This window comes from Rahnella sp. BIGb0603, from assembly GCF_024808755.1.
Taxonomy (GTDB): Bacteria; Pseudomonadota; Gammaproteobacteria; order Enterobacterales; family Enterobacteriaceae; genus Rahnella; species Rahnella contaminans.
On record NZ_JANUEX010000007.1, the window covers coordinates 172,450 to 230,120 of the forward strand.

At 52.8% G+C, this 57,671-nt stretch carries 50 protein-coding genes and 1 other RNA gene (1 of these 51 running past the window's edge); 13 read left to right on the forward strand and 38 right to left on the reverse strand.

Annotation, left to right across the window (positions count from 1 at the left end):
* A protein-coding gene (gltB, locus tag M2403_RS18930) for a glutamate synthase large subunit (RefSeq protein ID WP_152327321.1) crosses the window boundary here: on the reverse strand, nucleotides 1–2,990 show its 5' portion. The gene continues 1,468 nt to the left of window position 1, outside the view; only the first 2,990 of its 4,458 coding nucleotides appear in the window; it begins with the start codon at nucleotides 2,988–2,990; its stop codon lies off the left edge, out of view.
* An 871-nt stretch (nucleotides 2,991–3,861) separates the two neighbouring features.
* On the opposite strand from gltB, the gene arcB reads away from it, so the two are divergent.
* Both arcB and mtgA read left to right on the forward strand, forming a co-directional pair.
* Complete coding sequence (arcB, locus tag M2403_RS18935) at nucleotides 3,862–6,201, forward strand: aerobic respiration two-component sensor histidine kinase ArcB (protein ID WP_152327320.1); 2,340 nt, start codon at nucleotides 3,862–3,864, stop codon at nucleotides 6,199–6,201.
* 894 nt (nucleotides 6,202–7,095) lie between these two features.
* Nucleotides 7,096–7,818: a monofunctional biosynthetic peptidoglycan transglycosylase gene (mtgA, locus tag M2403_RS18940; RefSeq protein WP_152327319.1), complete on the forward strand. Its 723-nt coding sequence runs from the start codon at nucleotides 7,096–7,098 to the stop codon at nucleotides 7,816–7,818.
* A gap of 65 nt (nucleotides 7,819–7,883) precedes the next feature.
* On the opposite strand, the gene dolP is transcribed toward mtgA, so the two are convergent.
* The 4 genes from dolP to M2403_RS18960 all read right to left on the reverse strand — a co-directional run bounded on the left by dolP (nucleotide 7,884) and on the right by M2403_RS18960 (nucleotide 11,552).
* A complete protein-coding gene (gene dolP / locus M2403_RS18945) occupies nucleotides 7,884–8,459 on the reverse strand; it encodes a division/outer membrane stress-associated lipid-binding lipoprotein (protein WP_152327318.1) in 576 nt (191 codons plus the stop codon).
* Nucleotides 8,460–8,468: 9 nt separating this feature from the next.
* The gene (diaA, locus tag M2403_RS18950) at nucleotides 8,469–9,059 is read right to left on the reverse strand and encodes a DnaA initiator-associating protein DiaA (RefSeq protein WP_013577230.1); all 591 of its coding nucleotides are present in this window, start codon (nucleotides 9,057–9,059) and stop codon (nucleotides 8,469–8,471) included.
* Nucleotides 9,060–9,089: 30 nt separating this feature from the next.
* Nucleotides 9,090–9,458, reverse strand: a complete 369-nt coding sequence (locus M2403_RS18955; protein ID WP_152327317.1) for a YraN family protein — start codon at nucleotides 9,456–9,458, stop codon at nucleotides 9,090–9,092.
* Between the two features lie 66 nt (nucleotides 9,459–9,524).
* Entirely contained in the window at nucleotides 9,525–11,552 is a 2,028-nt protein-coding gene (locus M2403_RS18960; protein ID WP_259230499.1) for a penicillin-binding protein activator, read from the reverse strand.
* 61 nt (nucleotides 11,553–11,613) lie between these two features.
* On the opposite strand from M2403_RS18960, the gene rsmI reads away from it, so the two are divergent.
* Both rsmI and rnpB read left to right on the forward strand, forming a co-directional pair.
* The gene (gene rsmI / locus M2403_RS18965) at nucleotides 11,614–12,483 is read left to right on the forward strand and encodes a 16S rRNA (cytidine(1402)-2'-O)-methyltransferase (RefSeq protein ID WP_152327315.1); all 870 of its coding nucleotides are present in this window, start codon (nucleotides 11,614–11,616) and stop codon (nucleotides 12,481–12,483) included.
* 25 nt (nucleotides 12,484–12,508) lie between these two features.
* An RNA gene (gene rnpB, locus M2403_RS18970) (RNase P RNA component class A) lies at nucleotides 12,509–12,887 on the forward strand.
* A gap of 76 nt (nucleotides 12,888–12,963) precedes the next feature.
* Here rnpB and M2403_RS18975 read toward each other — a convergent pair.
* Nucleotides 12,964–13,668 carry a pirin family protein gene (locus M2403_RS18975; RefSeq protein ID WP_259230500.1) on the reverse strand — a complete coding sequence of 235 codons (705 nt, stop codon included), beginning with the start codon at nucleotides 13,666–13,668 and terminating at the stop codon, nucleotides 12,964–12,966.
* Nucleotides 13,669–13,778: 110 nt separating this feature from the next.
* Here M2403_RS18975 and M2403_RS18980 point away from each other — a divergent pair, with 110 nt between their 5' ends.
* On the forward strand, nucleotides 13,779–14,684 hold the full coding sequence (locus M2403_RS18980; protein ID WP_152327312.1) for a LysR family transcriptional regulator: 906 nt from the start codon (nucleotides 13,779–13,781) through the stop codon (nucleotides 14,682–14,684).
* A 42-nt stretch (nucleotides 14,685–14,726) separates the two neighbouring features.
* Here the strand turns inward: M2403_RS18980 and M2403_RS18985 are convergent, their stop codons facing one another.
* The 10 genes from M2403_RS18985 to M2403_RS19030 form a co-directional block, all read right to left on the reverse strand.
* The gene (locus M2403_RS18985) at nucleotides 14,727–15,710 is read right to left on the reverse strand and encodes a glutathione S-transferase family protein (RefSeq protein WP_259230504.1); all 984 of its coding nucleotides are present in this window, start codon (nucleotides 15,708–15,710) and stop codon (nucleotides 14,727–14,729) included.
* Between the two features lie 135 nt (nucleotides 15,711–15,845).
* Entirely contained in the window at nucleotides 15,846–16,238 is a 393-nt protein-coding gene (locus M2403_RS18990) for a DoxX family protein (RefSeq protein ID WP_101074992.1), read from the reverse strand.
* Between the two features lie 242 nt (nucleotides 16,239–16,480).
* Entirely contained in the window at nucleotides 16,481–16,765 is a 285-nt protein-coding gene (locus M2403_RS18995; RefSeq protein WP_152327310.1) for a YqjK-like family protein, read from the reverse strand.
* Nucleotides 16,762–17,169: a phage holin family protein gene (locus tag M2403_RS19000; protein WP_152327309.1), complete on the reverse strand. Its 408-nt coding sequence runs from the start codon at nucleotides 17,167–17,169 to the stop codon at nucleotides 16,762–16,764. Before M2403_RS19000 ends, M2403_RS18995 begins: the two co-directional genes overlap by 4 nt.
* 2 nt (nucleotides 17,170–17,171) lie before the next feature.
* Complete coding sequence (locus tag M2403_RS19005; protein ID WP_259230506.1) at nucleotides 17,172–17,474, reverse strand: YqjD family protein; 303 nt, start codon at nucleotides 17,472–17,474, stop codon at nucleotides 17,172–17,174.
* Nucleotides 17,475–17,610: 136 nt separating this feature from the next.
* Nucleotides 17,611–17,988, reverse strand: coding sequence for a DUF1090 domain-containing protein (locus tag M2403_RS19010; RefSeq protein ID WP_152327307.1), 378 nt, complete (start codon nucleotides 17,986–17,988; stop codon nucleotides 17,611–17,613).
* Between the two features lie 129 nt (nucleotides 17,989–18,117).
* Complete coding sequence (mzrA, locus tag M2403_RS19015; protein ID WP_371819843.1) at nucleotides 18,118–18,489, reverse strand: EnvZ/OmpR regulon moderator MzrA; 372 nt, start codon at nucleotides 18,487–18,489, stop codon at nucleotides 18,118–18,120.
* An 11-nt stretch (nucleotides 18,490–18,500) separates the two neighbouring features.
* Nucleotides 18,501–19,181 carry a DedA family protein gene (locus M2403_RS19020; protein WP_152327305.1) on the reverse strand — a complete coding sequence of 227 codons (681 nt, stop codon included), beginning with the start codon at nucleotides 19,179–19,181 and terminating at the stop codon, nucleotides 18,501–18,503.
* Between the two features lie 381 nt (nucleotides 19,182–19,562).
* Complete coding sequence (gene exuR / locus M2403_RS19025) at nucleotides 19,563–20,339, reverse strand: transcriptional regulator ExuR (protein ID WP_152327304.1); 777 nt, start codon at nucleotides 20,337–20,339, stop codon at nucleotides 19,563–19,565.
* A gap of 190 nt (nucleotides 20,340–20,529) precedes the next feature.
* Nucleotides 20,530–21,822, reverse strand: a complete 1,293-nt coding sequence (locus M2403_RS19030) for an MFS transporter (protein WP_152327303.1) — start codon at nucleotides 21,820–21,822, stop codon at nucleotides 20,530–20,532.
* Nucleotides 21,823–22,779: 957 nt separating this feature from the next.
* On the opposite strand from M2403_RS19030, the gene uxaC reads away from it, so the two are divergent.
* The 4 genes from uxaC (at nucleotide 22,780) to M2403_RS19050 (ending at nucleotide 27,940) form a co-directional block, all read left to right on the forward strand.
* Nucleotides 22,780–24,192, forward strand: coding sequence for a glucuronate isomerase (gene uxaC / locus M2403_RS19035; protein WP_152327302.1), 1,413 nt, complete (start codon nucleotides 22,780–22,782; stop codon nucleotides 24,190–24,192).
* A gap of 139 nt (nucleotides 24,193–24,331) precedes the next feature.
* Nucleotides 24,332–25,783: a tagaturonate reductase gene (locus tag M2403_RS19040; RefSeq protein ID WP_208951018.1), complete on the forward strand. Its 1,452-nt coding sequence runs from the start codon at nucleotides 24,332–24,334 to the stop codon at nucleotides 25,781–25,783.
* Nucleotides 25,784–25,793: 10 nt separating this feature from the next.
* Nucleotides 25,794–27,284, forward strand: a complete 1,491-nt coding sequence (locus tag M2403_RS19045; protein ID WP_259230509.1) for a UxaA family hydrolase — start codon at nucleotides 25,794–25,796, stop codon at nucleotides 27,282–27,284.
* A 92-nt stretch (nucleotides 27,285–27,376) separates the two neighbouring features.
* Nucleotides 27,377–27,940 carry a YgjV family protein gene (locus tag M2403_RS19050; protein WP_152327299.1) on the forward strand — a complete coding sequence of 188 codons (564 nt, stop codon included), beginning with the start codon at nucleotides 27,377–27,379 and terminating at the stop codon, nucleotides 27,938–27,940.
* Nucleotides 27,941–27,963: 23 nt separating this feature from the next.
* Here the strand turns inward: M2403_RS19050 and M2403_RS19055 are convergent, their stop codons facing one another.
* The 12 genes from M2403_RS19055 to arcA form a co-directional block, all read right to left on the reverse strand.
* Nucleotides 27,964–28,695, reverse strand: coding sequence for a proteasome-type protease (locus M2403_RS19055; protein WP_259230510.1), 732 nt, complete (start codon nucleotides 28,693–28,695; stop codon nucleotides 27,964–27,966).
* A gap of 24 nt (nucleotides 28,696–28,719) precedes the next feature.
* Entirely contained in the window at nucleotides 28,720–29,514 is a 795-nt protein-coding gene (locus M2403_RS19060; protein WP_165061380.1) for a transglutaminase family protein, read from the reverse strand.
* Nucleotides 29,514–30,455 (reverse strand): alpha-E domain-containing protein, encoded by a 942-nt coding sequence (locus M2403_RS19065; protein WP_152327296.1) that lies wholly within the window; start codon nucleotides 30,453–30,455, stop codon nucleotides 29,514–29,516. Before M2403_RS19065 ends, M2403_RS19060 begins: the two co-directional genes overlap by 1 nt.
* Nucleotides 30,449–31,909 (reverse strand): circularly permuted type 2 ATP-grasp protein, encoded by a 1,461-nt coding sequence (locus M2403_RS19070; protein WP_152327295.1) that lies wholly within the window; start codon nucleotides 31,907–31,909, stop codon nucleotides 30,449–30,451. The genes M2403_RS19065 and M2403_RS19070 overlap by 7 nt, the downstream gene beginning before the upstream one ends.
* Nucleotides 31,910–32,117: 208 nt before the next feature.
* Entirely contained in the window at nucleotides 32,118–32,504 is a 387-nt protein-coding gene (gene ridA / locus M2403_RS19075) for a 2-iminobutanoate/2-iminopropanoate deaminase (RefSeq protein WP_101075009.1), read from the reverse strand.
* Nucleotides 32,505–32,557: 53 nt separating this feature from the next.
* The gene (gene pyrI, locus M2403_RS19080) at nucleotides 32,558–33,022 is read right to left on the reverse strand and encodes an aspartate carbamoyltransferase regulatory subunit (RefSeq protein WP_101075010.1); all 465 of its coding nucleotides are present in this window, start codon (nucleotides 33,020–33,022) and stop codon (nucleotides 32,558–32,560) included.
* A gap of 13 nt (nucleotides 33,023–33,035) precedes the next feature.
* Nucleotides 33,036–33,977: an aspartate carbamoyltransferase gene (gene pyrB, locus M2403_RS19085; protein WP_217154256.1), complete on the reverse strand. Its 942-nt coding sequence runs from the start codon at nucleotides 33,975–33,977 to the stop codon at nucleotides 33,036–33,038.
* A 261-nt stretch (nucleotides 33,978–34,238) separates the two neighbouring features.
* The gene (locus M2403_RS19090; protein ID WP_152327293.1) at nucleotides 34,239–34,745 is read right to left on the reverse strand and encodes an arginine repressor; all 507 of its coding nucleotides are present in this window, start codon (nucleotides 34,743–34,745) and stop codon (nucleotides 34,239–34,241) included.
* A 62-nt stretch (nucleotides 34,746–34,807) separates the two neighbouring features.
* On the reverse strand, nucleotides 34,808–36,211 hold the full coding sequence (locus M2403_RS19095; RefSeq protein WP_259230513.1) for a YfcC family protein: 1,404 nt from the start codon (nucleotides 36,209–36,211) through the stop codon (nucleotides 34,808–34,810).
* A gap of 55 nt (nucleotides 36,212–36,266) precedes the next feature.
* Nucleotides 36,267–37,274 (reverse strand): ornithine carbamoyltransferase, encoded by a 1,008-nt coding sequence (gene argF, locus M2403_RS19100; protein WP_259230514.1) that lies wholly within the window; start codon nucleotides 37,272–37,274, stop codon nucleotides 36,267–36,269.
* A gap of 24 nt (nucleotides 37,275–37,298) precedes the next feature.
* Nucleotides 37,299–38,210, reverse strand: a complete 912-nt coding sequence (gene arcC / locus M2403_RS19105) for a carbamate kinase (RefSeq protein ID WP_259230515.1) — start codon at nucleotides 38,208–38,210, stop codon at nucleotides 37,299–37,301.
* A 23-nt stretch (nucleotides 38,211–38,233) separates the two neighbouring features.
* On the reverse strand, nucleotides 38,234–39,454 hold the full coding sequence (gene arcA / locus M2403_RS19110) for an arginine deiminase (RefSeq protein ID WP_259230516.1): 1,221 nt from the start codon (nucleotides 39,452–39,454) through the stop codon (nucleotides 38,234–38,236).
* Nucleotides 39,455–40,144: 690 nt separating this feature from the next.
* Between arcA and M2403_RS19115 the strand changes: the two genes are divergently transcribed.
* Nucleotides 40,145–40,615 (forward strand): YhcH/YjgK/YiaL family protein, encoded by a 471-nt coding sequence (locus M2403_RS19115; protein WP_165061614.1) that lies wholly within the window; start codon nucleotides 40,145–40,147, stop codon nucleotides 40,613–40,615.
* A gap of 12 nt (nucleotides 40,616–40,627) precedes the next feature.
* Here M2403_RS19115 and M2403_RS19120 read toward each other — a convergent pair whose 3' ends face one another.
* Both M2403_RS19120 and argF (M2403_RS19125) read right to left on the reverse strand, forming a co-directional pair.
* A complete protein-coding gene (locus M2403_RS19120; RefSeq protein ID WP_152327288.1) occupies nucleotides 40,628–42,400 on the reverse strand; it encodes an alpha-amylase family glycosyl hydrolase in 1,773 nt (590 codons plus the stop codon).
* Nucleotides 42,401–42,564: 164 nt separating this feature from the next.
* Nucleotides 42,565–43,572, reverse strand: a complete 1,008-nt coding sequence (gene argF, locus M2403_RS19125; protein WP_152327287.1) for an ornithine carbamoyltransferase — start codon at nucleotides 43,570–43,572, stop codon at nucleotides 42,565–42,567.
* A gap of 168 nt (nucleotides 43,573–43,740) precedes the next feature.
* Here argF (M2403_RS19125) and rraB point away from each other — a divergent pair, with 168 nt between their 5' ends.
* A complete protein-coding gene (rraB, locus tag M2403_RS19130) occupies nucleotides 43,741–44,166 on the forward strand; it encodes a ribonuclease E inhibitor RraB (RefSeq protein WP_104924309.1) in 426 nt (141 codons plus the stop codon).
* A 69-nt stretch (nucleotides 44,167–44,235) separates the two neighbouring features.
* Here rraB and M2403_RS19135 read toward each other — a convergent pair whose 3' ends face one another.
* From M2403_RS19135 to pepA, 7 genes are all read right to left on the reverse strand, one after another.
* Nucleotides 44,236–45,669 (reverse strand): 6-phospho-beta-glucosidase, encoded by a 1,434-nt coding sequence (locus M2403_RS19135; RefSeq protein ID WP_152327286.1) that lies wholly within the window; start codon nucleotides 45,667–45,669, stop codon nucleotides 44,236–44,238.
* 57 nt (nucleotides 45,670–45,726) lie between these two features.
* Entirely contained in the window at nucleotides 45,727–47,259 is a 1,533-nt protein-coding gene (locus M2403_RS19140; RefSeq protein WP_165061395.1) for a PTS transporter subunit EIIC, read from the reverse strand.
* A gap of 147 nt (nucleotides 47,260–47,406) precedes the next feature.
* Nucleotides 47,407–48,147 (reverse strand): MurR/RpiR family transcriptional regulator, encoded by a 741-nt coding sequence (locus M2403_RS19145; protein ID WP_152327284.1) that lies wholly within the window; start codon nucleotides 48,145–48,147, stop codon nucleotides 47,407–47,409.
* Between the two features lie 36 nt (nucleotides 48,148–48,183).
* Nucleotides 48,184–48,687 carry a GNAT family N-acetyltransferase gene (locus M2403_RS19150; protein ID WP_259230519.1) on the reverse strand — a complete coding sequence of 168 codons (504 nt, stop codon included), beginning with the start codon at nucleotides 48,685–48,687 and terminating at the stop codon, nucleotides 48,184–48,186.
* Nucleotides 48,688–48,849: 162 nt separating this feature from the next.
* A complete protein-coding gene (locus tag M2403_RS19155; protein ID WP_259230521.1) occupies nucleotides 48,850–51,705 on the reverse strand; it encodes a valine--tRNA ligase in 2,856 nt (951 codons plus the stop codon).
* A complete protein-coding gene (locus tag M2403_RS19160) occupies nucleotides 51,698–52,183 on the reverse strand; it encodes a DNA polymerase III subunit chi (RefSeq protein WP_101075028.1) in 486 nt (161 codons plus the stop codon). Before M2403_RS19160 ends, M2403_RS19155 begins: the two co-directional genes overlap by 8 nt.
* Nucleotides 52,184–52,302: 119 nt before the next feature.
* Nucleotides 52,303–53,814: a leucyl aminopeptidase gene (gene pepA / locus M2403_RS19165; protein ID WP_101075029.1), complete on the reverse strand. Its 1,512-nt coding sequence runs from the start codon at nucleotides 53,812–53,814 to the stop codon at nucleotides 52,303–52,305.
* Nucleotides 53,815–54,092: 278 nt separating this feature from the next.
* Here pepA and lptF point away from each other — a divergent pair, with 278 nt between their 5' ends.
* Together lptF and lptG are read left to right on the forward strand one after the other, a co-directional pair.
* On the forward strand, nucleotides 54,093–55,187 hold the full coding sequence (gene lptF, locus M2403_RS19170) for an LPS export ABC transporter permease LptF (RefSeq protein ID WP_152327280.1): 1,095 nt from the start codon (nucleotides 54,093–54,095) through the stop codon (nucleotides 55,185–55,187).
* Nucleotides 55,187–56,257, forward strand: a complete 1,071-nt coding sequence (lptG, locus tag M2403_RS19175) for an LPS export ABC transporter permease LptG (RefSeq protein ID WP_152327279.1) — start codon at nucleotides 55,187–55,189, stop codon at nucleotides 56,255–56,257. Before lptF ends, lptG begins: the two co-directional genes overlap by 1 nt.
* A gap of 78 nt (nucleotides 56,258–56,335) precedes the next feature.
* Here the strand turns inward: lptG and ampH are convergent, their stop codons facing one another.
* Nucleotides 56,336–57,475 carry a D-alanyl-D-alanine-carboxypeptidase/endopeptidase AmpH gene (ampH, locus tag M2403_RS19180; RefSeq protein ID WP_152327278.1) on the reverse strand — a complete coding sequence of 380 codons (1,140 nt, stop codon included), beginning with the start codon at nucleotides 57,473–57,475 and terminating at the stop codon, nucleotides 56,336–56,338.
* Between the last annotated feature and the right edge of the window lie 196 nt (nucleotides 57,476–57,671).

Sequence of the window (57,671 nt, forward strand, 5' to 3'; positions counted from 1 at the left end):
ACCGAAATCATTGCTTTCGGGTTGACCTGTTTCAGGTCGAAGATCAGCTGTGCCAGATCTTCGATGGAATAAATATCGTGGTGCGGCGGTGGAGAAATCAGGGTCACGCCCGGCACGGAATAACGCAGCTTCGCGATGTACGGCGTCACTTTATCACCCGGCAACTGGCCGCCTTCGCCTGGTTTTGCACCCTGCGCCACTTTGATCTGAATAACGTCTGCATTGACCAGATACGCTGGCGTAACACCGAAACGACCTGACGCGACCTGCTTGATGCGTGACACTTTATTGGTGCCGTAACGCGCAGGATCTTCGCCGCCTTCGCCGGAGTTAGAACGTCCGCCGATGCTGTTCATCGCTTCGGCCAGAGACTCATGCGCTTCAGGGCTTAACGCACCGATAGACATTGCCGCGGTATCGAAGCGGGTAAACAGACCTTCGGCCGGTTCTACCTGATCAACCGGAATCGGCTGGCCTTTCGGCGTGACTTTCAGTAAGTCGCGCAAGGTTGCTACCGGACGTTCGTTCACCAGTTTTGCATAGACTTTATAGTCGTCGTAATCGCCGCTGTTCACTGCGGTTTGCAGCGTGGTGACGACGTCAGGGTTGTATGCGTGATATTCGCCGCCGTGGACAAATTTCAGCAGACCGCCCTGATCCAATGTTTTGCGTTTCAGCCAGGCGCGTTTGGACAGGTTCAGCAGATCCTGTTCAAAGTCGCTGTAACCGGCACCGCCGATACGGCTGACCACGCCGTTGAAGCAGGTGTTGCACAAATCTTTCGCCAGGCCGACGGCTTCAAACAGTTTCGAACAACGGTAAGAGGCGACGGTGGAAATGCCCATTTTGGACATGATTTTGTACAGACCTTTGTTGATGCCGTTACGGTAGTTCAGCATCACTTCACGGTATTTTTTCTCGATGACCTGCGAATCCACCAGCTTGGCCAGCGTTTCGTAGGCCAGATATGGATAAACCGCCGTCGCACCGAAGCCGATCAGCACAGCAAAGTGGTGCGGGTCGCGTGCGCTGGCGGTTTCAACAATGATGTTGGCGTCGCAGCGCAGGCTTTTTTCCACCAGACGCAACTGCAACGCGCCGACGGCCATTGGCGCAGGCAGCGGTAAGCGGTTTGGTGCGATGTTGCGGTCAGACAGCACCAGCAGAACCGCGCCGTTACGCACTTTCTGTTCGCCTTCGTCACAGAGTTTCTGAACGAATTGCTCCATATTCTGCTCGGTCGGATCGTAAGTCAGATCCAACGTTTCCGCGCGATAGTGTTTGCTGTCGAGCGTGGTGAGCTGTTTGAAATCAGACCACAGCAGGATTGGCGATTTGAAGCTCAGACGGTGCGCCTGACCTTCTGCTTCGCAAAATACGTTCATCTCGCGGCCAATGCTGGTCGCCAGAGACATCACGTGCGCTTCACGCAGCGGGTCGATTGGCGGGTTGGTCACCTGCGCAAACTGCTGGCGGAAGTAGTCATACACGATGCGCGGACGGCTGGAGAGCACGGCAAATGGCGTGTCGTCGCCCATTGAACCGACGGCTTCCTGACCGTTCTCACCCAACACGCGGATGATCTGATCGAGTTCTTCGCTGCTGTAGCCAAACTGTTTCTGGAAGGTTTCCAGCGTACTGTCATCGAGCTCGCGGCTGCCGACCTGATCTTCCGGCAGGTCTTCGAACGGCACCAGGCGCTGAACGTTTTTCTCCATCCATTGCTTATAAGGGTGGCGGCCTTTCAGGTCGTTATCGGTTTCAGCTGAGTGGTGAATCTTGCCGCTGCGGGTGTCGATCACCATCAGCTCGCCTGGTCCGACGCGGCCTTTTTCGACCACTTCATCCGGCTGGTAATCCCAGATCCCCACCTCAGAGGCACAGGTGATCAGCTTATCTTTGGTGATGACATAACGCGCCGGACGCAGACCGTTACGGTCGAGGTTACAGGCGGCATAACGGCCATCGGACATCACGATACCGGCCGGACCGTCCCACGGCTCCATGTGCATGGAGTTGAAGTCGAAGAACGCACGCAGGTCGTCGTCCATATCCGGGTTTTGCTGCCAGGCTGGCGGAACCAGTAAACGCATGGCGCGCAGCAAATCCATACCGCCTGCCAGGAACAGTTCCAGCATGTTATCGAGCGAGCTGGAGTCCGAGCCGGTTTCATTCACGAACGGTGAGGCATCTTGCAGATCGGGGATCAGCGGCGTTTTGAATTTATACGCACGGGCGCGGGCCCACTGGCGGTTACCGGTGATGGTGTTGATTTCGCCGTTGTGCGCAAGATAGCGGAAAGGCTGAGCTAGTTGCCAGCGCGGTACGGTGTTGGTCGAGAAACGCTGGTGGAACAGGCAAATTGCTGATTCCAGGCGCAGGTCGGCCAGATCTAAGTAGAAGCGTGGCAGATCCGCAGGCATACACAGGCCTTTGTAGATCGTGACCACGTTGGAGAAACTGCACACATAGAAGTCTTTATCCTGAATGCGTTTCTCAATACGGCGGCGCGCCATATACAGACGGCGTTCCATGTCACGCGGACGCCAGCCGGCGGGCGCGTTAACAAAAATTTGTTCGATGCGGGGCAGGGAGGAAAGCGCGATTTCACCGAGTACGTCCGGGTTAGTCGGAACGTCACGCCAGCCCACCACGGACAGCGTCTCGTTTTGCAACTCTTCTTCAACAATGCGACGGCTCGCCTCAGCTTCTTTTTCATCTTTGCTGAGGAACAGCATGCCGACGGCATAGTTTTTCGCCAGGCGCCAGCCGCGCTCTTCGGCAATCATGCGGAAGAAGCGGTCAGGTTTTTGTAAATGCAGGCCGCAACCGTCGCCGGTCTTGCCGTCAGCAAGGATCGCGCCACGGTGTTGCATACGGGCCAGTGCGTGGATCGCGGTACGCACGACCTTATGGCTAGGTTCGCCTTCTATATGGGCGATCAGGCCGAAACCACAGTTGTCCCTCTCTTGGGATTTATCGTACAACATAACGTGAACCTCCCCAGGCTCTGCGAGACTCTCACACCAACCGCGAGCGGACTTATTCACAGAGCGGACCCGCAATTTCGCGCACTCTTGCGGTGCGTTAATTGCCCGGGCATCTCCGTCAAAGGCCTCTCGTGATGGTTCTCACAAGTGGTGGTTGACTTGTTTTAATGAGGGAGTCTTCAATTACTGCATAAATATGACGAGTTGCTCACCCGTCGAGATTGCTTCCAGCGGACTCCCAACTTAGCGAGAAAGCACAAGGAGGTCAAATGGCGAATTAACTTATATTAAAAGTGATATAAAGACATTTAATTATTTGAAATATATATGATTTATGGTGTTTTTAATGGCGTAATGTCGGTGGGGTAATGCGTGCAAAGTGTGAGCTGACTCACTATGGGAAAAGCTTCATATCTCCGAACCGTGCTGGCAGGTCCGTAATTCCCAGTATTTTATACTGGAAAACACTGCGGGCATGCGGTTTGTCACTGTTTTTAACCTGACAGTAATAATGTACTAATCGGCTCTTCGTAATAAGAATTATTTATACTGGCGTGAATGATTTTATTTGCAGTAATAATGAATAGTTATGCCTGCGCGGAGTGCGCCGACTGAGAATGAATTCGGAGAGAATAAGGAAAAGATGTTTGCTGCGCGGCAGTTGGCAAAGCCTGTGACGAAATTAAGCCGGCCGATATTAATAATATCACGGCGTAAATTAGTCAATAACTCTGCCCTTATTTCCTGCATTGCACCATGGCAGGCCCCCGCAAGGTGCATCTCACAAACTTCACGCTCAATCTTGCCTGCAGACTCACCACGGCGAGGTTTTGCGGTATGATTCAGGCGACTTCGTTTTAAGGGAACCGTTATGAAGCAAATCCGGGTTTTAGCGCAGTATTATGTCGATCTGATGGTCAAGCTGGGGCTGGTGAGATTCTCTCTGCTGCTGGCGTCTGCGCTGGTGGTGCTGGCGATGATTGTCCAGATGGCGGTGACCATGCTCCTGCGCGGGCAGGTTGAAAGTATCGACGTCGTTCGCTCCATCTTCTTTGGTTTGCTGATTACGCCCTGGGCGGTGTATTTCCTGTCGGTGGTCGTTGAGCAGCTTGAGGAATCACGCCAGCGTTTAGCGCGTCTGGTGGATAAGCTCGAAGAAATGCGCCACCGCGATCTCGAACTGAACCAGCAGCTTAAGGACAACATTACGCAGCTGAATCAGGAAATCGCCGACCGCGTGAAAGCCGAAGAGGCGCGTCTGGCAGTGGTGGACAAGCTGAAGCTTGAAATGCATCACCGCGAACAGGCGCAAATCGAACTGAGCCAGCAATCGGCGCTGTTACGCTCATTCCTCGATGCTTCCCCGGACCTGGTTTACTACCGCAATGAAGATAAGGAATTTTCGGGCTGTAACCGTGCGATGGAATTGCTGACCGGCAAAAGCGAAAAACAGCTGATTGGCCTCACGCCGAATGATGTGTATACCCCGGACATTGCCGAAAAAGTGGTGGAAACCGATGAGAAAGTCTTCCGCCACAACGTTTCCCTGACTTACGAACAATGGCTGGTCTATCCGGACGGGCGTAAAGCCTGCTTCGAGCTGCGTAAAGTGCCGTTCTACGATCGCATTGGCAAGCGGCATGGGCTGATGGGCTTTGGCCGCGATATAACCGAGCGTAAGCGTTATCAGGACGCGTTAGAGAACGCCAGCAGGGAAAAGACCACTTTCATCTCTACGATCAGCCACGAGCTGCGTACGCCGCTTAACGGCATCGTCGGGTTGAGCCGCATTCTGCTGGACACCGAACTCGACAAAGAACAGCACAGTTATCTGAAAACTATTCACGTCAGCGCAATCACGCTCGGGAATATCTTCAACGACATTATCGAAATGGACAAAATCGAGCGCCGCAAAGTGCAGCTCGACAATCAGCCGGTGGATTTCACCGAGTTCCTGTCCGATCTCGAAAACCTCTCCGGCCTTCTGGCACAACCGAAAGGTCTGAAATTCGTCATGGATCCGGATTTACCGCTGCCGCGCAGTATTACGACGGACGGCACGCGTTTACGCCAGATCCTGTGGAACCTGATTGGTAACGCCGTCAAATTCACCCGCGAAGGGGAGATTGTGCTGAGCGTCCATTACGAAGCCAACGATATGCTGCGTTTCGTTGTCCGCGATTCCGGCATGGGCATCCCGCAGGACGAGCAGGACAAAATTTTCGCCATGTACTATCAGGTGAAAGATCAGAACGGCGGCAAACCGGCGACAGGAACCGGTATCGGGCTGGCCGTTTCAAAACGTCTGGCGCAAACCATGGGCGGCGATATCACCGTCAGCAGCGAACCGGGCAAGGGTTCCTGCTTCACGCTGACAGTACGCGCGCCAACGCTCGATGCGCCGGTCGCCGAAGTGGATGAAGAAGAGGATATGCCGCTGCCCGCGCTGCACGTGCTGCTGGTGGAAGATATCGAGCTGAACGTGATTGTGGCGCGTTCGGTGCTGGAGAAACTCGGGAACAGCGTGGAAGTGGCGATGAACGGTCACGACGCGCTGGAGATGTTCGATCCGGACGAATTTGACCTCGTCCTGCTCGATATCCAGCTGCCGGACATGACCGGGCTGGATATCGCCCGCAAACTGCGTACCGATTATGCAGGCAAGCATCTGCCGCCGCTGATTGCGCTGACCGCCAACGTTCTCAAAGATAAGAAAGAGTATCTCGATGCCGGAATGGACGATGTGCTGAGTAAGCCGCTGTCTGTCTCTGCGCTAACCGGCATGATCCAGCAGTTCTGGGATCACCAGCCTGAAGTTTCAGTAATGGAAAAGGAACCTGTCGAAATGAAAAACAGCGAAACGTTGCTTGATACCGCCATGCTTGAACAGTACATCGATTTGGTCGGGCCGAAACTGATTTATCAGAGCGCAGATATGTTCGAAAAGATGATGCCGGGCTATCTCGCGGTGCTGGATTCCAACATGACCGCGCGCGACCAAAAAGGGATTGCGGAAGAAGGCCACAAAATCAAAGGAGCGGCGGGTTCCGTAGGGCTTAAGCACCTGCAACAACTGGCGCAACAAATTCAGACGCCGACGTTGCCTGCGTGGTGGGATAACGTTCAGGAATGGATTGATGAGCTGAAAGCAGAATGGCGTCATGACATACAGGTGTTACGTGACTGGACGGCAAACGCTGAAAAAAAATAACCCCAGCCGAAGCCGGGGTGCGCGAATACTGCGCCAACACCAGGGAAAGAGGTAACCCACGATAGTTATAAGGGTTCGGTTTTCGCAGGTCTTGGAATTCAGTCTTAAAGTCTAATACATCCTGTAGCAATCAACATAACAAATATAAGCAGGACTGTTACAACATTCATTAAAAACTGTGATGTAGATTAGTCTTTGTCTATACAAAACATCAAGTCTTTATCGCAGGATTTTTGACAGAATACAAATGAAGCCTGTTGATGTTGTACCGGTGTCATGCAATTTTGCTTATGGAAGTGAACAATGTCATGCCATTTTGCTGCTTGTTTCGCCGTTAATTTAACCTGAAAATCGGCGTTGCAATGGCTGGATTCACTGACAAGTACTTGTTATTCATCATTTATGCGATTATTGCGTTGTCTTCAGTATTTTGATTTCGACCCATTTTTAAAAATTGTGATGAGTGAAAAAATTTCACTTAGGATGATCAGGTTTTTATCGGGTTAAGTCGCCAGTCTGCAGGCAGTTTTCTGCCATTTTTACTGTGCGATTTGACTTAGTCAGCGCCACGGTAAACCGGAAAATGGTGAAAATTCGTTCACTTTTGGTATTTTCATTTATTAGCATTGTTAATGTTTATTTATTGAGTTTATTCACAAGTAATTTACATGCTGTCTTTAAATACCCGATGAATGAAAAACTGGAAATGCCGACGACTATGATGGAACCCCTTGATGCCAGTGATCAAAACGCAATTTTGAAATGGAGTTTTTAAGGATGAGTTATGCTTTTTCGCACAATTGTTAGCAGGATTGTGGAGCATTTCGCTAGCCCGCATTATCGGGTCTCCGTTGGGATTGATTAGATGGTCAGATGTGTTGTGGAAACCGCAGAATGAAGAAATTTGCTGGAAAGGGCATTTGGGGAAAACCGGTATTATGGCTGAAACGTGCCGTAATACTGTTGTTTGGCTTATGGGTTGCGGGCATCGTACTTTTTGCTTTTTTACCCGTTCCTTTTTCTGCCGTGATGGTCGAACGTCAGGTTTCCGCCTGGCTCACCGGTGATTTCGGGTATGTGGCGCATTCCGACTGGGTGCCTATGAGCGAAATTTCTGCGCCAATGGCGCTGGCGGTAATGGCTGCGGAAGATCAAAAATTCCCCGAGCATTGGGGCTTTGATGTGGATGCCATCCAGTCAGTTCTGGATAAAGACGGCGGAAAAATGCGCGGAGCATCTACGCTTTCCCAGCAGACGGCTAAAAATCTCTTTCTGTGGGATGGCCGCAGTTGGGTGAGAAAAGGGCTGGAAGCGGGTCTGACCGTGGGGATTGAAACGGTCTGGACGAAACGCCGGATCCTGACGGTTTACCTGAACATTGTTGAGTTTGGCGACGGTGTGTTTGGCGTCGAGCAGGCCTCACAGCATTTCTTCCATAAACCCGCCAGCCGCCTGACGGCTTCGCAGGCCGCATTGCTGGCCGCCGTATTGCCGAATCCTCACCTGTTTAAAGTCAACGCACCGTCGGCCTACGTGCTGCGTCGTCAGCAGTGGATCCTGAGGCAAATGAGCCAGCTCGGTGGGGAATCTTTCCTGCAAGAGCATAAACTGCATTAATTCATGCGGTTTCAGGGCGTAAAAAAGGACAGCCTGAGCTGTCCTTTTTGCGTTAACCGACTGAATTATTTAACGTAAGTAAACGCTGTCGTCACGTGTTTCACGCCACTGACACCGGCAGCAATCCCCGCCGCGGATTTACCTTCTTCCTGCGTGACCAGGCCGAGCAGGAACACTTCTCCATTCTCGGTCGTCACTTTGACGTTGGAAGATTTAACGGAATCGCTGGTCAGCAACTGAGAGCGAACTTTCGTGGTGATCCACGTATCCACAGAGGCGGTGCCCATGCTGACTGGTTTGCCGGTGCGGATCTCGTTATACACTTCCGTTGCGCCTTCTACGCCCATCGCAATTTGTTTCGCACGGGAGGCCATATCAGCGGACGGCGCCTGACCGGTTAACAGGACTTTACCCTGATACGCGGTGGCGACAATGCGGGCTTCATCTTTCAGTTGTTTATCTTTGCTTATCGCGTTGGAAACACGGGCTTCCAGCGTGCTGTCATCAACCTGAGTGCCCACAGTGCGCGGGTCAGTGGTGGTTTTAGTTGCGACACCGGCTGCACCAACAACCGCAGCCGCAACACAGCCTTGTAACAGAAGGGCGCTTAACAATACAGCTAAGAGAGGGCTCGCCTTCATTGGATCTCCTTAATCGTCCTGGTGTGGGAACAGCGTATTATCTATCAGGTCACAGAGGCAGTTTACTGTGAGCATATGCATTTCCTGAATGCGGGCGCTGCGATGGGAGGGGATCCGGATCTCAACATCATGAGGCCCCAGTAAACCCGCCAGTTCGCCGCCGTCATAACCCGTCAATGCGACAATCGTCATATCGCGGGTGACCGCTGCTTCAACGGCTTTGACAATATCACGGCTGTTGCCGCGGGTAGAAATCGCCAGCAAAACATCGCCAGCCTGACCTAAAGCACGCACCTGTTTGGCATAGATTTCTTCATGCAGCCGGTCATTAGCAATCGCTGTCAGAACAATATTGTCTGCACAAAGTGAGATTGCAGGAAGGCTCGGACGTTCAGTTTCAAAACGATTAATCAGACTAGCGGAAAAATGCTGCGCATTTGCCGCAGAGGTGCCGTTACCGCAACACAGGATTTTGTTGCCGTTGAGCAGCGATTGCACCAGCGTCATCGCAGCACGGGAAATCGCGTCAGGCAAGGCTTCAGCCGCTGCAATCTGGGTTTGGATACTTTCGGTAAAGCAGACTTTGATTCTATCCAGCACGGGTTTTCGTCCAGTCAGTCGTCGTAATATTTATTCCGCATTGAATGCATCGGGCAGCCATTCTAACTGGCTGCCGGTGATGGCTAAAACATCAAAACGGCAAGGTGATGTGTCAAAGCTTGCGTTGTGGCTTGCAAGCCAGAAAGATGCCGCGCGTAACAAGCGCTGTTGTTTTTGACGCGTTACGCTGGCCGCAGCGCCGCCAAAATTTGCATTGCGCCGGTAGCGAACTTCAACAAACACCCAGGTTTGTTGGTCACGCATGATCAGGTCAATTTCACCTGCACGACAGGCCACATTGGCCGCCACAAAGGTTAATCCGGCTCTTTCAAGATAGCGTCGCGCGTAAGCTTCATATTCGGCTCCGCACGACCGCGTTTTTGACAAAAAATTTATCATCAGTACGTCCTTGTACTTATTTCGTGCGGAGAATTCCGGTTTCTCTGCGCAAGTTAACTGCGTTTCTTATGAAGAAACCGGAACCAGCGAGCCCTGACGGTATTGCAGCCATGGCAGTTTGCGATGAATCACGCAGTTTTCATTGGCACTTAAATCACCGGTACTGCCGGAGACCTGGAAGCCAGGCAGCGTCCGCATTTGTGAGAAGTGATTTGCCAGACTCCAGGCATCAATCCCCATGGCGTACAGACGAACCAGCGAGTAATCGTTGCCGAATTTCGCCGCGGCCTGCTGCATCAGCGCAGGGTTAGAACCCGCCAGTAATGGAATGTCGCTAAATTCTACGCCTTCCATTTCCAGACGATAGTCCGGGCCCGCTCCCGCCTGATAGCTGCGTGAACTTGCGTAGACGGATGGATGAGAGCGGCCACTAACCGCCAGATCCAGCATCGGTTTAATCAGCGTGAGTTCGCTCTGAGTCGCTACGACGTAAACGGAATCCACCGCACCGCCGGTGCTGCCTTGCGTAATCTGCGCATCGGTTGGCGGAGCCGGAATGGTAATACCGCCAATCGTGACACCCTGCGCTTGCGCCGGAACTGCACTGTCGCTTGCGGTAACCGGCGTACCGGTCAGGCGGATGCCGCTGCCAATAGATGAACGTAATTCACCGGCAGAGCCCAGCCCTTGTTTCAGGACAGTTTGCCCGCCCAGTTTCTGCCATTCATTGGCAAATGCCTGCGCAATACGGTCACCGAAGGCACCGCGTGGAACCAGTAACAACGGCGAACGTTTCTGTTCTGCCCACATATGGCGGGCGGCATCCTGTGCTTCGTCTTCCGGCGAGAGCGCAAAGTAACAGATATTCGGACTGTTTTTCTCAGTTTCTGGCTGATTGAGCGCTAAAACATTCAGAGGCGTCTGGGCGTTACCCAGCTCATTCACCTGATCTTTCAGCAACGGCCCGACCACCAGTGTGGCGCCGTCCTGTTGTGCCTGCGTCAGTAACGCTGCCAGAGGCTGACCGTTGGTGTCATAAACTTTTACCTGCGCATTGCTGCTGGCAACCGGCGCAACGTCAGGCGTTGGCGCAGGCTGGGCTGTTGCGGTTTGTGGCTGCGCAGTGGTATCCGGGGCGGATGTGCTGACCGCAGCATTCGGATCAACCGGCGTTGTCTGCGCTTGTGCGTTAGGATCGGCTGGCGTTGCCGGTTGTGGCGCGGCCTGACTGACCTGGCCGTTCATCGCCGCATTGAAGCCCTGCTGAATAGCATTGCCGTAAACCTGTGCAGGCCCGCTCATTGGCAGGAACAGCGCAATTTTACCGGTAGACGCAGGCTGGAAAGTCAGCACATTATTCAGCTGTGTCGGCAGGGTTTTGGCCGCCGGATTGACCGGATAACGGCGCTGCCAGTCTTTGATACCGGCTTTCAGTAAATCAGGATCTTGCTTGTTGCTCTGCCAGACACTCAGCAAATCCAGCCAGCCTTGCAGGGTATTTTCATCCGCGTTAATCACGATGCTGTTAACGTCCTGCGCAGACATTTGTGTCAGCGCGGTCCAGGTTTCATCAATGTTCGTCTGATGAAGCTGGCCCTGCAACAGCGGTTCCTGCGCGATGTAAGCACGGATCAGGCCAAGGCTGGTACGGCCCTGGCTGGCATCGATTTGCGCCTGGTAATAACGTGCTTTCTGGTCATTGTTCAGTTTGGCCGGGTCGACCTGGCTCAGAGTGGTTGCCGCTGCCGGGTAATTCTTCTGGGCCACCTGAACTTCTGCACTGGTCAGCTGCTGTTCAAGTGTTTGTGCTGCGGTCAGATTTTGCGGCACTTTGGCGAGTTGTTCGGCGGCCTGAGGCACTTTGCCTTCACGTATCAGGGCACGGACTGCAAGCAATTGCCAGTCAGCCTTGTTATCATCACCGCTTTGTTGTGCCTGCTGCAGATAATAATCAGAGCTGCCGGACGCTGCACCCTGGACACTTTCAGTCGGTGCCTGCGGCGCCTGGCCGGAACAGCTGGCGAGAAGCATAGCCACGATGATGGCAGGGAGTAAACGTCCCGAACGGGTACGAAAAGTCATTGAGGAAGGCATTCAGTTTCCAGTGATGTTTTTTCAAGATGCTCAATATTAAATCGGCAATCCGGATGAAACAATGAATCAAGACGATCAAGCAGATATTTCTGCCTCAACGCTGTATATCGTACCGACGCCAATTGGCAATTTAGGGGATATTACCCAACGCGCGCTGGCCGTACTCAACAGTGTAGATTTGATTGCCGCAGAAGACACCCGCCATACCGGATTGCTGCTGCAACACTTCGCGATCAGCGCCAAAATGTTCCCGCTGCATGACCACAACGAACAGCAAAAAGCCGAGCATTTGCTGGCGAAATTGCAGGAAGGCCAGACTATCGCGCTGGTTTCTGATGCCGGTACGCCGCTGATTAACGATCCGGGTTATCACCTCGTGCGCCGCTGTCGTGAAGCGGGCATCCGTGTCGTGCCTTTGCCGGGGGCATGTGCTGCCATTACCGCGTTGTGCGCCGCCGGTTTGCCCTCCGACCGTTTCTGTTACGAGGGGTTTCTGCCTGCCAAAACCAAATCCCGTAAAGACACTTTGCTGGCGCTGATCGAAGAACCGCGCACGCTGATCTTCTATGAATCCACGCATCGTCTGATCGACAGTTTGCAGGATATGGTCGAAGTCTGGGGGCCGCAGCGTTATGTGGTGCTGGCGCGTGAACTGACCAAAACCTGGGAAAACATTCACGGCGCGCCGGTTGGCGAACTGCTGGCATGGGTGCAGGAAGTGGAAACCCGCCGTCGCGGCGAAATGGTGCTGATTGTGGAAGGCCATAAAGTCGATGTGGAGGCGTTGCCCGCTGAGGCCCTGCGTACGCTGGCGCTGCTGCAAAAAGAGTTACCGTTGAAAAAGGCCGCCGCGCTGGCCGCAGAAATCCACGGTGTGAAGAAGAACGCGTTGTATAAATACGCGCTTGATGAGCAAGAGGGTGACAAATAGGGCGTAATACCCTATTATCCGCCGCGGAGTTGACCAGACAGTCGCCGCTTCACTGCCGTCCCTTTCGGGGGAGACAGGTGGAGGGGAGGAAAGTCCGGGCTCCATAGGGCAGGGTGCCAGGTAACGCCTGGGAAGCGCGAGCTTACGACAAGTGCAACAGAGAGCAAACCGCCGATGGCCCATGTAAGTGGGATCAGGTAAGGGTGAAAGGGTGCGGTAAGAGCGCACCGCGCGGCTGGCAACAGTTCGTGGCAAGGTAAACTCCACCCGGAGCAAGGCCAAATAGGGGTTCACATGGTACGGCCCGTACTGAACCCGGGTAGGCTGCTTGAGCCAGTGAGCGATTGCTGGCCTAGACGAATGACTGTCCACGACAGAACCCGGCTTAACGGTCAACTCCCTCGTCAAAAGAAAGCCCGCGCAGGTTACTGCGCGGGCTTTCGCCTTTCTGCTATCCGCAAAATCCGTTATCCGCGAATGTTAAACCGGCATGTCGATCAGCAAAGCGCGTAACTGCGTGCTGGCAGAAACAGTCAGGCTGTTTTCCTGATGAATAAACGCCCCGTCTCCGCAGGCCAGTTTTTGCGATTCGTGGCTGACCGCACCCAGCGCATCAACTTGTCCGTGAATCGATTGCAGATACGCCCGCGGGCCACGAATTGGCAGGGAAATCTGTTCACCCGGTTTTAAATCCAGATGATGTATCCAGACATTTTGCCGCAATTGCAGGCTGCCGTTTTTGCCGTCCGGTGATGCCAGCAGGAAATGTTTCGCATCCGGCAGCGTCATTTTCTGGGTTAACGGATTTTCATGTTCGGGGCAGGCGTCCAGCCATAACTGCATGCGCGTCAGCGGCTGGTTCGCGCGGGTATTCAGTTCGCTGTAACTGACGTTTGCCTGCGTGGAAAGCAGCGCCGCTTCACCGGCTTCGACCCGCACGCTGTTACCTTCGCTGTCGCGGTATTCCGCCGAGCCCTGTAAAACCAGATTCAGCACATCAACCCGCGGATAAGTCCGTGGCTGGAAGCTGGCACCCGGCGCCAGCACTTCCTGATTCAGGACGCGCAGCGACGCATAGCCCATCAGCTTCGGATCAAAGTAATGTCCAAAGGAGAAAGTGTAACGTGCCTGCAGCCAACCAAAGTCAGCGGTGCCGCACTCTTTTGCCGTTCTGCTGGTGATCATGGCGGTCGCCTCTCTTAAAAATTTCGATGTATAAATGGTAAGCGTCTGGACGTGTGATTGTTAGCCAGTTAATCTGGTCGCTATATTCAAATTTCCTGACAGAGAAAAGAATGGCTAAGGATCGCGCACTCACACTGGAAGCATTACGGGTCATGGATGCCATTGACCGCAGAGGAAGTTTTGCCGCCGCCGCTGATGAGCTGGGCCGCGTCCCGTCTGCGTTGAGCTATACCATGCAAAAGCTGGAAGAAGAGCTGGACGTGGTGCTGTTTGACCGTTCAGGTCATCGGACAAAATTCACCAATGTGGGCCGGATGTTGCTTGAGCGTGGCCGTGTCCTGCTCGAAGCCGCCGACAAACTGACCGTCGATGCCGAAGCGCTGGCGCGCGGCTGGGAAACGCACATCACCATCGTTTGCGAAGCGTTATCGCCTGCCGCGCAGTTGTTCCCGCTGATTGAAAAGCTGGCGCTGAAAGCCAATACGCAGGTTTCTCTGATAACGGAAGTGCTGGCCGGTGCGTGGGAGCGTCTGGAGCAGGGGCGTGCGGATATCGTCATCGCACCCGATATGCATTTCCGCTCTTCCACCGAAATTAACAGCCGCAAGCTGTACAAACTGGTCAGTGTCTATGTGGCGGCGCCGGATCACCCTATCCATCAGGAAGCCGAACCGTTATCGGACGTCAGCCGGGTGAAATACCGCGGGATTGCTGTCGCCGATACTGCCCGTGAACGCCCCGTGCTCACCGTTCAGTTGCTGGATAAACAACAGCGGCTGACGGTCAGTACGATTGAAGAAAAACGTAAGGCGTTGCTGGCCGGATTAGGCGTAGCGACGATGCCTTATCCGATGGTCGAGAAAGACATCGAGGAAGGGCGTCTGCGGGTGGTCAGTGCGGAATATAACCGTGAAACCGACATCATTATGGCGTGGCGTCGCGACAGCATGGGCGAGGCAAAAGCCTGGTTCCTGCGTGAAATTCCAAAGTTACTGGCAACGCGGGAAGCGAAGTAAAATGCCCTTCCCCTTTATGAAGGGGGAAGGGAAAAGACAAGATTAAAAGCGTTTGTCGCGGCCGTGCTCAGACTCTAAATCCTGTGCCGGTCCGGTCGAAATAATGCCGTACGGATTGATGGTCGCGTGGCTGCGGTAATAGTGATTACGGATATGAGCAAAATCCACCGTGTCACGGATGCCGGGCATCTGATAGATATCGCGCAGGAATCCATACAGATTCGGATAATCGCTGATGCGGTGACGGTCGCATTTGAAATGCGTGACGTAGACCGGATCAAAGCGAACCAGCGTGGTCCACAGACGGAGATCGGCTTCGGTGAGCTTGTTGCCTGTCAGATAGCGGTGTTTACCCAGTAATTCCTCAGCGCGTTCCAGCGCATCAAACACGCCATTCACCGCTTCGTCGTACGCGTCCTGAGAGGTCGCAAAACCGGCTTTATACACGCCGTTGTTGATTTGCGGATAGACCCACTCATTAATCTCATCAATCGACGGGCGTAACGACGGCGGATAATAATCCCCGGCTTTTGCGCCCACGGCATCAAATGCGCTGTTAAACATGCGGATGATATCTGCCGATTCGTTGCTGACAATCGTCTGCTGCTTTTTGTCCCACAGGATCGGTACAGTCACGCGGCCTGTGTAATCATTCTGCGCACGCAGATAGATTTCATACGCATAATTCAGATGATATAAATCATCGCCGGTAGCGGCCGGGAAATCGGTTCCGAACGTCCAGCCGTGTTCCAGCATCAGCGGGTGTACGACGGAAACAGGGATAATGTCTTCGAGCCCTTTCAGGGCGCGCATCAGCAGTGTCCGGTGTGCCCACGGACAGGCCAGTGAAACATAAAGATGATAGCGGTCGCGCTCAGCGGTAAAACCGCCGACGCCGTGCTCGCCCGGTGCACCATCGGGTGTGATCCAGTTACGGAACTGCGCCGCAGAACGTTTGAAATGACCGCCGGTAGATTTTGTGTCATACCAGGTGTCCTGCCATTTGCCTTCGACCAGTTGTCCCATGATATTTTCCTTACTGTCAGTGACCTTTCAGAATTAAAAAGGGCGAGGTGATTAATCACATCGCCCTGCAGGTGCTTTTTTATTGTCTTATTGAATTATAGCCTGGGTTACAGCGCCCTGGTGCCGGAGCAGTGATTACCAGTTTTTCTTGATCAGACGGTCGATGCTGAATGCGCCCGGGCCTGAAGCAAACAGAACGAAGAAACCGCCAGCGATGGACAGGTTTTTCATGAACATCATCTGGTTCACGCCCTGTGCAAAATCAGTATGGAAGATCAGCGCCGTCAGGATGGTGAAGATGGCTGTGATCAGCGCAGTAGTGCGGGTGAAGAAGCCGAACAGGATTGCCAGACCGCCGCCAAATTCTAACAAAATAGTCAGTGGCAGGAAGAAGCTTGGAACGCCCATGGAAGTCATGTAACCCGCGGTTGCGGTGTAACCGTTAATTTTTCCCCAACCGGCAACGATGAACAGAATTGGCATCAGGATACGGGCTACCAGTAAAGCTGTGTCTTGTAACTTAGTCATTTTCTTCTCCAAAACGTAGTGTGCTCAAATTGAGCTTAAAGTGTTACCGGTCCGGTCAGAAAATGTTTCTCGCCGTTACCGCATCAGTTGATGACGAGATAATAAGTCTAACGATTACGCTTTGTTAGCAAGTAAAACTGTTGGAATGATTCAAATAAATTGAACGGCGGAAGGATTGTTATTCAAAAAGAAAAGGGTCGGATGAATAGTCATCCGACCCTTTGATGTGAATGTCGCTAAGCTTATTTGCTGGCGAAAGTCTTGCGGAAAAGCCGGACGGTGCCCCAGATACCAAATGCCCGCCTTGACCAGCGCACAATGCTGCTGGGATGGCGGATGCCGTAGACGGCAATCAGGCTGGAACCCACGACCAGATACTTACGCATATCCACGATTTTCACCCAGCCGCGATCAATTTTCGCTGTGGCATCCAGCCAGTCAGAACCCGCCTCAGATAGCTCGGCGCGCTGGCGCTCAATCTGGCGCAGAAGTCTGACTTTTTCGATAGCGCGGTTTGGGATACTCATAGATTGTCATCCTTTTCCAGCAAAGCCCGATCGATATCCAGCTGTTTGCGGGTGAGGCTCAAAAGCGTTGAACGTTTGGCTTTTGCCAGCGTCATCGCGCCTAAAACCACAGCAAGGAACAGCAGAACACCGGTCGCCGTGCCGATCGCAATCAGGCGATACGCCGGGTCAATTGCCCAGAAAAGGAGGACCAGCAAACTCATAAGACCAAAGGCGGTAAAAATCAGGGTAATGCCAGCCATGAGCAGCAATTGGAAAATATTGGCCTTTTCCTCTTCCAGCTCAACAACAACCAGCCTGACACGCGTTTCAACCATGCCCACCACCACGGTGGCGATGCGTGAAACGATGTCAAAAAGCCCTTTACCCGGTCCCTGTGGTGCCGGTTTTATCGGTTCAGACATAATTAGCGACGGGCTAACAGAACGCCAATCACAACACCGACAGCGGCACCAATACCGACGCCTGTCCACGGTTTTTCATGTACGTAATCATCGGCTTTGCCAGCGATTTCTTTGGTCTGAGTGGCAATCTTATCGCCCGTATCGCTCAGACGTTCGCGGGTATCTTTCAGCAGGGATTCCGCTTTGCTGCGTAACTTATCGAGTTCAGCTTTCGGCTTATCGGTAGAGGTCTGAAGAACTTCTTCCAGCGTATCTGCCAATGACTTTAATTCAGCGCGCAGTTGTTCTGATGTATTACTAGCCATGTGTAAGTCACTCCATACGTTAACTGATTCGAACTTTTAACATAGCGGATATTCAGGTGATCGCAAATGCGAATTGTCTGTTTTAAAAAGCAAGATCCCGCATTAAAGCGCCGGCCGGGCGCTTTAAGAGAGGGGATTACAGACCCTGAGCCTGTTTAAGTTCAGACTGTGCTTCTTCCAGTTTTTGCTGCTTTTTGGCGATTTTTTCGTGATTGCCATTCGCCTGAGCTTCTTTCAGTTCCTGCTCACGTTCGCGGACTTTCTCACGTTTTTCTTCGACACGTTTCTGGTTTTCAGCTTTAAGCCCAGCATCTGTGCAGTGCGCTTTATTCTCACGCAGTGCCTTTTCCAAACCGTCGACGCGGTTCTCGTTTTTGTGCAGGCGGGCTTCGTCGATCTGTTTCTGAATTTCGTGCTGTTTCGTCACGCAGCTTTCTGGCTGAGGCGCAGCAAAGCTTGCGGTGGTGAATAACATTGCCGGGGCTAAAACGAGTGCAGATAAAGTGATTTTCATCGTCGGGCTTCCTTTTGATGGTTAAGTGATTGTGGCACTTATTTCCGTGAGTAGAGATTTTTTGAATAACTAGCCTTTAAAGCATATCACTGACAAATGGGTTGTGATATCAGACAAATCCGCTGTCAGTTACCCAACCTTTAAACGATCACGGTCCAGCTTGGTCAGCCAGGCTTTGGTATGTGGCGGTTCGCAATATTGAATCACAAAGCCTGCGGGCAAAATGGTTTGCAACACGTCCTGTGCCATTTTGCGCTGTGCAGCAGAATCGAGCTGAACGACCAGACCATCTTCCAGCGGAGTAATACTTTTGATATGAATGCCGCGCTCGGTCAGGCTCTGGTAAACATAAAAACCATCGGGCAGTGCCACGCCAGAACGTGCCGGGCGGATTTGCAGCGCGCTGGCCGGTGCCGGAAGACGCGATATCGCCAGCCCAATCATGGCCGCGGCGGCCAGCAGGATAAACAGCGCTGGCCAGATAAATGAGTGCTTTCTCAACAGGCGATTCATTATGCGCTTTTGCCTTTGTTCTGGCGGTCAGCGTGCTTTTTACGCCACAAAACGACAATGGAACCGATTAGCCCGCCAATCAGCAAAAGCACCGGCAGCAGCATCAGGCAATTCATCACCAGATCTTCGTATTTTAGGAACAGCGGCGTTTTGCCCAGGAAATACCCTAACGAGGTCAGGATCAGGATCCAGAGCAGACCGCTCACCCAGTTGAAAAACTGGAAACGGCTGTTGCTCAGGCCCGATAAACCGGCAATTGTTGGCAGCAGAGTGCGGACAAAGGCCAGAAAACGGCCAACCAGCAGCGCGGAAAGCCCGTGTTTATGGAACAAGGCGTGTGCACGTTCGTGATATTGCACCGGCAAATGGGCCAGCCAGCTTTGTACTATCCGGTTATTCCCCAGCCATTTCCCCTGCGCATAACTGAGCCAGCAGCCAAGGCTGGCGGCAGTCGTCAGCAGGAAAATCGTCAGCGGGAAATTCATGGCACCTTTGGCAATCAGTACTCCCACGAGGATCAGCAGGCTGTCGCCAGGTAAAAAAGCCGCAGGCAGTAAACCGTTTTCCAGAAAGATGATCATGAATAAAATCAGGTACAGCGCCCAGACCAGAGAAGGGTTGGCGAGGGTGACATAATCTTGTTGCCAGAGGGCATCGATAAGCGAGCTGATAATTTCCATCTGTCGTGTAAAACTCCATCATTTTCAGTGGGTCAGCATTGACATCAGCGGAGAATATGTCTCGACGCGGCCTGTAAGCTGATAAGGTCGCCATTTCCCTGGCGGGCTATCTGGTTTTGAATTCATCGGGGATTTACACGTTTAAAGCGCTGTTTCATGCCTCGTAAACGCGTAAAAAAACGGGTCTAACTGTAACAAAATAACAATAACTCAGACAGGTAAATATAGCGCGTTGAGACCGATCATTTAAGTCCGGCGCACGTAATGGAAAGGGGTTTTACATTGGCTGACACTACTCGACAGTGTCTGACAGGATAATGCGAAATCACGCAGATGGGGAGAAAAGGCCGGTTGGAGAGAATTTCCGGCCTTAAGGGGAATTTATTTGGTATTAAGCAGCGGTGGATCGAGATGAACAACCGGATTTTCTGAATAGAGATAACGGTCTACGTTAAATTCAAAATCATCGCTTGTGGCGCGGAAAAGCATTTGTTTGGTATTTTCCAGATGCTGCCACATGGCAAGTTTCGAGGCATGCGGATCACGGCGAATCAGTGCTTTAAGGATCAGGTCGTGATCTTCGCACCAGCTCTCAATCGATTTCTCATCAATGTGCTCGTGCAGCTTACGCCAGTAAGGGTTATGCAACCGCTGGCTCCACATTTTTTCAACGATAGTTGAAAGCGCATTATTCTGCGTGGCTTGCGCTACCTGCACGTGGAATTTCAAGTCCCATTCGGAATCACGGAAACGATCTTCCTGGCGCGCGTGCTCCTGAATTTCCATCAGGCGCATGATGTCCTGTTTGGTCACCTGCGTGGCGGCGAACTCCGCGATATTGCTTTCAATCAGCTGACGTGCCTGAAGCAGCTCGAACGGGCCGGCGGTGCCAAACTCGATGCCATTATCAGGTACCACCAGATGGCGCTGCTGATTTGACATCACATGAATGCCCGAGCCTTTACGGACTTCCACATAACCTTCAACTTCCAGCATGATGATCGCTTCGCGCACCACGGTGCGGCTGACGTCCATCTCATCGGAAATGAGACGTTCAGCAGGTAACTTCTCGCCAACCGGATACACACCTGTTTCGATTCGTTCCTTGAGCGTGGCAGCCAGTTGTTGGTAAAGGCGTCTGGTGTCTGTGGATTCCATATGAGTGCTCTTTAAAAGTAGTGAAACCTGCAAGATGCGAGTGTCGGACAGACCTGCAAACCTATTATACAACTACCAGTATACGATTTACGAAAGGTTGATGCACCGTGCATCGGCCACAAAGGCACTGGAGAAATGTCAGAAAGAGACAAACCCGGCAAAGAATTTTACCGGGTTTGTGATTGGCGGATCAGGCTTTCGCGGTTTTCAGCGGAGCCGGGGCTGCTTCTACTGCGGAACGGTTCTGCAGTACGGTCCAGATGATGATTGCACCAAGCAGGTCGAAGACAGCAAGAGCGGCAAACAGCGGGCTGAAACCGATGGTATCGGCCAGCGCACCGACGACCAGAGCAAACATGGTACTTGCCATCCACGCCGCCATTCCGGTCAGACCGTTGGCTGTCGCCACTTCGTTACGGCCAAACACGTCAGAAGACAGAGTAATCAACGCGCCGGACAGTGACTGGTGAGCAAAACCACCGATGCACAGTAAAGCGATTGCCGCGTACGGGCTGGTGAACAGGCCAATCATGCCAGGGCCGATCATCAGGACCGCACCCATGGTAACCACCAGTTTACGGGAGACAATCAGGTTCACTTTGAAATACTTCTGGAACAGCGGAGGCAGGTAGCCGCCAAGGATACAACCGAGGTCAGCGAACAGCATCGGCATCCACGCAAACATCGCGATTTCTTTCAGGTTAAAGCCATACACTTTGAACATGAACAGCGGGATCCAGGCGTTGAATGTGCCCCAGGCAGGTTCAGCCAGGAAGCGTGGCAGCGCGATGCCCCAGAACTGGCGGTTACGCAGGATCTGCCAGGCAGACATTTTCTTGCCGTTGGTGGTCTGGTGCTGTGCTTCCTGACCATCGAGAATGTAATCGCGTTCTTCGTTACTCAGTTTTTTCTGATCTTTCGGGTGCTTGTAGAACACCAGCCAGCTCAGTGCCCAGATCAGGCTCAATGCACCGGTGATGATGAAGGCGAGCTGCCAGCTGTGCATCAGGATGCACCAGACAACCAGCGGTGGCGCAATCATCCCGCCGATTGAAGAACCGACGTTAAAGTAGCCCACGGCGATAGAACGCTCTTTGGCCGGGAACCATTCGCTGCTGGCTTTAAGGCCGGCAGGGATCATCGCGGCTTCAGCCATACCGACAGCACCACGGGCGATCGCCAGGCCGCCCCAGCTGCTGGCCAGCGCGGTCGCCATACAGAAGATGGCCCACATAATGGCGAACATGGCGTAACCGACTTTCGTGCCCATGACGTCAAGAACATAACCGGCAACCGGCTGCATCAGGGTATAGCAGGCGGAATAAGCCGCGATAATATAAGAATATTGCTGAGTGGTGATGTTGAGCTGAGTCATCAGCGTCGGTGCTGCGGCGGCAATGGCGTTACGTGTTAAATAGCCTAATACAGTGCCGCATGTCACCAGTGCGATCATGTACCAGCGTAACCCTTTAATCTTACCCATTTAACTCTCTCCCAGTAAATAATCCGGCAATGACAACGCACGCTGTCATGGCGTATTTCGCACCACGCTGCCTGAGCATGGGCTTCTGGCTTCCTTAAAGTGTTTTCCGGGGATATCGCCGCCAGATGATTTCACTGGGAGCGGCCCGATGTTTACGCACTGGTTTATTGTTATCTGTGCGTAAGATCCGATGAGCGTCCTGAACACCAGAATTGTTGCTTCGCCATGAGGCTGACTGCGCCTGGGAAGTGTTTTGCCCGGGCAACAGCGAAAGGACGTGGCAGGTAATCTCTGACGCTCTTGTCCGGGCGAAGCAAAGATAACTTGTCATACAGATTTAAAATTTGAATGACATCACAAAACCACATTTAAATTGTGTGGTTACTTAACTTTTTTAACTACACACGTATTTAATTGAATTTACTGATAAAATTGATTTTTAGTTGATCCTGTTCACACTTTTATGTGAAGGATTAACATCAGAGACCGGATCACTGAAACGAAATTGGTGTAACAACTTTACGGGTTGATCACATTTCGTCCGTACGCTTAACGCGGCGGCGTTTTGAGTACAGATCGTGCGTTTTATTGTGCTGTTAATCAGAAGAACCCGGGGAAATGGCGCAGGTGCGAGGCGGGAGAGGCTGATCAAACGGCGGCATCACGTGGAAAAGGTGAAATTGGTGTTGTCACATTTGGTACGAAATAACCTGTCATACAGATTTAAAGTTTGAGTGACATCACAAAATGACACTCTGATTGTGAGGATAATAAGCACCCGTGCAGTAAGGCTTCAACGTTATTATTTTACAGAGAGTTAGTGAGTTTACTGGGTCCTGAATTGCCTGCTATTACCGGCACATACCCCTAAAAAGAGCTGGACGACAACCTAAATTGGTGTGATAACTTCGCACCATTGAGAGACAACTCTACAGATTTCATGATGAGGAACCTAAGATGGCGCAGTTTTTAACAGAAGACTTCCTTCTCGACACTGAATTCGCACGTCGCCTGTATCACGACTACGCGAAAGATGAGCCAATTTTCGACTACCACTGCCATTTGCCGCCTGAGCTGATTGCTCAGGACTACAAATTCAAAAACTTGTATGACATTTGGCTGAAAGGCGATCACTACAAATGGCGTGCGATGCGCACCAACGGTGTTCCTGAACGTATGTGTACTGGCGACGCCACTGACCGCGAGAAATTTGACGCGTGGGCCGCTACGGTTCCTCACACCATCGGTAACCCGCTTTATCACTGGACGCACCTTGAGCTGCGTCGGCCGTTTGGCATTACCGGCAAACTGCTTTCCCCGTCCACCGCAGGCGAAATCTGGGAACGCGGTAATGAATTACTGGCGCAGGACAACTTCTCTGCCCGCGGCATCATGAAACAGATGAACGTGAAAATGGTCGGCACAACCGATGATCCGATCGATTCTCTGGAGCATCATAAAGCTGTCGCTCAGGACACCCGCTTTGATATCAAAGTGCTGCCAAGCTGGCGCCCGGACAAAGCTTTCAACATTGAAGCCGCCACGTTTGCGGATTACGTGAAGAAACTGGAAGCTGCGGCTGATGTTTCCATCACCCGCTTCAGCGATCTGCGTGATGCGCTGAAAAAACGTATGGATCACTTCGCGGCGCACGGTTGCAAAGTTTCCGACCACGCGCTGGATGTTGTGGTGTACGGCGAAGCGGATGACGCCACGCTGGACGGCATTCTGGCCCGCCGCCTGAACGGCGAAACGCCAACCACAGAAGAAATCGCCCAGTTCAAAACCGGCGTGTTGCTTTATCTGGCTTCTGAATATCAGCGCCGTGAATGGGTGCAGCAGTACCACATTGGCGCGCTGCGCAATAACAACACACGTATGTTCCAGCTGATCGGCGCGGATGTCGGTTTCGACTCCATCAATGATCAGCCGCTGGCAGAACCGCTGTCCAAACTGCTGGGCGCGCAAGGTCTGGCCGGTGGCCTGCCGAAAACCATTCTGTACTGCCTGAACCCGCGTGATAACGAAGTGATCGGCACCATGGTCGGTAACTTCCAGGGTGAAGGGATGCCGGGCAAAATGCAGTTCGGCTCCGGCTGGTGGTTCAACGACCAGAAAGATGGCATGCAACGTCAGATGACGCAGCTCGCCAATCTGGGCTTGCTGAGCCGCTTCGTGGGGATGCTGACCGACAGTCGCAGCTTCCTGTCTTATACCCGTCATGAATATTTCCGTCGCATTCTGTGCCAGATGATTGGCCGCTGGGTAGAAGACGGCGAAGCGCCGGCAGATATTGAACTGCTGGGCAATATGGTGAAAAACATCTGCTTCGATAACGCCAAACAGTATTTCCAGATTGAACTGAACTAAAAGCACGACGGAGCGCAGATTCCTGCGCTCCTGATAAAACACAGAAATAACAAACTATTATCCCAATAAAGAACGACGGCCACGGGACAAAGTGATGTCCTCAAAGACCGGCGTCTGACCAAATTAAGGTGAATGTGAGATGCAAAGGTTAAATCGCCGTGACTTCCCAGGCCGTCAACATCCAGACAAAATTATCCAGTTCGGTGAAGGCAACTTTTTGCGGGCGTTTGTCGACTGGCAAATAGATTTGCTCAATGAACATACCGATCTGGATGCCGGGATCGTGGTCGTTCGCCCGATTGACACCGATTTCCCACCTTCACTGAGCACGCAGGACGGTCTGTACACCACGATCATCAGCGGTCTGAATGAGCAGGGCGAAACCGTGCGCGACACGCGCATCATTCGTTCCGTAAACCGCGAAATCAATATTTACCATCAGTTTGACGAATATCTGGCACTGGCCCGCGATCCGAATATCCGCTTTGTGTTTTCGAACACCACCGAAGCGGGTATCAGTTATGTCGAAAGCGACAGCCTGAACGACGCGCCTCCGGCCAGCTTCCCGGCCAAACTGACCCGTCTGTTGTTCGAACGCTTCACTCACTTCTCCGGTGCCGCTGATAAAGGCTGGGTTTTACTGCCGTGTGAACTGATTGATTATAACGGCGAAGCCTTACAGGAACTGGTGTTGCGCTACGCACAGCAATGGGCATTGCCGGCGGCGTTCACACAGTGGCTGGAAAACAGTAACACCTTCTGCTCGACGCTGGTTGACCGCATTGTGACGGGCTACCCGCGCAGCGAAATCGACAGCCTGCAGGAAGAACTCGGTTATCAGGACAGCTTCTTCGACAGCGCCGAACACTTCTATCTGTTCGTGATCCAGGGGCCAAAAAGCCTGGCGCAGGAACTGCGTCTGGACAAACTGCCGCTGAATATCCGTCTGGTTGACGACATCAAACCGTATAAAGAACGCAAAGTGGCGATCCTCAATGGCGCGCACACGGCGCTGGTGCCGGTGGCCTTCCTGGCAGGTCTGAACACCGTGGGCGAATCAATGAATGATCCGCAAATCAGCCGCTTTGTTGAACTGGCCATCGCCGAAGAAATCTCGCCGGTGCTGGATTTGCCACAGGATGAACTGACGTCCTTCGCGCAGGCGGTGCTCAGCCGTTTCCGTAATCCGTTCATTCAGCATCAGTTGCTGTCGATTGCCCTGAATGGCATGACCAAATACCGCACCCGCATTCTGCCGCAGCTGCTGGCGAGCCAAGCAAAGAATCAGCTTCTGCCTCCGCGCCTGACCTTTGCCCTGGCAGCGTTGCTGGCGTTTTACCGCGGGGAACGTAACGGTGAAATTTATCCTCTGCAGGACGATGCCCACTGGCTGAGCCGTTTCTCCGGACTGTGGAGCGATGTGCGTAACGGCAGCCTGCCGTTAATCGGGCTGGTCGAAACCGTGCTGGCGGATGAAGAACACTGGGGACGTGACCTGAATACCGTGCCGGGTCTGACGGCGAAAGTGACCGAGCAATTGCAGGCGATTGAAGATCGCGGCATGCGTGATGCGTTGGCGGCTTATAGCTAAGAGAGCAACTATGCAAAGTATCATTCAAATTCATACCGCTGATAACGTCGCTGTGGCTTTACGCGATATCGGGGCGGGCGAGCAGGTTGAAGCGGGCGGGTATCGTGTTGTTCTGGCTCAGTCTGTGGTCCGTGGTCACAAATTTGCTCTGCGCCCGATAGCGGCCGGGGAAAATATTGTGAAATATGGCCTGCCGATTGGTCATGCGCTGGCGGCGATCGAACCGGGCGTGCATATCCATTCACAAAACGCTAAAACCAATCTCAGCGATCTGGACGAATACCAGTATCAGCCGGATTTCGCCACCGTGCCTGAACAGATGGCGGATCGCGAAGTGCAGATCTACCGTCGTAAAAACGGTCAGGTTGGGATCCGGAACGAGATTTGGCTGATCCCAACAGTCGGCTGCGTGAACGGGATTGCGCGCCAGATCCAGTCACGTTTTCTGAAAGAAACCAATGACGCAGAAGGCACCGACGGCGTTTTCCTGTTCACCCATCCGTTTGGCTGTTCGCAACTGGGCGATGACCACGTGAACACCCGCACCATGCTGCAAAATATGGTGCGCCATCCGAATGCGGGCGCGGTGCTGGTGATTGGTCTGGGTTGTGAAAACAATCAGGTAGACGTCTTCCGTGAAACGCTGGGTGAGGTTGACGAAGATCGCGTGCGCTTTATGACGTTGCAAAAATTCGACGACGAAGTGGAAGCGGGTCTGGAACGTCTGCGCGAACTGTATGCCGTAATGCGTGACGATAAACGCGTTCCCGGTAAACTCAGCGAGCTGAAGTTCGGTCTGGAATGTGGCGGTTCTGATGGCTTGTCCGGTATCACCGCGAATCCGCTGCTCGGGCGTTTTTCCGACTATGTGATCGCCAATGGTGGCACTTCGGTGCTGACCGAAGTGCCTGAAATGTTTGGTGCCGAACGTATTCTGATGAGCCGCTGCCGCGATGAAGGCACGTTTGAGAAAACCGTTCACATGGTGAATGATTTCAAACAGTACTTCATCGAACATAATCAGCCAATTTACGAGAACCCATCCCCGGGCAACAAAGCGGGCGGTATCACCACGCTGGAAGAAAAATCGCTGGGCTGTACGCAGAAAGCAGGGCAAAGCCCGGTGATGGATGTGCTGAAATACGGCGAACGTCTGACGACGCCGGGCCTGAACTTGCTGAGTGCGCCGGGTAACGACGCCGTGGCAACCAGCGCGCTGGCCGGTGCCGGTTGTCATATGGTGCTGTTCAGTACCGGTCGCGGCACGCCTTACGGCGGTTTTGTTCCGACGGTAAAACTGGCGACCAACAGCGAACTGGCGATGAAAAAGCCACACTGGATCGACTTCGATGCAGGTCGCCTGATCCACGATGTCAGCATGGATCAGCTGCTGGGTGAGTTTGTGGATCTGATCGTTGCGATCGCGGATGGCCGTAAAGCCAAAAACGAAATTAACGATTTCCGTGAACTGGCGATCTTTAAAAGCGGTGTCACATTGTAACTCTTCCGGATACTCGTTAGAATGAAACGGCGTTTCAAATATGAAGCGCCGTTTGCTTTTTCTACGCATCCTACGAATGAGATCTCCGAAAAATGACGTATTACTGGTTTGCCCAGTCAGTCGGTGTTCTGGCCTTTGTGGTCGGTATCACGATGTTTTTCAACCGCAGCGACCGTCGCTTTAAACAGCAGCTTTCCGCTTACAGCGCCATTATCGGCGTGCATTTCCTGATGATGGGAGCCGCACCGGCAGGCATGAGCGCCTTGCTGAACTCCCTGCGAACCCTGATTTCCCTGCGTACGCGCAATCAGTGGATCATGGTAATTTTCATCGTGCTGACGCTGGTTCTCGGCCTGAGCCGCGCACATCACTGGGTGGAATTATTGCCGGTCGGCGCAACGGTCGTCAGCACCTGGGCGCTGTTTCGCACCAGCGGGCTGACCACGCGCTGCATCATGTGGTGCTCAACCTGCTGCTGGGTATTCCACAACATCTGGCTTGGTTCGATAGGCGGTTCGCTTATCGAAGGCAGTTTCCTCGTCATGAACGGCTTTAACATTATCCGCTTCCGCCGGTTACAGCTGCGCGGCATCGATCCGTTCGAGGTCGAGAAAAAGATTGTGCAGAAGATGGATGAAAATAAAGCGACGGAGTAGGGATCACTCCGCCGGAAGAGAATTTACTCGTCTAATTTCAGCGGCGGCAATTGAGAAAATATACTCAGCAGGCCTTCGCCCCAGCCTTTGCGGATCATGTCAAAATACGGATGGGTTTCGGTGATCCGGTGCTGTTGCGCAGCATTGAAACTGTCGGTCGGATAGGTCATCACGTCCAGCGGCAGGCCGACGGAAAGATTGCTGCGCAGCGTAGAGTCCATCGAAATCAGCGCGCATTGCATTGCCTGATCCAGCGGCGTCTCGAAGTTCAACACGCGATCAATAATCGGTTTTCCGTACTTGCTTTCGCCAATCTGGAAATACGGCGTATCGTGCGTGGCCTCGATGAAATTCCCCTGCGGATAAACATGGAATAACCGCAGACCTTCGCCTTTTATCTGGCCGCCCAGCAGCAAGTTGCAGCTGAAATCCGTGTTTCCGCCCTGGTTCGCACCGCTGTCGCGGGCGATGACTTCGCGAACCGTGTCGCCCAGCAGGCTCGCGGCGTCATACATGGATTTCACGTTGAGCAGGTTTTCCCGCTCATCGTCTACGCAGCGGCGATGCAGCAGGCTGATAATGCTCTGTGTGGTCGCCAGATTTCCGGCGCTCTGGATAACCAGCACGCGCTCATCACTTTGATGAAAAACATGCAGTTTACGGAAAGTGGAAATATGGTCCACTCCGGCGTTGGTGCGTGAATCTGAAACAAACACCAGGCCAGAGGACAAGCGCATGGCCACACAGTAAGTCATAAAAATCTTCCTCAGGCGTCAGGTTTATTGTGGCACGTCGAGCATCGCAACGGCTGCGACAGTGCGCATATCTTCGCTGCCTCCACCCAACCGGATACCGCGGACCGGGCACGCATCAAGATAATCTATGCCGATAGCCAGTTTCAAATGCTGATTCGGTTTGCAGGTGTTGTTGGTAACATCAAAGCTCTGCCAGCGATCATCCAGCCAGGCTTCCGCCCAGGCGTGCATGGCAACATGTGTCGAATCTTCTGAGTATAGATATCCGCTGACGTAACGCGCCGGGATCCCCAGACTGCGGCAGCAGGCGAGGAAAACGTGGGTATGATCCTGACATACGCCGGTTTGCGCTGAAAAAGCCTGCGAGGCACTGTCTTTCACCGTGGTGCTGCCGGGGCTGTAAGGCATTTTCAGCAGTAATTCGCCCATCAGATTGCACAGACTTTCATGCTGATCCTGCGGGCGATAATAGCGGCTGGCGAAATCGCGGATCGCGCCGTCGGCCTGTGTCAGCGGGCTGGTGCGCAAAAAAACCAGCGGCGATAAATGCCCGCAATTATCATCTTCTGTGTTGTCTTCAATTTCGACCACGCCGTTGGCTTCGATAGTGATTGCCTGATGCGGCTGATCCAGCGTCAGCACGTGTAATACGTTGCCGTATGCGTCCAGCGTTCGGGTGGCGTACTCCGGCAGCGTCAGATCCCATGAAAGGATCTTCTGATGGCTGGAATCCTGCGGCGTCAGGCGCAGATATTGCGTACTGTGTTTGACCTGCTGCGCATAGGTGTAATGCGTCTGATGACTGACATTCAGTTTCATTATTGTGCCTCCAGATAGGTTTGATGAATGCTCTCAGCGATGGCGTTGGTCTGGCCAAGAAACTGCATTAACCACGGGCTGAGGCCCATTTCGACTATCTCGTCCATTTCGGTGAAGCGGAGCTGAGCATGCAGGGTATGAATGCGGCGACGCGGCAAATTTCCCGCTGACCCGCCGATTTCCTCCAGCTGTTCGGCGATAATTTCTACACAGGACAACAGGGATCGCGGCAGTTCGCGGCGCAGTACCAGCAGTTCGGCAATACGTTTCTGGCTGAGCTGCTGCTTGTAGAGCGTATGGAATGCTTCGCGGGCACTGACGGCGCGCAATAAGGTGTCCATCCGGTAGTATTCGCGCACCGGATCTTCATCGGCGTTAAGCAGCTGATTTTTGGCGTCCAGCAGCCTTGCGGTGCTGTCAGCCCGCTCAAGCATGGTGCCCAGGCGGATGAAATTCAGGGCATCACTGCGCAGTAAAGTGCCAAACATTGCGCCACGGAACAGATGTGAGCGCTCCTTAACCCAGTCGAAGAAGGAATCCGCGCCCGCCGATCCGACGCCCTGACGTCGGATCAGTTTCATCTCAATCCAGGTGGCATTGATGCTTTCCCAAACTTCAGAAGACAGACTACCGCGCACCGCGTGCGCATTGTTCCAGGCCATTTGCAGACAGCTGAAAATGCTGCTGTGGTTGAAACTGTCCAGCGCGAAAAAGTTGAGCAGATTGCCCATTGTTTCCTGCGGATAGTGTTCATTGAATAATGTGCGGGTGCCGGTCATGGTCAGCGGAACCAGCAGATCGTTATTTTCGTCGCGGGCGCTGACGTCACGGATCGACATCATCGACAGCTTATTGGTCACGTCCAGCAGGCGTGCGATATTCTCGGCGCGTTCCAGATAACGCGCCATCCAGTAAAGTTCGCTGGCTGTTCTGCTTAGCATGCGTCACCCTCCGTCGGATCTTCCGACTCTTCTTCCAGCACCCAGGTATCTTTGGTCCCGCCGCCCTGAGATGAATTTACCACCAGCGAGCCTTCCGCCAGCGCAACGCGGGTTAAGCCGCCCGGCACCAGACGGATTTCAGCGCCGGTCAGGGCGAAAGGCCGCAAATCGATATGCCGCGGGGCCAGCCCGTTCTCCACAAACGTCGGGCAGGTTGAGAGCGCCAGCGTTTCCTGCGCGATATAGTTTTCGGGCCGCGTTTTCAGCAACTGGCGGAAGCGTTCGATTTCAGCCTTGCTGGCGGTCGGGCCAATCAGCATGCCGTAACCGCCTGCACCATGAACCTCTTTCACCACCATTTTTTCCAGATTCGCCAGCACGAAAGACAGGTCACTCTCTTTGCGGCATTGCCAGGTCGGGACGTTATTAAGGATCGGATCTTCGGCCAGATAGTAGCGGATCATTTCCGGCACATACGGGTAGATCGATTTGTCATCGGCGACGCCGGTGCCAATTGCGTTCGCCAGCACCACGCCACCGGCGCGATAAACCGACAGCAGGCCGGGCACGCCGAGCATTGAGTCGGCGCGGAAGGCCAGCGGATCGAGGAATGCGTCGTCGATACGGCGGTAGATCACATCGATTTTGCACGGGCCCGCAGTTGTACGCATAAACACCGCGCCGTCCTTCACGAATAAATCGACGCTTTCCACCAGTTCCACGCCCATTTGCTGCGCAAGGAAACTGTGCTCGAAGTACGCGCTGTTGAACCTGCCGGGTGTCAGAACCACGACGGTCGGATCGTTAACCGGTGTGCTTTCACGCAGCGTTTGCAGCAGATGGGAAGGGTAGCGAGAAACCGGCGCAATGCGCTGTTCTGCGAAAAGTTCCGGGTATAACCGCATCATCATTTTGCGGTTTTCCATCATGTAAGAAACGCCGGACGGTGTGCGCAGGTTATCTTCAAGCACGTAATATTCGCCGTCGCCACCCCGCACCATATCGGTTCCGGCGATGTGCGCGTACGTATCCCGGTGAAGATCGATGCCCTGCATACAAGGCTGATACTGATCGTTTGCCAGAACCTGTTCGGCCGGAACGATCCCTGCTTTCAGTATTTTTTGATCGTGATAGATGTCGTGCAGAAAAGCATTCAGCGCCTGAACGCGCTGACGAATGCCGCGATCGAGCATTTGCCATTCGCTGGCCGGGATGATCCGCGGAACGCTGTCGAACGGGATTAAACGTTCTGCGCCATCATCTTCACCGTAAACGTTAAAGGTAATTCCCACCCGATGGAATAACAGCGCGGCTTCCTCTTTTTTGCGCTGAACCGCCTGTTGATCGGCTTGCTGCAACCATTGCCAGTAGGCCTGATAATGGCTGCGGTGCGTCCCGTCAGCCATTAACATCTCATCAAAAAAGGGTGAATCGGAAAGGTCAATCTTGATCATCATCACCTCACAAACTGGACAGGCCGCAATTGAATCGTTCAATAACAATGAAGATCAGGCATAAAGTGTGCCAGCGTGCAAAACGGGCTGAAAATCAGGGGAAATAAGGGGGGACTGCTTAATTATAGAGCGTTAAAGGGTTTCTTTGCCTGAAAATAGGGCAAAAAAAACCAGCCCGCAGGCTGGTCTGGTGCATCGGGGACGCGGATTAACGGCGGACGGCGATGGCTTCGATTTCGATTTTCACGTCTTTAGGCAGGCGGGCAACTTCAACGCATGAACGGGCCGGGAAAGGCGCTTTGTGCTCGGTGAAGAAAGCTTCGTACGTGGCGTTAACGGTGGCGAAGTCGTTCAGATCTTTCACGAAAACGGTAGTTTTCACGATGTCTGACACTTTCAGGCCAGCGGCTTCAACGATAGCCTGGACGTTTTCCAGAGACTGACGCGCCTGAGCGGCGATGTCGTCGGCCACGGCACCGGTTTTAGGATCAACAGGGATCTGGCCTGAAGTGATGATCATACTGCCCAGATCCACGCCCTGAACATAAGGACCGATTGCGGCGGGTGCGTTTTCAGTACTGATTTCGCGGGACATAATGTCTCCTGATTTTGGGTTATGGGTAAAAATCCGGTCGTCAGTATACCTGCTCAGTCGTTGTTGAGCACAACCTGATGTTCGAACTCTTTCTCACAGTATTTGCATTTCAGGTGAACGCCATCTGCGCGCTGTTTCACCGCAAAGCTGGAATCCACCGGTTCAAAGCGGCTGATGCAGTTGCCGTTCGGGCAGCGTAAAACCCCGATAATACGGTCCGGCAACGTCGGCATCAGCTTCTTCACAACTTCATAATTATCAATGCGGTTCACCGTAGCGCGCGGGGCATAGACCGCCAGCTGATTAACCTGTTCGTCGGTCAGAAAGGTGTTTTCAATTTTGATAATATCTTTGCGGCCAAGCTCGCCGGAAGGCAAATTCAGGCCGACGGTAACGCGTTGTTCTGTCTGCGTAAATTTAAATAACGACAGCAATTTAAAGCCGACCTGCGCCGGAATATGGTCGATTACCGTGCCGCATTTAATGGCTTCAACCTGAAGTTTATTGTCGTGAGTCATGATCGTTTTCTCCTCAAGCTGACTGTGCAATATCTGCGTTAAGAACCAGCGCCAGTAAAGCCTGACGCGCAAAAATCCCGTTACCGGCCTGCTGGAAATACCAGGCGTATGGCGTTTTATCGACATCCGGCGTGATTTCGTCGATGCGTGGCAGCGGGTGCAGGACTTTCAGGTGCGGCTGAGCGCCGTTCAGATCCGCCGCGCGCAGGACAAACTGGGCTTTGACGTTGGCATATTCAGACGGGTCCAGACGCTCTTTCTGTACGCGGGTCATGTACAGAATGTCGATTTCCGGCACGACTTCATCGATGCTGCTGTGCAGGCTATATTCGATGCCTTTCTCTTCCAGCAGCGCCAGAATATAGCCCGGCATGGCGAGTGCATCTGGGGCGATAAAGTAGAAGCGGTTGCCGTTAAATTTCGCCAGCGCCTGCGCCAGAGAGTGAACGGTACGGCCATATTTCAGATCGCCGACCATCGCGATTTTGATGTTATCAAGACGTCCCTGCGTTTCCTGAATGGTGAACAAATCCAGCAAGGTTTGCGTCGGGTGCTGGTTCGCGCCGTCACCGGCGTTGAGAACCGGAATGCCGCCGGAAAATTCTGTCGCCAGACGCGCCGCGCCTTCCTGCGGATGGCGCATCACGATGGCATCCACGTAAGTGCTGATCACCGAAATGGTATCGGCCAGCGTCTCGCCTTTTTTGCCGAGCGACGTATTGCTGCTGTCAGAGAAACCGACGACGGAAGCCCCGAGACGATGCATGGACGTCTCAAACGACAGGCGCGTACGGGTTGAGGCTTCGAAGAAACAACTGGCGATCACTTTGTGTTTCAACAATTCCGGTTGCGGATCCGCTTTCAGGCTGGCCGCGGTGTCGAGCACCAGCTCCAGCTCCTCGCGGCTGAGATCGTTGATAGAAATGATGTCTTTTTGATATAGCGGGTTAGCCATAGTCATTCTCCTGTTTCTTTGTTCTTAAAAGAAATTCGCTCAAAAACCGATGTTCTTAAATTCCGGACAAAAAAAAGCCCCTCAATGAGGGGCTTTCAGTAAAACGGTAATGCCACGGAAGAACAACGGCAGCGGGCTGCCTGATGGCACGGTGTTTGGTCGATCATCTGAGCACAAAACGTGGCAATTGTTCATAGGTTCTCCCGGCAAATTGTGGCGCATTATACGCGCGTCACCGGCGACATCAAGCGGAAAAATGGACTAAGGCAAACGATTGCTGCTCGGGTTTCCTTTGACCATCAATACCTGCCTGATTAACTGACAAACCTGCCCGATCTCGCGGGTTTCCCTTGGCGCGACGAAGACGGCGGTGCTGGATGCGATGACGCCGAGAACCTCATGCAATCCCTGATGGTCAATGATTTTCCCCACCGCCCGCCCGTAGCCCGACGACACATGCACGATGACAAACTGCGGGTTGTAATCCACGCTGGTCACCATCTCAGTGACCGGGCGCAACGCATCGGGAACGGGCTGATATTGCTCATTCAGCGCGTACATTTTTTTGCCTTTGGCATTCTGGATCTTCACCACCCCCAGCGTTTTCAGCAGCCGCGATACCGTGGACTGGCTGATATTCCGGTATCCCGCACGCTGAAATTCACGGCGCAGCGCTTCCTGTGAAGCAAAACTTTTGCTGGCGATCAGCCGGTGACACAAGATCAACTGCTCGTGTTCTTTTTCAAGTGCAGACAACGTTCTTTTCATGGTCATATTCCCTGATGAATAAAGGACGTCAACATGGCAAAAAAATCATCATCAACGAAGGGTTAAAACAAAGAACCCAGACTCAGCGCTAACATTAGCAACACCAGCAGTATCCCGAGCAAAGGCGCAACCCATTTCAGCCAGCGGACATAGGGCACGCGCGCAATGGCCAGACCGCCCATGACGACCGCTGATGTAGGCGTCACCAGGTTCACAAGACCGGAAGCTGACTGATATGCGGTGACCACCAGTTCGCGGCCGATATGCGCAAAATCGGCCAGCGGGGCCATGATAGGCATGGTCATCACGGCCAGACCCGATGAAGATGGCACCAGAAAAGACAACACAACTTCGAGCAAAAACATCACATTGATGAACACCACATTGGAGAGCCCGGAAACAATGTTTTCGGCGCTGTGCAAAATGGTGTGCGTGATCATGCCGTTATCCATCACGACCACGATACCGCGCGCGATCCCGATGATCAGCGCGACGCCGAGAAGATCGCGTGCGCCGTCAATGAAAGTGGTGGTCAGCTCGGTTTCGCTCATCCGGGCAATTAACCCGACAAAGATGGCGGCGGCAAGAAAGACGGCGGAGATTTCGCCCATCCACCAGCCTTTGACGGAAACGCCATAAATCATCACGACAAAGGCCAGCGCGAAGATCGTTAAAACGATTTTCCGCACGCCGGTAAACGGCAGCAGCTCTTCGCGGCGATCGCCGAGGAAGTGTTCGCGGTTTGATTCCCATTGATCGGCGACGATTGACAGCGACGGGTCCCGACGAACTTTACGGGCGTAGCGCATCACCCATACAACGCATATTAGCCAGCCAACCACCAGAATGACTGCGCGCAGGCCGATGCCATTGGTGAAAGGAATGTCGGCGGCATTGGCGGCGATCACGGTTGCAAAGGGATTAATGGTGGAACCGAGGGTTCCGATACCTGCGCCGAGGAGAACTGTCGCGGCGGCTACCAGCGGGTCGAAGCGGGCGGCCATCATGACCGGCACCAGCAGGGTGTAAAATGGCAGGGATTCCTCGGCCATGCCATAAATGGTGCCCCCGGCGGCAAACAGCGCCATCAGGATCGGGATCATCCATTCTTCTTTGCCGCGCAGGCGATGAGTCACCCGTTCAATCCCCGCATCAATGGCACCGGTTTTGGTCACCACGCCGAGAAAACCGCCGATAATGAGGATAAACAACGCCACGTCGATTGCGCCCGCCTGCCCGGTAACGTGGTTATAAAGGCCATCAATGGGGGCAAGAAAGATATCGATAATCCCCTGAGGATTACCGGCAACAGCGTGATAAGTGCCGGAAACCGGGACTTCTTTCCCAAGACCGGCGTTCATCGCCATGTTGTATTCGCCGGCGGGGATAATCCAGGTCAGGCCCGCGACGACGGCGATAAGAATAAAGAGAATTGTGTAGGCGGAAGGAAATTTGAATGTACGCATCAACATAATCCTTAAAAAAGGCGTGAAGACCTCAGACGGGCTTCACGCAAAAAATTCAGGCATTGCCCAGGGTGGCCACCATGACCGCTTTTATGGTGTGCATGCGGTTTTCGGCCTCATCGAACACAATGGAATGCGCCGACTCGAAAACGTCATCCGTTACTTCCAACCCTTTCATTCCATAGGCGATTTCCAGCTCTTTTCCGAGGGTAGTTTCTTCGTTGTGAAACGCGGGCAGGCAGTGCATGAATTTCACATCAGGATTGCCGGTGGCTTTGATGACGGCGGCATTGACCTGATACGGCGTCATCAGGCTGATGCGTTCGGCCCAGGCAGATTTGGCTTCGCCCATCGAAACCCAAACATCGGTGTAGAGGAAATCCACCCCGTTCACGCCTTCATCGACGTGCTCGGTCAGCAAAATGCGGGCACCGGTGGTTCCGGCTATTTTCCGGCACTCACTGACCAGCGCAGCGTCTGGCCAGAAGGATTTCGGTGCGACCAGGCGGATGTCCATGCCCATTTTGGCGGCGCCGACCATCAGCGAATTGCCCATGTTGTTTCGTGCATCGCCCAGATAGGCAAAGCTTAATTCGCTGAGTTGTTTTCCCGGCGCGTGTTCGAGCATGGTCATCAGGTCGGCGAGAATCTGTGTGGGATGAAATTCATCCGTCAGCCCGTTCCAGACCGGGACGCCGGAAAACTCGGCCAGCTCCTCAACAATCCTTTGCGCAAAACCCCGGTATTCAATGCCGTCGTACATCCGGCCCAGCACGCGGGCGGTGTCTTTCATCGACTCTTTATGACCAATCTGGCTGCCGCTCGGGCCGAGATACGTCACTTTTGCTCCCTGATCGAAAGCCGCCACTTCAAACGCACAGCGGGTTCTCGTGGACGTTTTTTCGAAAATCAGCGCGATATTTTTGCCGAGTAAATACTGCTGCTCCCGGCCACTCTTTTTGTATGTTTTCAGGGTAAAGGCGAGATTAATCAATTGCTGGATTTCATCCGGCGTAAAATCCAGAAGTTTGAGAAAATGACGGTTTTTTAAGGTGTTACTCATAGTTTTATTCCTTTCATGACGTTATTACGACGCACGGATGGAGGTGCCTCTCAGGCCCGCGAGAATCGCTTCGCCGTCGGTCAGGGCACCGATCCCGGCTAACCCGTGGCAGGCATCGACAAACTGGCAGGCTGCGGCGATTTTTGGGCCCATAGAGCCCGCATCGAAAGTCATTCCGGCCAGGTCGCGTGTGGTGGTCTGTTGAAGCGGACGCTGCGTTGGTTTTCCCCAGTCGAGGTACACCGCATCAGCGTCGGTGAGGATCAGAAGCGCATCGGCGTGCAGTTGCCGGGCGAGCAGGGCGGCCGAGAGATCTTTGTCGATGACCGCTTCCGCGCCTTCCAGTCCTTTAGCGGTTTTGCAGACCGGAACACCGCCGCCGCCATTGCAAATAACCAGATGTCCGTCCTGAAGCAGCGCGTTGATCGCGTCGGTTTCGATAATGCTTAGCGGTTGCGGCGAGGCCACGACGCGGCGGAAATGCTGCCCGTCCGCTTTCATCGCCCAGCCCTTATCTGCGGCCAGCGCAGCAGACTGTTCGCGGGTGTAAACCGGCCCGATGTATTTGGTCGGATGATTGAAAGCCGGATCCAGCGGGCTGATTTCCACCTGTGTGAGCAGCGTGCAAACGCGGATTTCCGGCAGGCAATTTTTCAATTCCTGTTGCAGGAGATAGCCGATCATTCCCTGTGTCTGGGCGACCAAAATATCCAGCGGATAAGGCGAAACGGCGGTATAAGCACTGTTTTGCAACGCCAGTAATCCGACCTGCGGTCCGTTGCCGTGAACCAGCACAACACGCCATTGCTGACACAATGCGCTGAGTGTTTCTGCCGCCAGCTGAATATTTTTCCGCTGAATGCTGGCTTCCAAAGGTTCGCCGCGACGCAGCAATGCATTGCCGCCCAGTGCGACGACCAGTGTGGGTTTTGTCATGGTATTTTCCCTGGTGTGGTTTTTCAGATGTCGTCGCGTTCCAGCGGGCAACTCATGCAACGAGCGCCGCCACGGCCACGCCCGAGTTCATCTCCGGGAATAGGCAGCACGGTGATCCCGGCCTTATCGTATTTTTCGTTGGTCCACGTATTGCGCTCATAGCCAATCACGACGCCGGGACGTACGGTCAGCACGTTGTTGGCGTCATTCCATTGTTCGCGCTCGGCTTCAAAACTGTCGCCACCGGTGGTGATCAGTTTCACTTCATCCAGCCCCAGCGCTTTTTCGATGGCTTTCAGGAAATGCGGTTCTTCCTGACGACGAAGGCCCCCGCGGCCGTCATCGGTCAGAGTCCAGCACTGCGTGGTGTCACGTACGACTTCGGGATAAACCGAGAAAGTGTCGATATCGATGTGGGTCATGACGGTGTCGAGATGCATACAGGCGCGGTGTTTTGGTAATTCCAACGCGATAATTTTGGTCGCCTGCTGATGTTTAAACAGAGAACGGGCGAGGAACTCAACGCCCTGCGGTGTGGTTCTTTCTGACATCCCGATTAACACTGCGCCGCGACCAATGACCAGGACGTCGCCGCCTTCCAGCGTGGCATGGTCGTAATTGAAATCATCGTCACCGAAATAAGTAATGAATTCGTTATCGCTGAATAATGGATGCCAGCGATATATGGCACGCAGATTATTTGTTTCGCGCTTTCTTGCCGCTTTGGCCATCGGGTTCACGGAAACCCCGTTATATATCCAGCAGGAGGTATCGCGGGTAAATAAATGATTCGGCAGTGGCTTAATAATAAAATCATTCTCCATATGGGTATCAACGACCATATTGTGGATAGTCGAAGGGATCTCGTTATAAGTTAATCCGCCACTCATGAAACGCGCCGTTTGCCGGTGAGGAAGATCGGCCAGCCAGCCACGGATCTCTTCAGCAAATTGCGGCCCCAGACGGTAGTCGGAGATCTGCATATTCAGCAGCCAGTCTTTGGCCTCGCGATTATCCAGCGTTTCGGTCAGTAAATCAGTCAGAAGCAGAACTTCAACCCCTTGCTGGCGCAGTGTCTGGCTGAAAACATCATGTTCCTTACCGGCTCTTTCAACGGAAAGTACGTCATCAAATAACAGTTCCTGGCAATTCGAAGGGGTTAAGCGTTGCAAGCTTAAATTAGGCCGGTGCAGCATGACGCTGTGCAGTTGACCTATTTCAGAACCGACATAATGCCTTTTCATATTTATTCCTTTCTTATGAAAAAAGTAATCTGGTTAATATTTCAGGCAAAACGAAACCTTGATGAATAAATGGAGTTATTCAATCTTTTTTCATCTCGTCTGGAACGAAGTGAATAATATTCCGCTGAAGCATTTAAGATGTGATTCCGATCTCATCAGAATGAATGAATACAATGGAGTGATAATTAATTGATGATGCGCATTGTTTATTTTATTAATCAATTATCCGTTATGAATAAATAACGTGTGAAAGGAGTAATTATTTTACCTGTTAGAAAAATGACTGGTTGGGATATAATTTATGCAATCGTAATGCATTGAAATAAAGGGGTTTAAATTATCATACGCATAGGGATTAAATTTGTTTGAATAAAAATCCTAAAAATGGGAAATAATCAAAATAATTATTGTGATTTCAAGCGGTTTTTTATATTCGTCGTTTTGTGACCGGCAGAGGAGTTTTTGAAAATATCGTTTCAGACCAGTCACCTGGTCGCGGGTATTTGTGGCTGAAGATGCAATCTATGCACTACGGATGCATAACCATTCTTCTAAGGCTCGCATAAAACCGGGAAAATTAATTTTAGCGAAAAAGGGAAATCTTGATCTGAAAGGTAGCCACCCGTACATAAAGAGGATTATTATTTCTGAAACAACGTTTCACTAATGAATCACTCTCACGAGGTTATGATGATCACCGGAAACATCCATCAACTGCATTTAGTGCCTTATCTGCCCGCTGAACTGCGCGAAGCCATTGAGTATGTGAAGAAAAATATCACGGCGGAAACCCCCCTGGGTAAACACGATATCCACGGCAATGACGCGTTTGTTCTGATTTCAAATGATTCAACGGCGCCGCAGGCAGATCGCCGTGCGGAGTTTCATGCCCGTTATCTGGATATCCAGATTGTCCTGAACGGAACGGAGGGAATGACGTTCAGCAATCTTCCTGCGGGGTACATTGATACCGACTGGCTGGAAGATAAAGACATTGCGTTTCTGGCTGCCGGCGAGCAGGAAAAAACCATGATTATGCAGGCCGGTGATTTCGTGGTGTTTTATCCGGGCGAGGTGCATAAACCGCTGTGCGCCGTTGGCGAATCGGCTAACGTGCGCAAAGCGGTCGTCAAAATGGACGTCAATAAGCTGTCTGTTTAATACATTGTCAGTTTAACGCTTTGTTCGTTTGAACAACTTCATCCGCCAGCGACGCAGCCTGCCGAGACGTTCTGGCGCTTTGAGCTTGTGTTTGATCCACACTACCTGCCACGGCTGGAGCCTCATCTGGCCGTTAAACACTTCTCCGCCAATCAGATCTTTGCCTTCCACCGCCAGTTTCAGCATTTGTGAATGATCGCTGATGTTAAACACGCAGGTGATCCGATCTTCGCTCTTAGGATCATAACGTTCCATGGCGAATAACGATTTGCCCAAATCAAACACACGCTGGCCAGCCTGCGGCGAAAATGCCGGATGCGCGCGGCGGTGTTTAATCAGTTCCTCTAAGCCGTAAAACACGCGGGAGCGCAGGCTGTCTTTCTTCTCAAGTTCAGCTTCCAGCGTACCCAGCTCCAGCTTTTTACGGTTGATGCGGCGGTTAATCCCGGACTGATGCATACCGTCGAGATCGTTCTCGCTGCCGAGCAGGCTGTGGATGTAAATGGCCGGTACGCCGATAAACGACAGTAACAATGCCTGCGCCGCCAGGAACTTACGGGCTTTCAGGTCAACATCATCTCCCGGCTCGGTCAGCGCACTCAGGTAATTAATATTCAGCTCGTAAGGCGAATGGGTACCGTCGCCGTTGTCTTTATACGAGACCCGACCTTCTTTGCGCAGCGTTTCCTGCGCCATGTATTTACGTTCATCATCGCTGAGGAAGGTTTCCGTCGGGCGTAGCCCAATGCCGTCGTGACTCGCCAGAAAGTTGAAATACGTGGTGTCCGGGTAGCGCGCTTCCGCGTTCAGGCTTTGTGCCCATTGCGTCAGCGTCGTGGTGTCCTGACGTAAAAATGCATGAAGCGTCAGCGGCGGCAGCGGGAACTGATACACCATATGTGCTTCATCACCTTCACCGAAATAACTGATATTTTCGTGATGCGGCACGTTGGTTTCCGTAATGAGCCGCGTACCGGGGATCACTTCGTCGAGGATCGTGCGCCAGACTTTAATAATGTTGTGCGCCTGCGGCATATGAATGCAGCGTGTGCCCACTTCCTTCCAGATATACCCGATGGCGTCGAGGCGAATAGATTGCCCGCCGCTGGCCGCATACTGTAACAGTACGTCGATGCTCTCCAGCAGAACCTGCGGATTTTTGAAATTGATATCCACCTGATCTTCGCTGAACGTCGTCCACAGATACAGCTCGGTGCCGTTGGCTTTAATAAAAGGCGTCAGCAGCGGAGAGGCGCGCGGACGCACCACGCGGCTGTAATCCAGCTCGGGATTCGAGGCAATAAAGTAATCTTTGTAATACGGATCGTCGTGCAGATAGCCCTTCATCCATTCGCTGGAGCGTGAGATGTGGTTGATCACGCAGTCGAACATCAGATTGAAATGAGCCGAAAGGTGATGAATGTCGGACCAGCCGCCGAGATGTTCGTCGATCCGGCGATAATCAATAACGCTAAAACCGTCGTCCGAGCTGTAGGGATACATCGGCAGAATGTGGATGTCGCTGACGATCTCGCGCAGATAGGTATTGGCGAAATGGTTTAAGGTTGCCAGCGGCGGTTGGTCGCCATGACGAATGTTGTCGCCGTAGGTGATCAGATAAATATTGGTGCCATCGACCCAACTTGTCGTGCGATGTTTGCCGTAATTCCATTTTTCAGCGAGATGCAGGATTTTTTTCAGCAGGTCAGCAATGTGTTCTCTGGGGTAAATCCGGCTTAAAAGACTTTCCAGCCGCAGGACATACTCGAGATTAACTGAGCTCATAGCGGTTCCTTCTTACAGAATTCTTTTTGTATGAAAAATAACAGCGCTCTGAAAAGGTTAGTTGAAAATACGGGGCGCGGGCGGCGGAAGGGCGATATAGCAGAGGATTCTGGGGGAATAACGCGGCATCACTTTGCCTTGTCGCAAAATGATGCCGGATAAAATCAGGCGTTGCCGAGGGTGGCGACCATCACCGCTTTGATGGTGTGCAGACGGTTTTCAGCCTGATCGAAGACCACGCTGTGGCTTGATTCGAACACTTCGTCGGTAACTTCCATGCCGCCGTGCAGACCGTATTCTTCCGCCATTTGTTTGCCGAGTGTGGTCTGGTCATCGTGAAACGCAGGCAGACAATGCAGGAATTTCACCTTCGGATTGCCGGTCAGCGCCAGCATTGCGCTGTTAACCTGATACGGACGCAGCAGATTAATACGCTCTTTCCAGGCTTCTTTCGGTTCGCCCATCGATACCCAAACGTCCGTATACAGGAAATCGGCATCTTTCACGCCGGTCGCGATATCTTCTGTCAACGTTATGCTGCCGCCATTTTCTTTTGCCAGATGTTCGCAGGTGGCGACCAGTTCGGCTTCCGGCCAGCAGGCGGAAGGTGCAACCAGACGCAAATCCAGCCCGCACAACGCCGCCGCTTCCAGTAGCGAGTTCCCCATGTTATTACGGGTATCGCCCAGATAGGCCAGACGCATACCTTTCAGCGGCTTACCCGGCAGATGCTCCTGCATAGTGAGCAAATCCGCCAGCAACTGCGTTGGATGGAATTCGTTGGTCAGACCGTTCCAGACCGGGACACCGGCATATTGCGCCAGTATTTCCACTTTATCCTGACCGTAACCACGATACTGAATACCGTCATACATCCGGCCAAGCACGCGGGCGGTATCTTTCATCGATTCTTTATGACCTATCTGGCTGCCACTTGGGCCGAGGTAGGTGACTTTTGCCCCCTGATCGTAAGCGGCAACTTCGAAAGAGCATCGGGTACGGGTCGAGTCTTTTTCGAAGATGAGCGCGATGTTTTTGCCTTGCAGGCTGGCCTTCTCGGTGCCGTTTTTCTTAGCGGCTTTTAATTCTGCGGAGAGTTTCAGCAGGGACGAAATCTCTGACGGGGTAAAATCCAGTAACCTGAGAAAATGACGTTTACTCAACAAACTCATGATGTCGCTCCATAGCGCGTTAGCATTTCGGATTGAATTTAAATTCAATTTAACTGTATGAATATGCAATTACAACCCCGAAGCAAAAACTTTGTCGTTTATAGTGGAGGCGCGCCCTGTGGTGTGTGAAAATAGCGGTCAAACGTCACATTGATTGAGGACTGAGATATGGCAAACCGTGAATTGCTGGACGAACAACGTGAAGAGACTCGCTTAATCATCGAAGAGCTGCTGGACGATGGCAGCGATCCTGACGCGCTTTACACCATTGAACATCACTTATCTTCAGAGAAGTTCGAAGTTCTGGAGAAAGCAGCGGTTGAGGCTTTCAAGCTGGGTTACGAAGTTACCGACCCTGAAGAGTTAGAAGTTGAAGACGGTTCTGTGCTGATGTGTTGTGACGTAATCAGCGAAATCGCGCTGAAAGCGGAACTGATCGACGCTCAGGTTGAACAATTGATGAACCTGGCCGAAGCCAACGGCGTCAACTACGACGGCTGGGGCACTTACTTCGAAGGCGATGACGACGAAGAAGGTGAGGAAGGCGAAGACGAAGATTTCGTTGATGAAGATGATGACGGGAAACGTCATTAATTTTTATCGCGAGTAATATAAAAAAACCGGGCAATGCCCGGTTTTTTTATTTCCGCCAGTTCAGAAGAATTAAAGTACTTCCCCGTTGCTCTCAATCACTTTCTGATACCAGCCAAAACTCTCTTTTTTCGAACGTGCCATCGTGCCGGTGCCGTCGTCATTTTTATCGACGTGGATAAAGCCATAGCGTTTGCTGTACTGGCCGGTGGTGAATGACACGCAGTCAATACAGCCCCACGGCGTGTAGCCCATCAGATCCACACCATCTTCCAGCACGGCTTTCTTCATCTGTTCGATGTGCGCTTTCAAATAAGCGATGCGGTAATCGTCATGAATAACGCCGTCGTCACCCGCTTTATCGATAGCGCCAAAGCCATTTTCGACAATAAACAGCGGTTTCTGGTAACGCTCGTACAGAATGTTCAGGGTATAACGCAGGCCAACAGGATCAATCTGCCATCCCCAGTCGGATGCCTTCACGTGCGGATTCGGGACGCTGCCTGCAAAGCCGGATAACCCGTTATCATCACTTGGGTTGTGCGCTGAAATCGCGTTGCTCATGTAATAGCTCAGGCCGATGTAGTCCGCGCAGCCTTCTCTCAGTGCCTGCAAATCTCCGTCTTCCATTTTGATGTTGAAGCCGCGACGTTCCCATTCTTTCAGTGCATACGCAGGGTAATAACCGCGCATATGCACATCGCTGAACAGGAAGCGTTCATGCATCGCTTCGACCGAATACATCACGTCATCCGGGTGGCAGGAGAACGGGTACAGCGGCACCATGGCGATCATGCAGCCAATCTGGAAATCCGGGTTGATCTGATGGCCGAGTTTGACCACTTTGGCGCTGGCCACGAACTGGTGATGCAGCACCTGATACAGGGTTTCTTCGGGGTTTTCCTGTTCGGTGAATACCACACCGGAGCAGCAATAACCGAACAGCGGATATTTCCAGTTGCGCTGGTTATTGATCTCGTTGAAGGTCATCCAGTATTTCACTTTGCCTTTGTAACGCTCCATCACAACCTGGCTGAAACGCACAAAGAAATCCACCACCTGACGGTTTTTCCAGCCGCCGTATTCCTTCACCAGATGCCATGGCATTTCGAAGTGAGAAAGGGTGATCACCGGCTCAATATTATGTTTGAGCAGCTCATCAAACATGTCGTCGTAGAATTGCAGACCCGCTTCGTTTGGCTGTAATTCGTCACCGTTCGGGAAGATGCGCGTCCAGGCAATCGAAGTACGGAAACATTTGAAGCCCATTTCGGCAAACAGCGCGATGTCTTCTTTGTAGTGCGAATAAAAATCGACAGCTTCGTGGTTAGGGTAGCTGTAACCCTCCAGCACGCCGTCTGTCATCACGCGATCGACGCCGTGTGCGCCGCCGGAAAGCACGTCGCAAATGCTCACGCCTTTGCCGCCTTTGTTCCAGCCGCCTTCAACCTGATGTGCCGCAACTGCGCCGCCCCATAAGAAATCTTTCGGTAACTGTTGACTCATTTTCGTTCTCCCTTGAGGCGGGCTGTAGCAGCCCGCGTGGTAAATGTAATATCCGGTTTAATTCATTTCTGCCTGTGCGGCGCGCTGACTTTCAGCCTGGATCTTTTTCGTGGCCGCGACATCGGGCTCATCTTTGAAACCGACCAGCCAGGTAAACAGGGCGCCGAGCACAAAGGCGACGGTAATCGAGAGCAGGAAACCGAGGAACTGCGGCATGTGGCCTTCTTTGAAGAATACCGGCAATACCGCAATGCCCGGCAAACAGTAGCTCCATGACACGGCGTTGAAGGACCCGGCAATCGCACCGCCGATACCACCCGCCACGCAGCTGCAGAGGAAAGGTTTTTTCAGGCGCAGGGCCACACCGTAAATCGCAGGTTCGGTAATCCCAAACAGGCCGGTAACGCCCGCGGAGAGGGAAATCCCTTTCATTTCACGGCTGCGGGTTTTCAGATATACGCCAAACATACTGCCGGTCATTGCAAAGACGGCGGATGCCTGCAGGCCGGTAAAGGTGTCATAACCCAGCGTTGCGTAGTTGCCGACAGTAACTGGCGTAATGCCCCAGTGAACACCGAGTGTGACCAGCGGTTGCCAGAAAGCACCGACAACGAAACCGGCAATGGTCGGGCTGAGGTGATAGAGATAGTTGTAAACGCCGCCAATCGCGCCGCCGATCAGGTTGCCGATCGGGCCGAATACCAGAAGCGTCATCGGTACCATAATGGCGATACAAAACATCGGGGTGAACAGGTTGCGGATGACGACTGGCAACACTTTATTGAAGAAGCGTTCGACGTAAGACATCGCCCAAACCATCAAGATGATCGGAATAACTGACGCGGTATAGCTGAGATATTTCACCGGTATCCCGAGGAAATCGAGCGTTGGCGAAGCCAGCGGAATGCCGACAATGTTAGTCAGGATGCTGGCGATTTCCGGATTGTTCACGGCTTCACGCATCAGTTGCTGCATGGCCGGGTCGGCGGAGTTGATCGAGGTGATTTTGAACGCGGTCAGCATGTTCATATAATCAGGGCTGATCAGCGCACAGGCCGTAATGACGGCGGTAAACGGATGGACGTTGAATTTTTTTGCCGCCGTAAACGCGATCATGACCGGCAGGAAGGTAAACGCCGTCCAGGAAACGAAATTGAGAATACGGTAGGTGCCGCTGCCTGAGTCCATAATCCCGACGGCTGCGAGGAAGGAAATGATCCCTTGTAAAATACCGCAGGCGGCGAGCTGATAAAGGAATGGCGTGAAGATACTGGAAATGACATCCATCACGCGGCTGACGATGCCGACGTTCGGCGCAGAGACCGGCGCGTTTTCGTCGACGTGGATCAGTTTCAGAACCTGTTTATAAGCGTCGCTGACGTGGTTACCAATCACCACTTGCATCTGGCCGCCGGCCTCAATCACCGTGATCACGCCCTTGACGCGTTTTAATTCTTCTTTATCGACGGCTTTATTATCTTTCAGAACAAAACGTAAACGGGTGGCGCAATGTGTGATGCTAATCACATTATTATCGCCGCCAATATATTTAACAATTTCCTGAGCTGTCTGAGCGTAATCAATGGCCATTATTTATTATTCTCCTGCGGGTAAACAGAGGTGAGCTTTTTTGTTTTTTTACTCGTTGGCAGGAGTGTAGCAAAAGAAAGGGTATTGTCACGATATAACAAAAAACAACTCAGGTGATTTGTTACACCTTAAAAACACCCTGTTTTTTCATTGCGCTGAGTCACGTTTTATTAAAGGTAATTTCTTTCCAATCGTTTCGATAATATAAAGTACGGGGATCTGCGTTGTAATATTGTACTGGCCTTCTAATACAATTTGCGGCATGTGGTAGGAGATGTTGAGGTCTGCCATACGCGCCAGCGTTGAGTTTTCGCTGTTCGTCAGGCTGATGATCTGGCAGTTGTGCTGGCTGAACTGTGTAGCGAACCGTAATACTTCCTCCGTCTCCCCTGAGACAGAAAGAATAATAGCGATGGCATCTTTATACATATCGCTGTTAATCGGAAAATAAGGATCGTCAATAAAGGTACTGAATTTCCCGACGTTAGAGAAAAAACGTGCGCTGTATTTCCCTAATGAACCTGATGTTCCTACGCCGACAAATATAATTCGCTGCGCGTCGGAAATTCTTTTGGCCGCCTGATCTAATAATTCATCAAATTCGCTGTTATTAATACTTTTGAAATAGCTGATTATTTCACTGATGCCAAAGGAGACCGGCGGTTTTTCTTCATGTTCTAAAAACAATTTAAAACGGATACGAAACTCAGAATATCCTTCACAATCCATTTTTTTGCAAAAACGCAGAACCGTGGTGGTGGATACCCCGGCGGCATCTGCCAGCTCACGGATAGTCATGTACATCACTTTATCGCCATTTTTGACGATGTAGTTATAGACCGTCAGTTCCAGTTCGTTTAACGCTGAAATGGCTTTATGTGTGAACATGAGATGCCTGTTTTTTTATGGATTGCGAAAAGGATATCAGAGGTATTTTAACATCGTCACTTCACAATCGACATGCCCCGTATTGCCCAGTGAGCCATTAATATGTTGAAAACCCAGACGCTCATACAGCGCGATCGCCTGCGTCAGGCTGGCGGTTGTTTCCAGGTAGCAGCGCCCGAATCCGTTCTGGCGGGCATGTTCCATTGCCTGTAACGCCAGTCGTTTCGCCAGACCCTGGCCGCGCAGCGAAGGCAGGAAATACATTTTTTGCAGTTCGCACAAATCATCTTCGCCGCCAGAAAGCGGTGCAACACCGCCGCCGCCGGCGACTTTACCGTCGACTTCCACCACCCAGTAAGCGCAACGTGGCTGACTGTAGCTTTCATACAGATGATCCAAATTCGGGTCTGCTACGGTATAGCCTTTATCGGCAGTCAGGCCAAATTCAGCAGATACATGGCGGATCACGTGTGCGATAGCCGCGTTATCTTCAGGGCGAATCGGGCGCACCAGCACGCTGACAGGAAGGGAGGTCGTCATATTGCTCACTCAGTTTCAAATAATAAGATAAATAAACAGACCGTTTTAATACCATCTAAGGGCAGGTGGGTGCAACGTTACCGGCTGTTATCGCAGAATAAAAAAGGCCGCTTTCGCGGCCTTTGTCATCTCATGTATTTACCCGGATAACCGGCACCAAAATTACAGAGCAGCGATTGTTGCTTTCTGTTCTGCAATCTTAATTTTGGCTTCACCGCAGGCTGCCAGACGTTCGCGCTCTTTTGCGACTACGGCTTCCGGCGCACGCGCCACAAAACCTTCGTTCGACAGTTTGCCTTCGATAGACGCAATCTCGCCATCCAGCTTCGCCATCTCTTTGTCCAGACGCGCCAGCTCGGCATCTTTGTCGATCAGACCGGCCATTGGGATCAGCAACTCAGCGCCTTCAACCAGTTTGGTGACAGACACAGGGCCTTTGTCACCTGCAGGCAGAATGGTAATGGATTCCAGACGCGCCAGAGACTTAATGAAGCTCAGGTTCTGTTCAACACGACGCTGTGCATCGGCACTCGCACCGCGCAGCAGCAGTTCCAGCGGCTTGGCCGGAGACAGATTCATCTCGGCACGCACGTTACGGATAGCGATGATCGCCTGCTTGATCCACTCAAGATCGGCCAGCGCCAGTTCGTCTGCTTTCGCCGCGTCAAATTCCGGGAAAGGCTGCAGCATGATGGTTTCTGCTGTGATGCCTTTCAGCGTTTTCACGCGCTGCCAGATGGTTTCTGTGATGAAAGGAATGATCGGGTGCGCAAGACGCAGCAGACCTTCCAGCACTTCAACCAGCGTATGACGGGTGCCGCGTAGTTGTGCTTCGCTGCCACCGTTCATGACCGGTTTAGTCAGCTCCAGATACCAGTCGCAGAACTGGTTCCAGGTGAATTCATACAGAATGCTGGCAGCCAGATCAAAGCGGTAGTTATCCATCGCTTCACGGTAAGATTTCACGGTGCGGTTATATTCCGCGAGGATCCAGCGGTCAGCCAGTGACAGCTCAAGTTCGCCACCATTCAGGCCACAATCCTGATCTTCGGTGTTCATCAGTACGAAGCGGCTGGCGTTCCACAGTTTGTTACAGAAGTTGCGGTAGCCTTCAAGACGCTTCATGTCCCAGTTGATGTCACGGCCGGTAGACGCCAGCGCTGCCAGCGTGAAGCGCAGGGCATCGGTGCCGTGCGGTTCGATGCCGTTAGGGAATTGCTTCTCGGTGCGCTTGCGGATTTTTTCCGCCAGCTGCGGCTGCATCATGTTGCCGGTACGTTTTTCCAGCAGCTCTTCCAGCGAAATACCGTCAATCATATCCAGCGGATCGATAACGTTACCCTTGGACTTGGACATTTTCTGTCCTTCGTCGTCGCGGATAAGACCGGTCATGTAAACGGTGTTAAACGGAACCTGTGGCTTGCCATTCTCGTCTTTCACGAAATGCATGGTCATCATGATCATGCGCGCAATCCAGAAGAAGATGATGTCGAAGCCGCTCACAACCACGCTTGAAGGGTGGAAAGCTTTGAGATCAGGCGTCTGTTCTGGCCAGCCCAGTGTGGAGAACGTCCACAGGCCGGAAGAGAACCAGGTGTCGAGCACGTCTTCGTCCTGAGTCAGCACAACGTCTGCGCCCAGATTGTTTTCGCTGCGGACTTCCGCTTCGTCACGGCCAACGAATACGTTGCCTTCGGCGTCATACCACGCAGGAATACGGTGTCCCCACCACAGCTGACGGGAAATACACCAGTCCTGAATGTCACGCATCCAGCTGAAATACATATTTTCGTACTGTTTAGGTACGAACTGGATTTCACCTTGCTCAACGGCTTCCACCGCGACTTTCGCCAGCGGGGCAGTGCGGACGTACCACTGGTCAGTCAGCATGGGTTCGATAACCACGCCGCCACGGTCACCGTAAGGTACGGTCAGGTCGTGAGGTTTGATTTCTTCGAGCAGACCGGCTTCGTCAAATGCAGCGACGACCGCTTTACGCGCGGCAAAGCGCTCCAGGCCACGGAACTGTTCAGGAATATCGTTAGCACAGGCATCGCTTTCTTCGCCGTTAGTGTCGAACACTTCAGCAGTCTGGCGGATATCGCCATCGAAAGTCAGAATGTTGATCATCGGCAGACCGTGACGTTTGCCGACTTCATAGTCATTAAAGTCATGCGCAGGCGTGATCTTCACACAACCGGTGCCCTTTTCCATGTCGGCATGTTCGTCGCCCACGATGGGAATACGGCGGCCTACCAGCGGCAAAATGATTTCTTTGCCGATGAGATCTTTATAACGCGGATCTTCCGGGTTAACGGCCACGCCGGTATCACCGAGGACGGTTTCCGGACGGGTGGTCGCGACAACCAGATAATCTTTGCCTTCAGCGGTTTTCGCGCCGTCAGCCAGCGGATAGCGCAGGTGCCACATGGAACCTTTGGATTCGCGGTTTTCAACTTCGAGGTCGGAAATCGCGGTGCGCAGTTTTGGATCCCAGTTCACCAGGCGTTTGCCACGGTAAATCAGATCTTCTTTATACAGACGTACGAACACTTCGCGCACGGCGTTGGACAGACCTTCATCCATGGTGAAGCGCTCACGCTCCCAGTCCACGGAATCGCCGAGCCGGCGCATCTGACGGGTAATGGTGCCGCCAGATTCTGCTTTCCAGTCCCAGATTTTGTCGATAAACGCTTCACGGCCGTAGTCGTGACGGGTTTTGCCTTCTTCGGCTGCGATTTTACGCTCAACCACCATCTGCGTTGCGATGCCCGCATGGTCGGTGCCCGCCTGCCACAGAGTATTTTTACCCTGCATGCGCTGATAGCGGATCATGGCGTCCATGATGGTTTGCTGGAAAGCATGACCCATGTGCAAGCTGCCGGTAACGTTCGGCGGCGGGATCATGATGGCAAAGCTTTCTTTACTGGTATCACCATGTGGCTTGAAATAGCCCTGTTGTTCCCAGTGCTCGTAAAGCGGCTGCTCGATGTCTTGCGGGTTATATGTCTTATCCATTTCGCTTCGTATTTTCGTCGGTCGATGTGGTGACTGAGGGCGGCGTGGCCGTCGTCAAAGAGAAACCCACGCTGCGATAGGCTTTGTAGCGTTCGCGCGCAAGCTGTTTAAGGGAATCTTCGTAAGGAACGAAGTCTACCACTTCATGGAAAGCAGTAGCAAAATCTGCAAATTCAGGCAGGAGGCTTATCAGCAGGTCGCGTGGCGCATTGCCGCGCTTACCCGGCCAGCAAAGCTCCACCGGTGCACCAAATCTCGGGCCTTCACCCGCCAGATTGTGTGGCACAAAATGGTTTGGATCGCGCTTCCACAGCGCTTCATCCAGACGCTCGGCCTGTTTTTGATCCTCACAGGCCAGCAGAACACGTTTGCCCATCCGGTAACGTTCGGCGGCGACCTGACAGGCCAGCGCTTCGTGTGAGCTGAGCTCGCCACTTGCATCCGGCGCATCGAGAAGAAAGAAGGTTGCCTGTTTCATGATGAGTTCACTGTGCTGCTGAGAAAAAACAGGGGCGCAACTGGGTGCGCCCGCCTGTGAAGGGTCTGAGGATATTTCCAGACCCTGACTGGAGAATTATACCTTATTTAGCGAATGAATCATTCATCGCCATCAAGGCCAGCGCGGTTCAGCAGGAACTGCGCCAGAAGTGCGACCGGACGACCGGTTGCGCCTTTGTTTTTACCTGAACGCCATGCGGTACCGGCGATGTCCAGATGCGCCCAGCTGTATTTACGGGTGAAGCGCGACAGGAAGCAACCCGCGGTGATTGCACCACCCGGACGGCCACCGATGTTCGCCATATCAGCGAAATTGGAATCCAGCTGTTCCTGATATTCATCCGCCAGCGGCAGACGCCACGCGCGGTCACCGGCCTGTTCGGACGCGCCGATCAGTTCGTGTGCCAGCGGATTGTGGTTCGACAGCAGACCGGTGATGTGATGGCCAAGGGCAATCACGCAGGCGCCGGTCAGCGTGGCGACGTCAATCACCAGCTCAGGATCAAAGCGTTCAACGTAAGTCAGTGCATCGCACAGCACCAGACGGCCTTCTGCGTCGGTATTGAGCACTTCAACGGTCTGGCCGGACATGGTCGTCAGAATATCGCCCGGACGGAACGCCTGACCGCCTGGCATGTTTTCACAGCCTGCGAGCACGCCAATCACGTTGAGCGGCAGATTCAGTTCAGCCACCACACGCATCGCGCCGTAAACCGCTGCGGCACCGCACATGTCGTACTTCATTTCATCCATATCAGCCGCTGGCTTAATGGAAATACCGCCGGAATCGAAGGTCAGACCTTTACCGACGAGCACGATAGGCTTAGCGTCAGGATTAGGATTTCCTTTATATTCCATCACCGACATCAGTGATTCGTTTTTCGAACCCTGACCTACCGCCAGATACGCATTCATCCCCAGCTCTTTCATCTGCTGTTCGCCGATTACGCGAGTGGTGATGTTGGTGCTGAACGCATCTGCCAGCTGACGGGCCTGCGACGCCAGATACGCGGCGTTACAGATGTTCGGTGGCATATTGCCGAGATCTTTTGCCGCTTTGATACCGGCAGAAACCGCCAGACCATGGGAAATTGCGCGTTCACCGCTGGTCAGTTCACGGCGGGTCGGCACGTTGAAAACCATTTTACGCAGCGGACGGCGAGGTTCGGTTTTATTGCTTTTAAGCTGATCGAAGGTGTAAAGCGATTCTTTGGAGGTCTCGACCGCCTGACGCACTTTCCAGTAAGTATTACGCCCTTTGACGTGCAGCTCGGTGAGGAAGCAAACGGCTTCCATAGAACCGGTGTCGTTCAGGGTGTTGATCGTTTTCTGGATCACCTGTTTGTACTGGCGCTCATCCAGCTCACGCTCTTTGCCGCAACCAATCAGCAAGATACGTTCGGAAAGGATATTCGGTACATGATGCAGTAACAGGGTCTGGCCCACTTTGCCTTCAAGTTCGCCACGGCGGAGCAGGGCGCTGATGTAGCCATCACTGATTTTATCGAGTTGTTCGGCAATCGGTGACAGGCGGCGAGGTTCGAAAACGCCGACTACAATACAGGCACTGCGTTGTTTTTCCGGGCTACCGCTTTTTACGCTGAACTCCATGCACTCTCCTGAATCTTAAAGACAAGGGCGGGAGGTACGGCTAGAATGAGTCGCCGGAGACACTCTCCCGTCATTGTGTTAACGACCTGTGTTAACCTTAAACGGCGTTAGTTTTTATTTTGGCGGCTATAAGCAAGTTCCTATAGGACACCCCAAATCTCGGTGTTGTAATACTATTTTAGCTGCGAAGGTTGCCATATGATGAGAATAAATGACGGATTAGCGATGAAACTAGCGATTTTCCTTCAAAAAGACAAGTTTTCACAGGCGTATTAAGCGTGATCATCATTAGATATCTGGTTAGGGAAACCTTCAAGAGCCAATTTGCCATTCTGTTCATTTTACTTCTTATCTTCTTCTGTCAGAAGCTGGTCAGAGTGCTTGGAGCAGCGGTCGATGGCGATATCCCAACAAATTTAGTTCTGTCACTTCTGGGGTTAGGTATTCCGGAAATGGCGCAGCTTATTCTTCCACTCAGCCTGTTCCTTGGTCTGCTGATGACGTTCGGCCGGTTATATACCGATAGCGAAATTACCGTCATGCATGCGTGCGGCCTTGGAAAACGCTCACTGGTTATCGCGGCGCTGGTTTTGGCGCTGTTTACGTCATTTTTCGCCGGGATTAATGCCATCTGGCTGAGTCCCTGGTCGTCAAAACATCAGGACGCGGTTCTGGCGGAAGCGAAAGCTAACCCGAGCATGGCGGCGATGGTTGAAGGCCAGTTCCAGCAGGCGCAGAACGGCAATGCGGTTCTGTTTGTCGGCAGTGTAAAAGGGAAAGAATTCCATAACGTTTTCCTCGCGCAGTTACGCCCGAACGGCAACCAGCGACCTTCCGTCGTGGTGGCAGATAAAGGGCACATGTTGCAGCGTGCTGACGGTTCACAACAGGTGATGCTGGATAAAGGCACGCGTTACGAAGGCACCGCATTGTTGCGTGATTTCCGTGTTACGGACTTCACCGATTATCTGGCGGTTATCGGCCATCAGACCGTGCAGCTTGACCCGAATCAGTCTGATCAAATGACCATGACGCAGCTCTGGAATTCCAATGAACCGGAAGCCAGTGCAGAGCTGAACTGGCGTTTAACGCTGATCGTTTCCGTGTTTATTATGGCGTTGCTGGTGGTTCCGCTCAGCGTGGTCAACCCGCGTCAGGGCCGCGTTCTGAGTATGCTGCCGGCTATCCTGCTCTATCTGATTTTCTTCCTGCTGCAAACCTCCCTGCGGTCTAACGGCGCGAAGGGCAAGCTGGATCCGTTCCTCTGGATGTGGGGAACGAACCTGCTCTACCTGGCACTGGCACTGGTGCTTAATGCGTGGGATACCTTGCCGGTTCGCAAGATCCGGGCGCGTCTGAGAGGAGTTGCCTGATGTTTGGCGTATTAGACCGTTACATTGGTCGCACTATCTTCAACACCATCATGATGACGTTGTTCATGCTGGTGTCACTTTCCGGCATCATCAAGTTTGTCGATCAGCTGCGTAAAGTCGGGCAGGGAGGCTATTCCGCCGCCGGTGCCGGGTTGTACACCTTGCTTAGCGTGCCAAAAGATATCGAGATTTTCTTCCCGATGGCGGCGTTACTGGGTGCATTGCTTGGCTTAGGTACGCTGGCAACACGCAGCGAACTGGTGGTTATGCAGGCTTCCGGTTTCACCCGTATGCAGATAGCCGCTTCCGTGATGAAAACGGCGATCCCTCTGGTGCTTCTGACCATGGCGATTGGTGAATGGGTGGCGCCGCAGGGCGAACAAATGGCCCGTAATTACCGTGCGCAGGCGATGTACGGCGGTTCGTTGCTTTCCACTCAGAACGGTTTATGGGCGAAAGACGGGCACGACTTTATCTACATTGAGCGTGTGGCTGGTGAAAAAGAGCTGACAGGCGTCAACATCTATCACTTCAATGATCAGAACAAATTGCAGTCCGTCCGTTATGCCTCTTCGGCAACCTTTGACGGCGGTGAGTGGAAACTCTCTCAGGTGGATGAGTCTGACCTGACAGATAACCTGCAAATCACCGGTTCTCAGACGCTGACCGGCGTGTGGAAAACGAACCTGACGCCGGACAAACTGGGCGTTGTTGCGCTGGATCCTGACGCATTGTCGATCAGCGGTCTGCACAACTATGTGAAATATCTCAAGCAGAGCGGGCAGGAAGCTAAACGTTATCAGCTGAATATGTGGAGTAAAATCTTCTCGCCACTGTCTGTCGCGGTGATGATGCTGATGGCGCTCTCGTTCATCTTCGGACCTCTGCGCAGTGTGCCGATGGGCGTGCGTGTGGTTACCGGTATTTGCTTCGGTTTCCTGTTCTACGTACTTGACCAGATCTTCGGCCCGTTAAGCCTGGTTTATAACATTCCGCCGATCCTTGGCGCACTGTTACCAAGCGGATTGTTCTTCGTCATCAGTATGTTTTTGCTGCTGAAAAAAAGATAAACTTGCCCGTGCGGATAAACAAAAAGCAGGCCTTTCATGAGCCTGCTTTTTTTACGTCTGAAGATTGTGAGCCGGGCGTTAAATCTCGTTATTGCGCACCAGATCCGCCACCAGATCGTTCACACCATCACTCATATTCTTAAACTTGGTCAGTTCACTGCGGGTGACCACCACGAACACGCCGACACCGCGTTGGGGTACCATCGCAACATATGTGATAAAGCCACCACCGCCACCGGTTTTCTGGATAATGCGCGGCAGCAACGGCGTTGGCGCCATCGTTACCCAGCCCATTCCCAGTGAATCCGCCATGCCCGGGACATCCATCCCTTTCAGCGAGACCAGATCGGTACGCTTGTAATACATCTTTTGCGCCATTTCAGCCGTGGTGGTGCGCTGCCCGAGGAACTGACGCATCCAGCGGCCCATATCGGCTGGCGTGGAATAAATCCCACCGCTGCCCGCGGCTGCAATGGTGTTAATGCAAGGACTTGGACGCAGACCTTCCATCAGGCGCGAACACTGGCTGGCGTTTGGCGTCAGCGTTGTATCGATCATGCCCAGTGGCTGAGTAATCTGATCACGCAGCAACTGCGTGTAAGGCTGATTAGCTGCTTTCGATAACGCATCAGAAAGCAGGTCAAACGCCAGATTGGAGTAAGACGCGCGGGCACCCGGCGGCACAGTGAGTTTCGCGACACTCAGCCAGGTCCAGCGATCGCTTTTCGTCGGCCAGGTGAATACGGCACGATGCGCGACACCGCCGGGCTGCTCGCGTGGCAGTCCGCTGGTGTGCGTGGCCAGATTCAGCAGCGTAATCGGATTAGTGCCGCTGTAAGAGGGCACGCGGGCACCGGCCGGAGCGTATTTACGTAGCGGATCGTTAATGCTGACTTTGCCTTGCTGCGCCATTTTCACAAGCACTTCGCTGGTAATAAGCTTGGTCAGCGAGGCAATGCGCACCACGGAGTCTTCACGCGGACGGATATCGGAACCCGGTTTAGTTTCCCCAAAACTGCGGAAAACTTGCTGATTATTATCAACGACTACCAGCGCCATTCCCATTGCGCCGCTACCGTAAAAGATGTGTTCTGCATGGTCATCCACGACCTGCGACGCCAGACGCGCATTGGCCTGCGCGTGGCTCCATAAAGGCGTACTGGCGAGGGCCAGCGCGAGGAGCGAAAGTGAGAGTTTTTTCAACAAGCTGGTATCCATCAACAGGGCATAATCTATTCGTGATTTGTATACTAATGCGAAGTTTGATAAACGGCATCGGAAAAACGAAGACAAATCGAAGTTTTTTGTCAGCAAAACCCCTCCGGATTGCGGTTCGTGTCTGTTTTTTCAACACTTAAACCGTACAACACGGGATAACTATTGCGTGACCGGCTGGGCTGGGTATAATGCCCAC

Excerpts from the sequence above, each read along its gene's own strand:
- exuR (WP_152327304.1), bottom strand. The coding sequence starts at position 20,339 with ATGGAATCCACAGACACCAGACGCCTTTACCAACAACTGGCTGCCACG.
- ridA (WP_101075009.1), bottom strand. The coding sequence starts at position 32,504 with ATGTCCCGCGAAATCAGTACTGAAAACGCACCCGCCGCAATCGGTCCT.
- arcA (WP_259230516.1), bottom strand. The coding sequence starts at position 39,454 with ATGAAAAGGCATTATGTCGGTTCTGAAATAGGTCAACTGCACAGCGTC.
- M2403_RS19050 (WP_152327299.1), top strand. The coding sequence starts at position 27,377 with ATGACGTATTACTGGTTTGCCCAGTCAGTCGGTGTTCTGGCCTTTGTG.
- rraB (WP_104924309.1), top strand. The coding sequence starts at position 43,741 with ATGGCAAACCGTGAATTGCTGGACGAACAACGTGAAGAGACTCGCTTA.
- M2403_RS19040 (WP_208951018.1), top strand. The coding sequence starts at position 24,332 with ATGCAAAGGTTAAATCGCCGTGACTTCCCAGGCCGTCAACATCCAGAC.
- M2403_RS19055 (WP_259230510.1), bottom strand. The coding sequence starts at position 28,695 with ATGACTTACTGTGTGGCCATGCGCTTGTCCTCTGGCCTGGTGTTTGTT.
- M2403_RS19045 (WP_259230509.1), top strand. The coding sequence starts at position 25,794 with ATGCAAAGTATCATTCAAATTCATACCGCTGATAACGTCGCTGTGGCT.
- M2403_RS18990 (WP_101074992.1), bottom strand. The coding sequence starts at position 16,238 with ATGACTAAGTTACAAGACACAGCTTTACTGGTAGCCCGTATCCTGATG.
- M2403_RS18960 (WP_259230499.1), bottom strand. The coding sequence starts at position 11,552 with ATGCCTTCCTCAATGACTTTTCGTACCCGTTCGGGACGTTTACTCCCT.
- pyrB (WP_217154256.1), bottom strand. The coding sequence starts at position 33,977 with ATGGCTAACCCGCTATATCAAAAAGACATCATTTCTATCAACGATCTC.
- rsmI (WP_152327315.1), top strand. The coding sequence starts at position 11,614 with ATGAATCAAGACGATCAAGCAGATATTTCTGCCTCAACGCTGTATATC.
- M2403_RS19155 (WP_259230521.1), bottom strand. The coding sequence starts at position 51,705 with ATGGATAAGACATATAACCCGCAAGACATCGAGCAGCCGCTTTACGAG.
- M2403_RS18985 (WP_259230504.1), bottom strand. The coding sequence starts at position 15,710 with ATGGGACAACTGGTCGAAGGCAAATGGCAGGACACCTGGTATGACACA.
- M2403_RS19060 (WP_165061380.1), bottom strand. The coding sequence starts at position 29,514 with ATGAAACTGAATGTCAGTCATCAGACGCATTACACCTATGCGCAGCAG.
- M2403_RS19150 (WP_259230519.1), bottom strand. The coding sequence starts at position 48,687 with ATGACGACCTCCCTTCCTGTCAGCGTGCTGGTGCGCCCGATTCGCCCT.
- M2403_RS19140 (WP_165061395.1), bottom strand. The coding sequence starts at position 47,259 with ATGGCCATTGATTACGCTCAGACAGCTCAGGAAATTGTTAAATATATT.
- pyrI (WP_101075010.1), bottom strand. The coding sequence starts at position 33,022 with ATGACTCACGACAATAAACTTCAGGTTGAAGCCATTAAATGCGGCACG.
- M2403_RS19070 (WP_152327295.1), bottom strand. The coding sequence starts at position 31,909 with ATGATCAAGATTGACCTTTCCGATTCACCCTTTTTTGATGAGATGTTA.
- M2403_RS19115 (WP_165061614.1), top strand. The coding sequence starts at position 40,145 with ATGATCACCGGAAACATCCATCAACTGCATTTAGTGCCTTATCTGCCC.
- M2403_RS19000 (WP_152327309.1), bottom strand. The coding sequence starts at position 17,169 with ATGTCTGAACCGATAAAACCGGCACCACAGGGACCGGGTAAAGGGCTT.
- M2403_RS18980 (WP_152327312.1), top strand. The coding sequence starts at position 13,779 with ATGGCTAAGGATCGCGCACTCACACTGGAAGCATTACGGGTCATGGAT.
- M2403_RS19020 (WP_152327305.1), bottom strand. The coding sequence starts at position 19,181 with ATGGAAATTATCAGCTCGCTTATCGATGCCCTCTGGCAACAAGATTAT.
- M2403_RS19005 (WP_259230506.1), bottom strand. The coding sequence starts at position 17,474 with ATGGCTAGTAATACATCAGAACAACTGCGCGCTGAATTAAAGTCATTG.
- dolP (WP_152327318.1), bottom strand. The coding sequence starts at position 8,459 with ATGAAGGCGAGCCCTCTCTTAGCTGTATTGTTAAGCGCCCTTCTGTTA.
- M2403_RS19030 (WP_152327303.1), bottom strand. The coding sequence starts at position 21,822 with ATGGGTAAGATTAAAGGGTTACGCTGGTACATGATCGCACTGGTGACA.
- lptG (WP_152327279.1), top strand. The coding sequence starts at position 55,187 with ATGTTTGGCGTATTAGACCGTTACATTGGTCGCACTATCTTCAACACC.
- argF (WP_152327287.1), bottom strand. The coding sequence starts at position 43,572 with ATGAGTTTGTTGAGTAAACGTCATTTTCTCAGGTTACTGGATTTTACC.
- M2403_RS19145 (WP_152327284.1), bottom strand. The coding sequence starts at position 48,147 with ATGTTCACACATAAAGCCATTTCAGCGTTAAACGAACTGGAACTGACG.
- arcC (WP_259230515.1), bottom strand. The coding sequence starts at position 38,210 with ATGACAAAACCCACACTGGTCGTCGCACTGGGCGGCAATGCATTGCTG.
- M2403_RS19065 (WP_152327296.1), bottom strand. The coding sequence starts at position 30,455 with ATGCTAAGCAGAACAGCCAGCGAACTTTACTGGATGGCGCGTTATCTG.
- pepA (WP_101075029.1), bottom strand. The coding sequence starts at position 53,814 with ATGGAGTTCAGCGTAAAAAGCGGTAGCCCGGAAAAACAACGCAGTGCC.
- M2403_RS19010 (WP_152327307.1), bottom strand. The coding sequence starts at position 17,988 with ATGAAAATCACTTTATCTGCACTCGTTTTAGCCCCGGCAATGTTATTC.
- mtgA (WP_152327319.1), top strand. The coding sequence starts at position 7,096 with ATGAAGAAATTTGCTGGAAAGGGCATTTGGGGAAAACCGGTATTATGG.
- uxaC (WP_152327302.1), top strand. The coding sequence starts at position 22,780 with ATGGCGCAGTTTTTAACAGAAGACTTCCTTCTCGACACTGAATTCGCA.
- M2403_RS19090 (WP_152327293.1), bottom strand. The coding sequence starts at position 34,745 with ATGAAAAGAACGTTGTCTGCACTTGAAAAAGAACACGAGCAGTTGATC.
- M2403_RS19135 (WP_152327286.1), bottom strand. The coding sequence starts at position 45,669 with ATGAGTCAACAGTTACCGAAAGATTTCTTATGGGGCGGCGCAGTTGCG.
- M2403_RS18995 (WP_152327310.1), bottom strand. The coding sequence starts at position 16,765 with ATGAGTATCCCAAACCGCGCTATCGAAAAAGTCAGACTTCTGCGCCAG.
- argF (WP_259230514.1), bottom strand. The coding sequence starts at position 37,274 with ATGAGTAACACCTTAAAAAACCGTCATTTTCTCAAACTTCTGGATTTT.
- M2403_RS18975 (WP_259230500.1), bottom strand. The coding sequence starts at position 13,668 with ATGATCACCAGCAGAACGGCAAAAGAGTGCGGCACCGCTGACTTTGGT.
- M2403_RS19095 (WP_259230513.1), bottom strand. The coding sequence starts at position 36,211 with ATGCGTACATTCAAATTTCCTTCCGCCTACACAATTCTCTTTATTCTT.
- arcB (WP_152327320.1), top strand. The coding sequence starts at position 3,862 with ATGAAGCAAATCCGGGTTTTAGCGCAGTATTATGTCGATCTGATGGTC.
- ampH (WP_152327278.1), bottom strand. The coding sequence starts at position 57,475 with ATGGATACCAGCTTGTTGAAAAAACTCTCACTTTCGCTCCTCGCGCTG.
- M2403_RS19120 (WP_152327288.1), bottom strand. The coding sequence starts at position 42,400 with ATGAGCTCAGTTAATCTCGAGTATGTCCTGCGGCTGGAAAGTCTTTTA.
- M2403_RS19160 (WP_101075028.1), bottom strand. The coding sequence starts at position 52,183 with ATGAAACAGGCAACCTTCTTTCTTCTCGATGCGCCGGATGCAAGTGGC.
- M2403_RS18955 (WP_152327317.1), bottom strand. The coding sequence starts at position 9,458 with ATGATAAATTTTTTGTCAAAAACGCGGTCGTGCGGAGCCGAATATGAA.